Consider the following 57,424-nt stretch of genomic DNA (forward strand, 5'->3'; position numbering starts at 1 on the left):
ACCGTCAGGTCCTCGGCGTTCACGCTCAGCACCTGGTTCATGCGGCTCACGTCCAGGCTGATGCCGCCCTGCACGGCCAGCAAGTGGCCCTCCAGCGACGAGCCGACGCCGTACGGAATCACCGGCACCTTGTGTTGCGCGCACAGCTTGATGGCGTCCTGCACGTCGGTCGTGTTCTCGGCAAACACCACGCCCGCCGGCGGCGGCACGGTGGTGAAGGCCGACTCGTCGCGCCCGTGCTGCTCGCGCACCGCCATGGCTTCGGAAAACTGCGCGCCGAAGCGCGACTTCAGCGCCTCGATCAGCGCCGGTGGCGCCGGGCGCGGCTTGATCTCGGGCGTGACGTGGGCAAGCTGGGTGGGGGCGTTCATGGCAGGTGTCTCCAGGCGGGCGCGGCCGCGGCAATCGGGGATCGGCCAGTTTAAGCCGATCGGGCGCAGCGCGCTCGGAGCGGGCTTGGGTGTGAGTACTCCTGATTGCATAGCTGTTAGCGCTTGCTGGACGGGCGCTGAAGGCCAATTTGGCTCATAAGCCGTGCCCCTGCCACCCTGCGCTACAGTGATGGCCCCGTCTGCCATCCACTACCCGCACGCCATGCCCGACCGCTACGCCGTCATCGGCCACCCCATCGCCCACAGCCAGTCGCCGCTCATCCACGGCCTGTTCGCGCAGGCCACTGGGCAGGCGATGACCTACGAGGCCATCGACGGCGGCGCGGATGAGGGCGGCTTTGCCCGCGCGCTGGCCGCCTTCCGCGCGGCGGGCGGCCAGGGGATGAACGTCACGCTGCCCTTCAAGCTGCAGGCCCTGGCCGCGGCCACGCAAGCCAGCGACGACGCCCGCCTGGCCGGCGCCGCCAACGCCCTGCGCTTCGACGGCGACCGCATCGAGGCGCGCAACTTCGACGGCGTCGGCCTGGTGCGCGACATCGAGGCGAACCTGGGCCTGCCGCTGAAAGGCCGGCGCGTGCTGCTGCTCGGCGCCGGCGGCGCCACGCGCGGCGCCGTGCTGCCCATCGCCCGCGCCGGTGCGGCGCGCATCGTCATTGCCAACCGCACCGCTGCCAAGGCCGAGGAGCTGGCGCATGAACTGGCCCCGCACCTGGGCGGCGTGCCGCTGGCCGGCGGTGGCTTCGACGCGCTGGCGGGCGAAGCGCCGTTCGACGTCGTCATCAATGCCACCTCGGCCAGTCTGGGCGGCGATGCCCCCGCCGTGCCGCCCGCCGCCTTCGCCCCTGGCGCGCTGGCCTACGACATGGTCTACGGCAAGGGCCTCACGCCCTTCCTGAAGCTGGCGCAGGCCGCAGGCGCCGCCCGCGTTGCCGACGGCGTCGGCATGCTGGTCGAGCAGGCCGCCGAAGCCTTCGCCTGGTGGCGCGGCGTGCGCCCCGACACGCGCGAGGCGCTAACTCGCCTTACCGTGCCGCTGGTCTGATGTAATGGCGGGCATGATGAACCTCCTCGTCCTGCACGGCATCAACCTCAACATGTTCGGCCAGCGCGACCCGGCGCAATACGGCACGGCGACGCTGGCGGACATCGACGCGGCGCTGCACGCGCTGGCCGGCGAGCTGGGCGTGGCGGTCGAATGCTTCCAGACCAACCACGAAGGCGCCATGTGCGAGCGCATCCACCAGGCGCACCGCGATGGCGTGGCGGCGGTGGTCATCAACGCCGGCGCGTGGACGCACACCAGCGTCGCCATCCGCGACGCGCTGGCGATCCTGAAGTGCCCCATCGTCGAGGTGCACATGAGCAACATCCACGCCCGCGAGCCGTTCCGCCAGCAGTCCTACATCGCCGACATTGCCAGGGGTCAGATCAGCGGCTTCGGTGTGGATTCATACCTTCTGGGGCTGCGGGCCGCCGCCAGTGCTGCGCAGGCAGCTATCAAAAAATGAGGAATTGACCATGGGCAAGCGCCTGACGCAGATCGCCACCCGCACCGGCGACGACGGCACCACCGGCCTGGGCGACAACACGCGCGTCTCCAAGGCCAGCGCGCGCCCCATGGCCATGGGCGACGTGGACGAACTCAACTCGCACATCGGCCTGCTGCTGTGCGAGGACATGCCGGCCGACGTGCGCGAGTTGCTCATCGACATCCAGCACCAGCTGTTCAACCTGGGGGCGAGCTGTCCATCCCCGGCTTCGAGCTGCTCAAGGACGACGCGCTGGCGCAGCTCGACGCTGCGCTGGAGCGCCACAACGCCACCCTGCCGCGCCTGCAGGAGTTCATCCTGCCGGCCGGCACCCGCGCCGCCAGCCAGGCCCACATCTGCCGCACCGTCGCCCGCCGGGCCGAGCGCAGCGTGGTGGCGCTGGAGCAGCACGAGGCCGTGCGCGCCGCCCCGCGCCGCTACCTCAACCGCCTGTCCGATCTGATGTTCGTGCTGGCCCGCGTGCTGAACCGGCATCGGGCGGATGGGAGCGTGGGAGATGATGTGTATTGGAAGAGTGAGCGGTTGGTAAACGCCAAAGAATGAGTCTTGCGTGCAGGTTATACCGGGCTTACATCCAGATGAACCCGAAAACTCGAGCTCCCTCAATGGGTTACGTTCTTGTGTCGTACATCCGTGCGCTGTCGCGTTAACTGTTATTGCGCGGATATGCAAGATAAATCAAGTTAGGCCGCCTACATCGAACCCAGTAGGCATATGATTAATCGTGTTTTTATGAAAGGGGATACAAAGATGCTCAATAAACGAAGAAGCTTTTCTTTCCTGGCAATACTTACCGCCGCCTTACTCTCCGGGTGTCAATCCGCAGCCTTCCACAGGGCGGATGTTCAAGACAACTCGACAGATCGTATGACCGTCGGCAAGGTACAAAAGGAAATCCGTGTCGGAATGAGTGGTGCTGATGTTGCTCAAGCACTTGGTTCGCCCAATATCGTATCTACCGACGAAGAGCGCCGAGAGGTCTGGATATACGACAAGATCGCTACCGACCGCGCTTATTCGTCCAGCAGTGGCGGTGTCAATGCTCTGATCCTTGGTTTTGGCGGTGGTGCCGCAGGTGGTGTCGGTGTTGGCGGCGGTTCTTCGGCAGGAGCTTCTTCAACAAGTCAACGCACGCTTACCGTCATCATCAAATTTGATAAGGACGGCAAAGTTCGTGACTTCGCATATCACACTTCGAGGTTTTAACAAATGAAAAAGCTACCAATCCTTATTGGCGCGCTTTTCCTTGCCGGATGCGTGACCGTTCCGCCGAACACTTTTGTTGTTACCCCAGAGTTATTACAGCAACGGCAATTGGAAACCCGTCGTTATGACGGTATCAAAGAAGCCGATTTAATAACGGCAAGTGCAAATGTGCTTCAAGACCTTGGGTTCAATCTTGAAAATTCAGAAACTAAACTCGGAGTTCTAACTGCCAGCAAACAACGTGATGCCACTAACGGCGGCGAGGTTGCAGCAGCAATTATTGTTGCTCTTCTTGGCGGTGGTGCAATGGCAATCAGCAAAGACCAAACAATTCGCGTTGCACTTGTTGTGCGGCCTGTTAACGACAGCAGTGGCAAAGCAATGTCTGATAGTCATTTTGTGCGTGTCACCTTTCAGCGATTGGTGCGGCGCACTGACAATTCCACAATAGCTCAAACCCTTCGAGAGCCCGAGCTGTACCAAGACTTCTACGAGCGTGTATCGAAATCCGTTTTTCTTGAGGCACAAAAATATGAGATACCTATTCACTGCAATTCTTCTGTCTCTGTCACTTCTTAGCGGATGCGCGACAACCAATCAACGTGTTTTAGATTCCGGCGATGAAACCCAACTTCAGAAGCGCAGCTATCAGTCACGTATATTCGAGACAGCAGACAAAGAGAAGGTTCTACGAGCAACAATTTCCACCCTTCAGGACCTCGGTTTCGTCATTGATCGTGCAGACCTAATGCTTGGTAGCGTCAGCGGCACCAAGCTTGATGGTCACCAAATTAAAATCACAGTATCGGTTCGCCCCAAGGGCACTGACCGCATGTTGGTGAGAGCAAATGCTCAATTCAACATCACGCCGATCGAGGATCCAAAACACTATCAAGATTTCTTCGCGTCACTTGAAAAGTCGCTGTTTCTCACTGCCCATGCCGGTGAGTAATGGAAGTTTTATGGCCTAACAATCGCTTCGAGAGGACGCTCCGCCAGCAAGCTATGCTTGCTGTCTCCGCGCCCCTCAAGCGAAACGTTAGACGGCCTTTGATGCACTCATGAGTCCCGAAGAAGTCACTAGCGAGATTCAGCGACTTGCTCGCGAGAATGGCCACAAGCCGCTCGGTGAGAAGCTCTTCCTGGCCAGCACTGGTTTGAGTCGCTCTGCGCTTTGGTCGGCCGGCTTTGCCAGCTACAGCGATGCGTTGGTTGCAGCCGGCTTCGGTAAGAACAAGCTAAATCCTGCGTCAGACCCTCAGATCGTTCTGGCATCACTCATGGAGCTGATTCGCGGCATCGGACGCTTTCCGACCAAGGGGCACATCAAGGCTGCTCGTGCCAAGGACAAGTCCTTTCCGAGCTATGAGGCCTTTGTCACTGTTGCGGGCGGCACGTTCTCCAACTTGCCACGTGTCGCGTTGGCGTTCTGCCAGGCCAACGGCATTTCCGACATTTCGCATCTCATTCCTCAAAGCAAAGCGTCAGTTGGCCCGGAAGCAAAGTCGGTCAGCCGAGCCGTCACTGGCTACGTGTACCTGCTTAAGCACGGGCAGCATTACAAGATTGGCCGCTCCAACGACACGGCTCGCCGACGTCGAGAGATCTCGCTCCTGCTCCCCGAGGAGCTTGAGCATGTTCATGTCATTGAGACGGACGACCCGGAGGGCATAGAGGCATACTGGCGGAAATTGGGGTCAGATTACAATTTTTTCGTCTACGCTGTTAAGCAGGACGCAAGGCCAGCGGATGCACCGTCATCACCGCCGCCTGCAGCGATTCATCCAGTTCGGCCACGCGCAGGTCGTAGGCGGTTTGCAGGTTCAGCCACGACTGCGCGTCGCCGCCAAAGAAACGGCTCAGGCGCAGCGCGGTGTCGGCGGTGATGCCGCGCCGCTCCAGCACGATGTCGTTGATGCGCGAGGCGGGCACGTGCAATTGCCTGGCAAGCGCGTTGGCACTCATGTCCATCGGCTTGAGGTAATCCTCGCGCAGCACTTCGCCGGGGTGGATGGGGCGCATGCCGTTCTTGAACATGGGTTTCTCCTTGCGTTGCGGTGGCGGCTTCAGTGGTCATCGACGATCTCCACGTCGGCCACGCTTTGGTGGGTCCACACGAAGCACAGCCGCCACTGGTCGTTGATGCGGATGCTGTGCTGGCCTTGGCGGTCGCCGCTCAGCGGTTCCAGCCGGTTGCCGGGCGGGCTGCGCAGGAAGTCCAGAGTTTGCGCCGCGTCCAGTTGCGCCAGCTTGCGCTCGGCCACGCTGTGGATGTTGGCGAAGCGGCGGGTCTTGCCGCTGGTGAACAGGCGCTGCGTGTCCGGACACTTGAACGAGAGGGCCGCCATGGTTTGCGAGCATTGCATACCGTTTACCGATATTCGGTATAAAACTGCCTTCAGCGGTGTAGGTCGTAGGCTGGGCTGAAGAACGAAACCCAGCGCTCTTCTTCGGTGCGTGGCCGGGTTGCGCCGCGCTAATCCAGTCTACAACATTCCAAGCCAAATCGGCCCGCAGCGCCCGCCCACCATGCGCTGCAAGCTATCAAACCAGAAGCGGCATCAGCCCGCCTTCATGCTCCCCTGCTTCAAATACCGCTGGTGCCACGACAGCGCCTCGTCCAGCAGGTGCGGCGTGTGCTGCCCGTTGGCGCCGGCTTTGGCGCGCTCCAGGTAGTCGGTCAGCGCGTCGCGGAAGTCGGGGTGGGCGCAGCGGTCGATGACGAGGCGCGCGCGCTGCTGGGGCGCCAGGCCGCGCAGGTCGGCCAGGCCGCGTTCGGTGACGATGACCTGCACGTCGTGCTCGGTGTGGTCGACGTGCGACGCCATGGGCACCACGCAGCTGATGGCGCCGTCCTTGGCGACCGAGGGCGTCATGAAGATGGAGAGGTAGGCGTTGCGCGCGAAGTCGCCCGAGCCGCCGATGCCGTTCATGATGGCGCTGCCCATCAGGTGCGTGCTGTTCACGTTGCCGTAGATGTCGCACTCGATCATCGCGTTCATGGCGATCAGCCCCAGGCGCCGGATGATTTCCGGGTGGTTGCTGATTTCCTGCGGGCGCAGCACGATGCGGTCCTTGAACTCGGCGATGTGCTCGTTGAAGTATTTGGCCGCGTCGGGGCTGAGCGACAGCGCGGTGGCCGAGGCGGTGGCGAGCTTGCCGCTTTTGAGCATGTCGAGCATGCCGTCCTGCAGCACCTCGGTGTAGGCGTTCAGCTTGTCGAACGGGCCGGCGTTCAGCCCCGCCAGCACGGCGTTGGCGATGTTGCCCACGCCCGATTGCAGCGGCAGCAGCGCCTTGGGCAGGCGGCCCTTGGCCACTTCGTGCTGCAGAAAGTCGATGATGTGCCCGGCAATGGCCTGCGAGTTGGCGTCGGGCGCGGCGAACTTGCTGTTGCGGTCGGGGGCGTTGGTCTCGACCACGGCGATGACCTTGGCCGGGTCGCAGCGCAGGTAGGGTTCGCCGATGTGCTGGCCAGCTCGGTCATCATGATGGGCTGGCGGTGCGGCGGCAGGGCGGTGCCGTAGTAGATGTCGTGCATGCCCTCCAGGCCGGGGTTCTGCCAGTGGTTCACTTCCAGGATGACGTGGTCGGCCTGGTCGATCCAGGTCTTGTTGTTGCCGACCGAGGTGCTGGGCACCAGCCGGCCGTCGGGCAGGATGCCGGCTACCTCGATCACCGCCACGTTCAGGTGGCCCAGAAAGCCGAACCACACGAACTGCGCCACGTGCGAGAGGTGGATGTCGACGTACTGCATGTGGCCGCTGTTGATCTGCGCGCGCACCGTGGGGTCGCTCTGGTAGGGCAGGCGCATGTCGATGCCGTCGACCTTGGCCAGCGCGCCGTCCAGTTCGGGCGCGGTGGAGGCGCCCGTCCACAGGCCGATGCGGAATTTGTCGCCCCGCGCGTGCGCGGCCTCGATCTGGTGCGCAAGCGCCAGCGGCACGGCCTTGGGGTAGCCAGCGCCGGTGAAGCCGCTCATGCCGACGTTCCAGCCGGGCTGGATCAGGGCGGCGGCCTGCTCGGCGGTCATCAGCTTGGTGCGCAGGCCGGCGTGCTGGATGCGGCCGGCGGCCAGGGAGGTGGGGGCGGAGGGGTTGGTCAGCATGGGTGAATCCTTGAAAGCGAGCCGCCCGCGCGCAGGCGGGTCATCAGGGTTAACCCTAGTGTAGAGGACGGGTGGCCGCGCGGGTTCACGGCGGGGCTTGAGGCAGGTCAAGCGGGGTGGCGACGCGGGGGCTGGGGGTGACTTATCGCACGGGCGGCGTTGCGGGACGGGGTAAGGCGCTGGGAAGGGCTGGGAACGGGGTGGTTGCAGTGTTCACATCCAAATACTCCCATGCATCCATGCTGCTAACGCCCGAATGACGGGCGCAAAATCCATATACCCCAACTATTCTTGAGGCTGCCCTCTTGTGGGAGCGGGCTTGCCCGCGATGGGCGTGCAGGGTGGGCGATGCGCTGCCATCGCGGGCAAGCCCGCTCCTACAGGCGTTTTGGGGTCCAAACGGCCTTCTGCGCCCACGGAGCGGGCGCCGGCAGCTATCAAGACAGCAGCAAAAAGCGCCCGCAGGCGCTTTCTCGGGTTCAAGACGCGGCCGCGCCTCAGTTCTGCATGATCACCCCGCACGCCAGGCGCGGCCCGGCGTTGCCCACCGGCTGGTGGTTCACGTCGTCCGGGTCGCGGTGCACTATGACCGACTTGCCGATGATGCTGTTCACCCCGCGCAGCTTCAGCGTCTGGCTGTTGAACGACACCTTGGCCGCGCCGCTGGCGTCGGCCATCAGCTGCGGCATGTCGCCCAGGTGGTGCAGGCCGCTGCCGTGCGCGCCGTGCGGCTGGTTGGTGGGGTTGAAGTGGCCGCCCGCGCTGCTGAAGTCGGGCGTCGAGCAGTCGCCCTTCTCGTGCACGTGGAAGCCGTGCGGCGCGTTCGGCTTCAGCCCGGTGACGGTGCCGGTCACGCTGGTGATGCCGCGCAGCTCGGAGAAGTTGATCACGCCCTGCACCGGCGACTGCGGGTTGGGCTGCGGCGTGCCGCCGGCGGCCGAGGTGAGCTTGACGATGGCCACGGTGCGCGGGTTCACCTCGGCGTTCTTCATGTTGCTGCAGGCGCCCAGGCCGGCGGCCACGGCCAGCAGCGCGGCGCTGCGCAAAGCGGTTGATTTCAGCATGGGGCGTTCTCCTTGTGGACCAGGGTTGGCAAACGCCCATGCTAGGTTCAGCGCCGCAGCAGCGCGTGTAGGAGAACGGCCCCAAAGGTTGCGGTGCCAATCCCACCCAGCGCAAAGTCGCCGAACTTGAGCGTGAAGTCGCCCGTGCCCAGCACCAGCGTGATGGCGGCCACCAGCAGGTTGACGGGGTTGCTGAAATCCACCTTGTTGTCGACCCAGATCTTGGCGCCGGCGATGGTGATGAGGCCGAACACCACGATGCTCACGCCGCCCATCACCGGCAGCGGAATGGCCTGGATGAAGGCACCGAACTTGGGGCTGAAGCCCAGCACCAGCGCCATCACGGCCGCCACCAAAAACCGCGGTCGAGTAGATGCGCGTGGCGGCCATCACGCCGATGTTCTCGGCATAGGTGGTCACGCCCGTGCCGCCGGCGGTGCCCGACACCATGGTGGCGAGCCCGTCGGCGCCGAAGGCGCGGCCGATGTAGGGGTCGAGGTTGCGGCCCGTCATGGCCGCCACGGCCTTGATGTGGCCCAGGTTCTCGGCCACCAGGATCAGCGCCACCGGGGCTATCAGCAGGGCGGCGTTGGTGTCGAACACCGGCGCGGTGAACTTGGGCAGCCCCACCCAGGGCGCGTTGACGATGCCCGAGAAGTCCATCGGCTTGCCCAGCCCCAGGCCGTTGGCCAGCACCAGATAGATCAGCGTGGCGATCAGCAGCCCCACCAGAATCAGCAGCCGCTGCACCATGCCGCGCGTGAACACCGCCACCAGCGCCACGCACAGAAAGGTGACCAGCTGCATCCAGCTGTCGAAGTTGCTGGCCGCCATGTTCTTGATGGGGATGTGCGCCAGGTTCAGGCCGATCACCGCCACCACCGCGCCGGTCACCACCGGCGGCATCAGCCGCTCGATCCAGCCCGTGCCTACGGCCTGCACGATGGCGCCGATCAGCGCATACAGCAGCCCGCAGAAGATGATGCCGCCCAACGCCACCCCGATGTTGGCGTTGGGCCCCTGGCCCGCATAGCCGGTGGCCGCGATCACCACGCCGATGAAGGCGAACGACGAGCCCAGGTAGCTGGGCACCTTGCCGCCGGTGACGAAGTAGAAGATCAGCGTGCCGATTCCGCTCATGAAGATCGCCAGGTTGGGGTCGAACCCCATCAGGATCGGCGCCAGCACCGTGGCGCCGAACATGGCGATGACGTGCTGCACGCCCATGGCCGCCGTCTGCGGCCACGGCAGCCGCTCGTCGGGCCCGATCACCCCGCCATCGGCCAGCGCCGACGCCGGCCGCTCCTGCCAGCTCAACAGGCTCATACCTCGCTCCTCGTCTTGTGGAAAGTGGCGCAATGGTACGGGCGAACCGGCCCAGTCAGGGCCGGCCGTGGGTGCCGTGCACGTGGTTGTCGTGCGCACGGGCTGGGGTGGCTCGGCGGCCTGCGCCAGGCCCGTCAGGATGCCGCAGTGCGCCGTGTCGCTGGCCTGGCGGCACTGGGCACGCAGATCCTTCAGTTGCCGCTCCAGCGCGCGCAGCTCGCGGATGCGGGTGGCGATGTGGCCGATGTGCTCGTCCAGCAGATCGTTGACGGCGCCGCAGTCGGCGTCGGGCTGGTCGCGCCAGGCCAGCAGCGTGCGGATTTCGCCCAGCGACATGTCGAGCCCGCGCCCCTGGCGGATGAAGGCCAGGCGCTCGGCGTGCTCGGCGCCGTAAACGCGGTAGTTGTTGTCGCCGCGTGCCGGCGCGGGCAGCAGGCCTTCGCGCTCGTAGTAGCGGATGGTGTCGACCGGGGTGCCCGTGGCCTGGGCGAGTTCGCTGATCTTCATGGGGCCATGGTAATGACCCGGCGCGCGGCGCGCTCGGTGACCTGGGTGTGGGAGCGGGCTTGCCCGCGATGGCAGCGCATCGCCCTCAACCAACACCGAATCGCGGGCAAGCCCGCTCCCACAAAGGCGGGGACGCACGGCGGCTTGACTCTGGAGTTGCTCCAGGGTTTCCAATCGAGCCATGAGCACCACGAGGACATTCGACAGCGTCACCTGGCGCATCCCCAACATGGACTGCGCGGCCGAGGAAAGCGAGATCCGCCACGCCCTGCGCGACGTGGCCGGTGTGCAGCGGCTGGCCTTCCGCCTGGGCGCGCGCGAGCTGGCGGTGGACGCGCTGCCGGGCGCGCTGCCGGGCATCGAGGCGGCGCTGAAGGGCGCGGGCTTTGCGCCCACGGGCACGGTGGGCGCGGCGCCCGCGCCGAGCGTCGCGGCGTCGAGCTGCGGCGCCTGTTGCGGATCGGGCTGCGGCAGCGCCGCCGCCGTCGCCGCGCCGGTCGACGCGAAGCCGTCACCCTGGCAGGCTCTGACCCTGGCGCCCGGCCTGAGCCGCACCGTGGCGGCGCTGGTGCTGGCCCTGGGTGCCGAGCTGCTCAGCGCCTTCGGCCCCGAATCCGTGCAGTGGCTGGGCATGGCGCTGGCCGTGGCGGCGGTGGCGCTGGCCGGGCTGTCGACCTACATCAAGGGCTTCAACGCGCTGCGGCGCGGGCGGCTGAACATCAGCGCGCTGATGACCGTGGCTGTCACCGGCGCCTTCCTGATCGGCGAGTGGCCTGAAGCCGCGATGGTGATGGCGCTGTACGCGCTGGCCGAATGGCTGGAGGCGCGCGCCGTGGACCGCGCGCGCGGCGCCATCGGAGGCCTGCTGGAGATGGCGCCCGACACCGTGGAGCAGCGCGATGCCCACGGCCACTGGCACGCCGCCAAGGCCGCCGACGTGCCGCTGGGCGCCGTGATCCGCGTCAAGCCCGGCACGCGGCTGGCGTTGGACGGCGTGGTGACGGCCGGCCGCAGCGCCATCGACCAGGCGCCCGTCACCGGCGAGAGCCTGCCGGTGGACAAGGCCGAGGGCGACGCGGTGTACGCCGGCACGCTGAACCAGACCGGCGTGCTGGAAGTGCGCGTGACGGCCGGCGCGCGCGACACGCAGCTGGCACGCATCATCCACGCCGTGGAGCAGGCGCAGAGCGAGCGCGCGCCCACGCAGGCCTTCATCGACCGCTTTGCCGCGGTCTACACGCCGGCCGTGTTCGTGCTGGCACTGGCCGTGGCGCTGCTGGGGCCGTGGCTGGCGGGCTGGACGTGGCTGACGGCGATCTACAAGGCGCTGGTGCTGCTGGTCATTGCCTGCCCGTGCGCGCTGGTGATCGCCACGCCGGTGACCATCGTCAGCGCGCTGGCCAACGCGGCGCGGCGCGGCGTGCTGGTCAAGGGCGGCGTGTACCTGGAAGAAGCGCGCCGCCTGAAGGCCGTGGCGCTGGACAAGACCGGCACGCTGACGCTGGGCAAGCCGGTGCTGGTGGCGCATGAATTGCTATCGAATCAAGAGCTTAAAGAGACCGTCCTGTCTGCGGCAGCGGCACTTTCTGCTCACAGTGCGCACCCGGTGTCGCAGGCCATCGCGCAGGGGCTGGCGGCGCAGGGCGTGGCGGCCGGCAACGTCGAGCACTTCGTCGACCAGCCGGGGCACGGCGTCGAAGGCGTGGTGGGCGGGCAGCGGCTGCGCCTCATCAGCCAGCGCGCCGCCGAGGCGCTGGGCCTGGGCAGCGCGTTGCTCACCGAGCGGCTGGCGGCGCACCAGGCGCAGGGCCGCAGCGTGTCGCTGCTGGCCTCCGACACGGCGGTGCTGGCGCTGTTCGCCGTGGCCGACACGGTGAAGGACCACGCGCCCGAAGCGGTGCGCGAACTGCACGCGCTGGGCGTGCAGACGGTGATGCTGTCGGGCGACCACCCCGCCGCCGCGCAGGCCGTGGCTGGCGCCGCCGGCGTGGCCGAGGCGCACGGTCAGCTGCTGCCGGGCGACAAGCTGGCCCGCATCGCCGAGCTGCAGGCGCGCCTGGGTCCCACGGCCATGGTGGGCGACGGCATCAACGACGCGCCGGCGCTGGCGGCGGCCGACATCGGCATCGCCATGGGTTCGGCCGGCACCGACATCGCCATGGAAGCCGCCGACGTGGTGGTGATGAACGACGACCTGCGCCGCCTGCCCGGCCTGATCCGCCTGTCGCGCCGCACGCACGGCGTGCTGTGGCAGAACATCGTGCTGGCGCTGGGCATCAAGGCGGCCTTCCTGGGGCTGGCGCTGGCAGGGCTGGCGACGATGTGGATGGCGGTGTTCGCCGACATGGGCGCCAGCCTGATCGTGGTGGCCAATGGGCTGCGCATGCTGCGGGGCGGGCGGGCGTAGTTCAAAAAGAGAGCTGCTTGCGCTCTTCACACAATGTTTTCAGATTGTTTTGTCTTGAATTTGATACTGGATGGGCGTAAACAGCTATCAATAGAGAAGTGAATTGCGTGGCAGCGGCACGAGCCAACCGCCGCTGTCACGCCTTGGTCACGGCCGTGACACAGACTGGCGGACTCTGAATTTCACGGCTTTTCATCCATGGAAAAAGCGATGCCGTCGCCACGCTGGGCGAGCAGGCGCCGGCGCTGGCCTCGCTGCTGCGGCCGGCGCAGGTGCGCGCCGCGCTCAAGGCCAACGACCGCCTGAAGCTCTACCTGAGCGTGCTGCAGGCCGCGCACGCCCATGCCCACCACCCGCGCGAGGCCGCGCTGGACCTGTCGCGCGAGATCGCCGCCGCCGACATCACCGTGCGCGCCGAGGCCGACTGGCTGCACGACCTGCCCGCTACCGCCGCCAGCGAAGCCGATGGCGCCCTGCGCGTGCCCGATCTGCCGCGCCTGGCGCTGCGCCTGGCCGACGACCTGGGTGTGATGGCGCGCCCGCTGGTCGAAGGCGACGGTGCCGACGCTGCATTCGCCGAGCGCGTGACGCACTGGCATGCCGAGCTGAATGCACTGTCCGGCCCGGTGCTGGCCGCCGCGCAGATCGAGGCGCTGACCCATGGCCAGCGCGCGCGCGGCGACAGCCTGCACATCATGGTGATGGACCTGCACAAGGCGCTCAATCGCCTGGCGGCCGGGCTGTCCACCGACCGCATCGACGGCGCGCACTGCTGGCAGCTGGCGGGCGACGACAGCGACCGCCCGCGCATCGCCGCCTTCATGCGCGGGCTGAACCGCACCGCGCCGCTCAAGTTCGACCACCCCGGCCTCGACACGGCCGCCACGCGCGACGGCGACAAGCTGCTGATCCAGAACGACATCGGCACCAACGACGCGCACGTGCTGGTGATCCAGGTCGACACCGCCGCCGCGCCGCAGGTCATCACGCTGACCTATTCCGACCTGCACCGCCAGCGCTTCGGCTTCTTCCAGCGCCTGCTGGCCGAGGTGGGCGCGCACTGGGGCCAGGCCGAGCAGCGCACCACCCAGGGCCTGAACCAGGGCGACGCCTATCACGTGGGCACCGCGCGCTTCGAGGCGCACGATGAAGCCGAACTGGCGCAGCAGCTCGAAGGCATCGGCGAGCGCATCGTGTTCCTGATCGACTGGAACCGCGCGCGCAAGCGCTTGCTGCACTTCGTCAGCCGCGAAGGCGCGGTGGCGGTGCTGGAGGCCAGCACGCGTGCCCGCGCCGGCCACATGGCGTGGCTGAACGCCGGCGCCGAGCGCCTGATCTGGGACGCCATGGCCGCGCAAGGCCCCAGCCAGTTCCGCCTGGGTGACCGGCTGGACCAGGTGCTGGGCGAGGCCGAGGCGCGCGACTTTCTGGCCGGCGTGCTCATCAACGCCGCCCACCACCCCAACGCGCCGGCGCTGCTGCTCGACCAGACCCAGGCCCAGCTGGCGCGCCGCCTGCGCGGCCGCCGCGGCGACGACGACCTGCTGGAAGAACACGCCGCCTACTGCCACGCCCTGGCGCAAGGCCTGCGCGACGCGCTGGCGCACGGGCTGGAGCGCGACGCCCCCGCCGCCGAGCGTCTGGCCGCGCGCGCCAAGGACTGGGAGCGCCACGCCGACCAGCTGGTGGTGCACGCGCGCGAGCTGGCCGAGCACCAGCCGCAATGGCGCCCGCTGATGCAGCTGCTGCACCACAGCGACGACGTGGCCGACGCGCTGGAGGAAGCCTGCTTCGTGCTCAGCCTGCTGGCCGAGCATGTCGACGCCACCCCGCCATCGACGGCTGGACTGCCCCCGTGCGCCAGGTGCTGACCGAGCTGGCCGACGCCGTGCTGAACGCCGTGCAGGACCACGTCAAGGCCCTGGCCGTGGCGCGCACGCTGGGCGAGGCCAGCGCCGGCGACGACCAGTCCGAATACCTGTCGGCCGCCTGGCGCGTGCAGCAGGCCGAGCGCCACTGCGACGAGCTGCTGCGCCGCGCCCGCCGCGAACTGGCCACGCAATGCCGCGAACAGCCCGACGCCGTGGCGCTGACCCTGGGCAACGAACTGGCCGCCGCCATCGAGCAGGCCAGCGACGCCCTGCTGACCCTGGGCTGGGGCCTGCGCGAGCGCACCATGCAGCGCATGGGCGTGGCGGCGGCGTGAGCGGCAGACGCGCGCCCGTCGCCCATTCCCCATGCCGGCCACCGCCCCCGGACACTCCCTCTCCCGCTGGCGGGAGAGGGCAGGGTGAGGGCGAACGCCACCACCACCCCGCCCGTTCCTCTCCCCGCCGCCGCCGCCGCCCGCGTCGCTCCCTCCCCGCTGGGGAGGGCTGGGGTGGGGCCGCCCGCTGCCCAGCACTACCGCCGACCCTCACCCCGCCCTCTCCCGCCAGCGGGAGAGGGAGCTTCCGCACCGATGCGAGCGCCCGCAGGCCAGCGACGCCCTGCTCACGCTGGGCTGGGGCCTGCGCGAACGCACCATGCAGCGCATGGGCGTGGCCGCGGCGTGAGCGGCAGACGATAGACGCGCACCCGTCGCCCATTCCCATGTCAGTCACCGCCCCCGGACACTCCCTCTCCCGCTGGCGGGAGAGGGCAGGGTGAGGGCGAACGCCACCACCACCCCGCCCGTTCCTCTCCCCGCCGCCGCCGCCCGCGTCGCTCCCTCCCCGCTGGGGAGGGCTGGGGTGGGGCCGCCCGCTGCCCCACACCACCGCCGACCCTCACCCCGCCCTCTCCCGCCCGCGGGAGAGGGAGCTTCCGCGCCTGCGCGAGCGCCCGCAGGTAGGCGTCACCCTCGCCCCCTGATACCCCACCATGAACGCCCGCGACACCACCCACTTCCTCCGCAGCCCACGCCGTGGCGCTGATCGGCTGCGGCCCCAAGCCCCGCACGCCGGACGTGCCGCCGCCCGAGGCCATCGGCTTCAAGGCGCACAACCTGGCGCGCATGGCCGCCATGGCCCTGCCGGTGCCGCCAGCCTTCGTGCTGGGCACCGGCTGGTGCGCCGACCCGGCCGCGCTCAGGCCCGAGGTGTGGCAACCAGCGCTGGCCGCGCTGGAGCACGCCAGCGATGCCCGCTTCGGCGATGCGCGCCAGCCGCTGCTGCTGTCGGTGCGCTCGGGCGCGCCGGTGTCGATGCCGGGCATGATGGAAACGCTGCTCAACATCGGCCTGTGCGATGCCACGCTGCCCGGCTTTCTGCGCGCCACCGGCAACCCGCGCCTGGTGTGGGACGCCTACCGCCGCCTGGTGGCCGGCTTCGGCGAGGTGGTGCTGGGCATCGACGCCGCGGTGTTCGAGGCCGACCTGGCCCAGATCGCCGCCGGCCGCGACGAGCGCGAGCTGGACTTTGCCGAGCTGCGCGCCCTCACGCGCGCCCACCTGGCCAGCGTGCAGCGCGTGGCCGGCCAGCCCTTCCCGCAGTCGCCGCGCGATCAGCTCACGCAGGCCATCGCCGCCGTGTTCGCCAGCTGGCAGGCGCCCAAGGCGCGCGACTACCGGCGCCTGAACGGCATTGCCGACAGCATCGGCACGGCCGTCACCGTGCAGCGCATGGTGTTCGGCAACGCCGGCGGCACCTCGGGCGCGGGCGTGGGCTTCACGCGCCACCCTCGACCGGCGAGCCGGCGCCCTGGGTCGACTTTCTGTTCAACGCCCAGGGCGAGGACGTGGTGTCGGGCCGGCGCAGCGCGCAGGGCCACGACCAGCTGGCCGCCGCCGCACCGCCCGTGTGGCACGAGCTGCTGGCCGCCACGCAGCAGCTCGAGCAGGCCTTCGGCGACATGCAGGACTTCGAATTCACGGTCGAGAACGGCCGCCTGTGGTTGCTGCAGACCCGCGCCGGCAAGCGCACGGCGCAGGCCACCGCGCGCATCGCGCTCGACCTGGCCGACGAGGGCGTCATCAGCCTTGACGAGGCGCGCCGCCGCACCGAGGGCCTGGGTGAAGACCAGCTGGCCGTGCCGCGCGTGGTCACCGAAGACGGCGCGGCCCAGCCGCTGGCGCAGGCCGTGAGCGCCGCGCACGGCGTGGCCATCGGCGAGATCGTGCTCGACGAAGCCGCTGCCCGCGCCCGCCAGGCGGCCGGCGCCACCGTGCTGCTGCTGCGCCAGGACGCCGAAACGCGCGACCTGGCCGCGCTCGACATCGCCGCCGGCCTGCTGACGGCGCGCGGCGCCCGCACGTCACACGCCGCCGTGGTGGCGCGCCAGCTCGGTAAGGTGTGCCTGGTCGGCTGCGAGCAACTGGTGATCGACACCCCGCACCGCCGCGTGCGCCTGGGCGGCGAGGAGCTGGCCGAGGGCGAGGTGCTGACGCTGGACGGCGGCAGCGGCGCCATCTGGCGCGGCGCGGTGCGCACGGTGCGCGAAGTGCCGCAGGACTTGATGGCGCGGCTGGCGGCGCTGCGGGCGGGCTAAGCCCACCGCTGCGGCCCCTGCTCGTCGCGTGATGGCCGAGCCTTGTGGGAGCGGGCTTGCCCGCGATGGCGCCGCCGCGCCTGCACCCGATGCCCGATCGCGGGCAAGCCCGCTCCCACAGGGATGTGTGGATACTCCCCAATAGGGCGGCCGTCAGCGCCCGTCCATCAAGCGCTGGCGCTTGATACTCCCTTTCAATGTTCAGGATCCCTGCTTTCCCAGCGTCAAATCCGCCGATGTCGATGCAGGGCCGGCCGTCGTGCTGGCGAGATCAGGCGCGTTGTTTCCAAAGAGGCACTGGGTAGCCCATGCACGGGCGCGAAGTGCCCGCCCTGCCTGGCTGCACCTGCGCCCTGGCGCCGCACCGCTCACGGCACTACGCACCCCTCGGGCGGGCAATCGTGCGGAATCGGGATGTCTGGCGCCGGTGTGATGTGGATGGCCAGCGGCAGGTGGTCGCCGGCCTGCTTGAACCAGTCGTCCCAGTAGCCTTGGTAGGTGGGCCCGCTCTCGGGCCGGTCGGGCGGGCGGCGGCCGTCCATCGGCCCAAGCTTGAACGACATCGTGCTGCCATCGGGGCATTGGCCCAGCAATTCGACCTCGCTCACCCACAGGCGGCGCGGTTCACGCGTGATCTGCGTCGGAATCCAGCCTTCCCCGTACAGCATCGGCCCGGTGCGCACCACTTCTCGGGTGTGGCGCAGCAATTGGGCGGGGCAGCGCTGGACGATCTTGAAGAGACTGTTGCCAACGACCATGTAGGTCCCGCTGCCCCCTGCAGCCACCAGACTGATTTCTTCGGAAGCTCTGTATCGTTATCGGGACCTCTAAAGATGCTCGGCTCAATATCCATCAGTTGCGACTGCAGATAGTTTGGCAACGTGTGAACCGATTTGCGCAGCGCCAAGGTCTGACTGATCACCCTACGCCGATAGTTGTCTATGTGGCCGATCGGAATCGCTCCTCCCCCGGCACATCGTCCCTTACCTTCGTTGTATCCTGAGGGAGGTATGGGCTTAGCCAATCGGCACGGTCGTACTTGAAGACCGTGCCGACCTTCATGCCCACGATCGCGGAATCGACTTCGCAGGTGAAATTTTCGGTGTGGCAGGTGTAGAACGGCGTCTGCCTCGCATTGAGGAATCCCAGCCACGCCCAGCCGACGCCGCGGTCCCTGATGATCTTGCCGGTCTGCTTGTCCAGCCGGAACTTGTGCAGGGTCACGAAGTCGCCCACCTGCACCGGCTCGCCAGTGCCTTCGCGCACGATGGTGGGGCGGTTGAACTCAGCCATGGGCCGGCCGGGCGGGATCACTTCGGTGGCGACGATCTGGCCGGGGTCGAACGGCTCGGGCCGCTGGCCGCAGGCGCTGAGGGTGGCGAGCGCCAGCAGGCCCGCCGCCGTGGCAACCGTGTGGCGCACGGCAGTGGCAGACCGGCGCGCGCGTGTGGCGCCGCGAGAGCGTGTCATGGTGTGTTTCTCCGATGGCTGCCGTCAGTCGGTGAGGGGTTTAAGTGCTGCGCTATGTATAGCTGCCTGCGCTGACTGGATAAGCGCTGGCGGCCAATTTGACTTGTAAGCGCCGTCACATCCGACCGAACGCCCAGCCGCTGGCCGCTTCGGTGCCTTCGATCTCGTCGATGGCCTTGAGCAGCGGCGCCAGCTCGCGGTAGCGCGCGGCGGTGTGGCGGATGTAGGCGATGAAGCGCGGCGCGTCGGCCAAATACTTGGGCTTGCCGTCGCGCAAGGTCAGCCGCGCGAAGATGCCGGCCACCTTCAGGTGCCGCTGCAGGCCCATCCATTCGACGGCGCGCCAGAAGCTTCCGAAGTCGCTGTGCCAGTCCTCGAAGTTCAGCAGCCCGAGCTTGCGCGCGCGTTCCCAGTAGCGCACGGTGATGTCGAGCACGAACTCCTCGTCCCAGGTGAGGAAGGCGTCGCGCATCAGGCTGGCGATGTCGTAGGTGATGGGGCCGTACACGGCGTCCTGGAAGTCGAGCACGCCGAGCGCACCTTGCGGCGACACCATCAGGTTGCGCGGCATGAAGTCGCGGTGCACGTAGACCATGGGCGCGGCCAGGTTGCGGGCGACGATCAGGTCGAAGGTCTTGCTCAACGTGTCGCGCAGCGCGCCTTCCACGGCGATGCCGCGGTGTTTGGCCAGATACCAGTCGGGGAACAGCGCCAGCTCGCGCCGCAGCAGCGCCTCGTCGTAGGGCGGCAGCACGCCGGGTTTCGAGGCCTGTTGCCATTTCAATAACAACTCCACCGCCTGCAGGTAGCGCGGGCGGTTGGCCTCGGGGTGGGCGCGGTCGATTTCCTCCATCATGGTGCGATGACCCAAGTCGGTCAGCAGCATGAAGCCCTGCGGCTCGTCCCAGTCCAGCACCTGCGGCGCGGGCAGGCCGGCGGCCTGCATCAGGCCGGCGACGTGCACGAAAGGGGCGCTGTTCTCCTGCGCGGGCGGGGCGTCCATCACGATGCGCGTGGCGCCATCGGTGGTGTCCAGGCGGAAGTAGCGGCGAAAACTGGCGTCGGCCGACGCCACGCGCACGCTGCCCGGCTGCAGGCGCTGCGCCGGCGCGATGCGTGCCAGCCAGGCGGCGAAGGCCTGCGCCCGCGCCGGATCGGCCCAGGTGGGCGCGAGGGCGCGGCAGCGGGGAAACGGATGGTGACAGGGGGCCGGTGTCGCGTCGCTCATGGATAATCGATTCTAGAGCGAGCCGTCTCCCGCACCGGGCCAGTGCTTGCGCTTTCTGGACCCACACGCAGTGCAGGCTTCGCCGGTTTTTCCCCTTTCTCGCCACGCTTCGCATCCCGCACGGGCCGCCGTGGTGCGGCCGGTGGCTGCCGCGGTGCTGGCCCTGCTGGCGGGCGCGGTGCTGGCGCAGCCGTCCGAGCCGCTGCAGCTGCAGGCCACGCCGCTGCTGGCCGAGAAGCTGCCCGACAACGCCCACCCGCCCACCATCGTCTACGGCGACCGCATCAGTGGCCGCACCGATCTTGAAACCGTCATCGAAGGCCAGGCCGAGCTGCGCCAGCCCGGCCGCGTGGCGCGCGCCGACAAGCTGGTGTACGACCAGACCACCGACATCGCCACCGTCACCGGCGACGTGCGCATGAACGCCGAGGGCGACCGCTACACCGCCACCTCGGGGCAGATCCAGATCGACGCGATGGCCGGTTTTCTGCTGCAGCCGACGTACCGCTTCCTGGCCAGCGGCGCGCACGGCACGGCCGAGCGGCTGGACCTGCTGGACCGCGACCGCGCCCGCGTGACGCAGGGCACCTACACCACCTGCCAGCGCGGCGGGCCGGACTGGATGCCCGACTGGATCCTGCGCGCCGACAAGCTGGAGCTGGACCGCGAGGACGACGAGGGCCGGGCCGAAGGCGCGGTGCTGGAGTTCAAGGGCGTGCCCATCCTGCCGGTGCCGGCCATGAGCTTTCCGCTCAGCGAGCGGCGCAAGTCCGGCTGGCTGCCGCCCACCATCGGGCTCGACAACAAGAGCGGGCTGGACCTGTCGGTGCCGTACTACTGGAACATCGCGCCCAACCGCGACGCCACCTTCACGCCGGCCATCATGCTGCGCCGCGGCGTCGAGATGGGCGGCGAGTTCCGCTACCTCGAGAACAACTACCAGGGCCGCCTGAACGCCAACCTGCTGCCCAATGACAAGCTGCGCGACGGCCGCAACCGCTGGGGCTACTTCGCGCGCCACAACGGCACCTACGACACCGGCATCGACGGCATCGGCGCCGTGGGCCTGGGGCTGAACCTGAACCGCGTGAGCGACAACGACTACTGGCGCGACTTCTCGCGCGGCGGCCTGTCGCTGACCACGCGCCTGCTGGCCAACGACGGCGCGCTGACCTGGTCGCGCGGCGATTTCTCGGCCAGCGCGCGGGCACTGAAGTGGCAGACGCTGCAGGACGTGAACGCGCCCATCATCCCGCCCTACGACCGTCTGCCGCAGCTGGCCGCGCGCTGGGGCCGCGTGAACGACCGCGGCTTCGACTACGCAGTCGATGGCGACTTCACGCGCTTTCGGGCCGACAGCTTCTGGACGCAGCAGCCCAACGCCGACCGCAGCTTCCTGCACGCGCAGCTGGCGCGGCCCATCACGCGTTCGTGGGGTTTTCTGGTGCCCAAGGTGCAGCTGCACGCCACCAGCTACCAGTTCGACCGCCCGCTGGCCGACGGCCGCACCTCGGCCAGCCGCGTGCTGCCCACCTTCAGCCTCGACAGCGGCCTGGTGTTCGAGCGCGACGCGCAGTACTTCGGCCGCGGCTTTCGCCAGACGCTGGAGCCGCGCCTGATGTACGTCTACACGCCGTACCGCAACCAGAGCCTGCTGCCCAACTACGACTCGGGCGCCTACGACTTCAACTTCGCCACCATCTGGGCCGAGAACGCCTTTGCCGGCAACGACCGCATCGTCGACAACAACCTGGTCACAGGCGGCCTGACCACGCGCCTGCTCGACCCCGAAAGCGGCGCCGAGGTGGTGCGCTTGGGGCTGGCGCAGCGCTACCGCTTCTCGGGCCAGCAGGTGGTGCTGCCGGGCGGCACGCCCACCGAACGCGGCCTGTCCGACATCATGCTGGGCGCCGGCATCAACTGGGACCCGCGCTGGTCGTTCGACAGCGTGGTGCAGTACAACCCCGACACCCGGCGCAGCACCCGCACCACCCTCCAGGGGCGCTATTCGCCGGGGCCGTACCGCACCGTCAGCGCGGCCTACCGCCACCAGCGCGACCTGCAGAGCGAGCACCTCGACGTGGGCTGGCAATGGCCGCTGAGCGACCTGGCCGGCCGCCGCGGCGAGCTGGGCACCACCGCCGCGCGCACCGGCGGCAGCAGCTGCAACGGGCGCTGGTACAGCGTCGGCCGGCTCAACTACAGCCTGCGCGAAAGCCGGCTGGTCGACGCCATCCTGGGCGTCGAATACGATGCCGGCTGCTGGATCGGCCGCGTGGTGCTGGAAAACTCACCAGCTCCACCACCTCGTCCACCAAGCGCATCATGTTCCAGCTGGAACTCGTCGGCCTGTCGCGCCTGGGCAGCAACCCGCTGCGTACGCTGCGCAACAACATTCCGCGTTATCAATACCTGCGCGAAGAAACCACCTCACCGAGCCGGTTCACAGAGTATGAGTAACCCCCTGAGTCGCTGCGCGCCTTCCCCTGAAGGGGGACACCGCTGGTGGCCGGCACAGGTCCGGCCACGGCGGTCGCTGGCATGGCCCGCTCCGCGGCCTTCGGTGGAACCGCGTCGGCATCCCACGATGGCCTCGGTGCGTTTAGGAGAAACAAGATGTCTCGTGTTCTTTCCCGCTGGCTGCTGTTGCCTGCGGCTTGCATCGCACTGTCCCTGCCCGCGCAGGCGCAGACCAGCGGCACGCAGCGCAAGCCCGCGCCCACCAAGCCGGCCGCCAAGAAACCCGCGGCCAAGAAGGCGCCGGCTCGCAAGCCCGCCGCCAAACCGGTACCCCGGCGCACACCCGCGCCGGCACCGGCGGCCGCGCCTGCTGCCGTCCCGGCAGCACCCGTGGCGACTCCCGCGCCAGCACCCGCCAGCGCCGCGCTGCGCGAGGCCGACTTCATCGTCGCCGTGGTCAACACCGAGCCCGTCACCAACAACGAGGTGCGCGCCCGCATCGCCCGCGCCCAGCGCCAGCTGGCCGAGCGCGGCGGCCCGCAGCCGCCGGCCGACGTGCTGCGCAAGGAAATGCTGGAACGCCTGATCGCCGAGCGCGCGCAGCTGCAGTACGCGCGCGAAACCGGCCTGAAGGTGGACGACGGCGCGCTGGCCCAGGCCGAGCTGTCCATCGCGCGCCAGAACCAGCTGGCCACCGTGGAGCAGCTGTACCAGCGCATCCAGCAGGAAGGCATTGCCGTGCAGGACTTCCGCGACGACGTGCGCAACCAGGTGCTGCTGGCGCGCCTGCGCGAGCGCGAGATCGAACCCAAGCTGCGCGTGACCGACGCCGAGGTCGACACCTTCATCCGCGAGCAGACCGGCGTGCGGCCCGGCGCGGTGGACCTGAACCTGGCCATGATCCTGGTGGCCGTGCCCGAAGGCGCCAACGCCGCCGAACTGGCGCGCCTGCAGGCCCGCGCCGACGAGGTGGCGCGCCGCGCGCGCGGCGGCGAGGACTTCGCGGCGCTGGCGGTGGAGTTCTCCGACGCCAACAACCGCGGCCGCGACGGCGGAGTGCTGGGCCTGCGCCCGTCCGACAAGTACCCCGACCTGTTCCTGCAAAGCACGCAGCGCGCGCGCGTGGGCGACATCGCCGGCCCGGTGCGCTCCGGCGCCGGTTTCCACATCCTCAAGGTGCTGGAGCGCAAGGCCAACAACGAGCTGCCCGAGGTCAAGATCCCGCAGACCCACGTGCGCCACATCTTGCTGCGCACCGGCCCCACGCAGAGCGAGCAGGTGGCGCGCGAGCGCGCGGCCGACTTCAGGCGCCGCATCGCGGCGGGCCAGGCCAGCTTCGAGGAGCTGGCGCGCCAGTTCTCGCAGGACGACAGCGCCGCCGACGGCGGCGAACTGGGCTGGGCGCCGCCCGGCCAGTTCGTGCCCGAGTTCGAGCAGGCCATGAACAACCTCGACGCCGGCCAGGTGAGCGAGCCGGTGATCACCCGCTTCGGCGTGCACCTGATCCGCGTCGACGGCCGGCGCGAGCAGGTGCTTACCGCCGCCGAGCAGCGCCAGCTGGCGCGCAACATGCTGCGCGAGAAGAAGGCGCAGGAGGCATTCGAGACCTGGGCGCGCGAGGTGCGTGGCCGCGCCTACGTCGAATACCGCGACCCACCGAAATGACGCACCCCCTGAGGCGCTGCGCGCCTTCCCCCAGGGGACGCCGCCAGTGGCCGGGCCAAGCCCGCTCCACGGCCGTTCGACTGACGGGCGCCGCGCAGTCCTGATGAAACACATCCCCGCAAGCGCTTCGGCCAGCACTTCCTCAGCGACCCGGCCATCATCGACGCCATCGTGCGCGCCATCGACCCGCGCCCCGGCCAGCCGATGGTCGAGATCGGCCCCGGCCTGGCCGCGCTGACGCAGCCGCTGGTCGAGCGCCTGGGGCGCCTGACGGTGATCGAAATCGACCGCGACCTGGCCGCCCGCCTGCGCGCGCACCCGCAGCTCGAGGTCATCGAATCCGATGTGCTGAAAGTGGATTTTGCGCAGCTGCAGCAAGCGCAGGCAGCTACCAAATTGAGAGTGTGCGGCAACCTGCCCTACAACATCTCCAGCCCAATCCTGTTCCACCTGCTGCCGTTTGCCGCGCACATCGAAGACCAGCACTTCATGCTGCAGAAGGAAGTGATCGACCGCATGGTCGCCGCGCCGTCCACCGGGGACTACGGCCGTCTGTCGGTGATGCTGCAGTGGCGCTACGCGATGGAGAACGTGCTGTTCGTGCCGCCCGCCGCGTTCGAGCCGCCGCCGCGCGTCGACTCGGCCGTGGTGCGCATGGTGCCGCGCCCCGACTTCGCGCCCATCGACCCGGCGCTGCTGTCCGAGCTGGTGCAGGTCGCCTTCAGCCAGCGCCGCAAGCTGCTGCGCCACACGCTGGGCAAGTGGCTGGAGGCGCGCGGCTTCGGCGGCCCGTTCGACGTGCAGCGCCGCGCCGAGGAAGTGCCGGTGGCGGAGTACCTGGCGCTGGCCGACGCCCTGGGCTGAGCGTTCCGGCAGCGTTGCCCGTCCCTATACTGGTAGGGTCGATGCCCGCCAGCGCCTGACTGGCGGGCGTTGCAGACGCATACTCCCTTATCTTTCCCCTGGTCACGGCTTGTGGGAGCGGGCTTGCCCGCGAAGCAGCGTTCATGGCCTCGGCAGGGCACCCATCGCCGCCAAGGCCGCCCCGCCCCATGGCTGGCCGCTGGGCACGGCCATGAGGTCAGACCGTGCTCGCCTGAAGCGCGCAGCGCCTCAGTTCAACGCCATGCTCAGCTTGCGCCGGTAGCCCGACAGCAGCTCGGCCTGCGGGTCTTCCTGCTTGGCGGCCTTGCCGGTCAGCTCGATGCCGCCGGCGCTCTTGCCGTCGGCGCCGGCGCCGTGCTTGGGCGGCGGGGGCGTCAGCAGCTCCAGGATGGCGACGTAGGTCTTGCGGGCGGCCTCGTCGTTCCACTTCTTGTCGCGCATGATGATTTCCAGCAGCTCGTCCATGCTGGCCGTCCACTGGCCTTCGGCCATCAGCGCCTGCGCCTTGGCAAAGCGGGTGTCGAAGTCGCGCTTGTTCTCGGCGATCCTGGCGTCGAACTGCTCCACCGGCCAGTTGCCGCGCTCGTCGTTCTGCACGAACTCCATCGCGTCCAGCCAGCGGCGCAGTGCGTCGAAGCGCAGCGGGCGCGGCTCGCGCCCCAGCGGTTCTTCCAGCGTGGCGGCGGCTTCGGCGAAGGCGCCGGTGGCGATCAGCACGCGGGCGTAGTCGGCGCGGGCGTCGTCGTTGGCCGGGTCCTGCGCCAGCGCGTCGGCCAGCTTGGCCAGGGCGGCGTCGGTGTCGCCGGCTTCCAGCAGGGCCTCGGCCTCGTTCACCTCTTCCTCGGCGGCCAGCGCGCCCTCGCTGGGCACGTGCTTGTCGAGGAACTGGCGGATGGTGCCGGCCGGCTGCGCGCCCACGAAACCGTCCACCGGCTGGCCGCCGACGAACATCACGCACAGCGGAATGCTGCGCGTGCCCAGCATCTGCGACAGCTGGCCGGCGATCTCGGGCACCTTGTCGGCGTCCAGCTTGGCCAGGACAAAGCGGCCGGCGTATTCGGTCTCCAGCTGCTCCAGCACCGGGCCCAGTTGCTTGCAGGGGCCGCACCATTCGGCCCACACATCCAGCAGCACGGGCGTTTGCAGGAGGCCTTGATGACCTCGGCTTCGAAGTTTTGCAGGGTGATGTCGATCATGGGGCGTATCTGGGGGCAAAATTGAACATATCTAACAGCCATTGTGCCAACAAGCCCCATGACGAGTCCCCGCGTGGGCGTGGTGATGGGTTCCAGCAGCGACTGGGACACCATGCAGCACGCCGTCCAGATCCTTGAGCAGTTCGGCGTGCCGCATGAGGCGCGCGTCGTCTCGGCGCACCGCATGCCCGACGACATGTTCGCCTACGCCGAGGCCGCTGCCGGCCGCGGGCTGAAGGCCATCATCGCCGGGGCCGGCGGCGCGGCGCACCTGCCGGGCATGCTGGCGGCCAAGACGGTGGTGCCGGTGCTGGGCGTGCCGGTGGCCAGCCGCCACCTGCAGGGCGTCGATTCGCTGCACAGCATCGTGCAGATGCCCAAGGGCATTCCGGTGGCTACCTTCGCCATCGGCCAGGCCGGTGCGGCCAACGCGGCGCTGTTCGCGGTGGCGTTGCTGGCCAATGAGGACGCGGCGCTGCGCGGCAAGCTGGAAGCCTTCCGCGCCGAGCAGACCGCCGCCGCGCGCGCCATGACGCTGCCACCCGCAGGGTAGTTTGCTATTAGTCATATAGCTGCTTGCGCAGTCTGGACGGGCGCCAAGGCCCGATTTTATTCAAATTTTCTTGACGGTTCCGAGATGCCCACCACCTTGCCCCTGCTGCCCGGCAGCCTGATCGACGGCCGCCCCGCCACGCTGGGCGTGCTGGGCGGTGGCCAATTGGGCCGCATGTTCGTGCACGCGGCGCAGGCGCTGGGCTACGAGACGGTGGTGCTCGACCCCGACGCCGGCAGCCCGGCGGGGCGCGTGAGCCACCACTTCATCCAGGCCGATTACCGCGACGAGAACGCGCTGCGCGAACTGGCCGCGCGCTGCCACGCCATCACCACCGAATTCGAGAACGTGCCCGCCGAGTCGCTGGCCGCGCTGGCCGCCACGCGTCCGGTGTCGCCCGCGGCCGAGTGCGTCGCCATCGCGCAGGACCGCATCCGCGAGAAGGCGCACTTCGCCAGCTGCGCCACCGGCAGCGGCGTGGCGCCCGCGCCCTATGCGGTGATCGAGAACGAGGCCGACTTGGGCCAAGTGCCCGCCGTGCTGCTGCCCGGCATCCTGAAAACCGCGCGCCTGGGCTACGACGGCAAGGGCCAGGCGCGCGTGGCCAACCGCGACGAACTGGCCGCCGCCTGGCAGCGCATGGGCGGCGTGGCCTGCGTGCTGGAGCAGATGCTGCCGCTGGCGCACGAGTGTTCGGTCATCGTGGCGCGCGGGCGCGACGGGCAGGTCGTCAGCCTGCCGGTGCAGCGCAACCTGCACCGCGACGGCATCCTGGCCGTGACCGAGGTTTATGAAGGCAACCTGCCCGAAATCGCCGTCAAGCAAGCGCAGAGCGCTACCGTGGCGATAGCAAACGAGCTGAACTACGTGGGCGTGCTGTGCGTCGAATTCTTCGTGCTGCAAAACGGCTCGCTGGTCGTCAACGAGATGGCTCCGCGCCCGCACAACAGCGGCCACTACACGGTGGACGCGTGCGACGCCTCGCAGTTCGACCTGCAGGTGCGCACCCTGGCCGGCCTGCCACTGGCCGCGCCGCGCCAGCACAGCGCGGCCATCATGCTCAACCTGCTGGGCGACCTGTGGTTCAGCGCCGACGGCCAGCCCCGCACCCCGCCCTGGCGTGACCTGCTGGCCCTGCCCGGCGCGCACCTGCACCTGTACGGCAAGACCGAGGCGCGGCGCGGCCGCAAGATGGGGCACCTGACCTTCACCGGGCCGGACGCCGGCGCGGTACGCCAGCGCGCGCTGCAGGCGGCGGCGCTGTTGGGCATGGAAGCCTTCTGAGCCATGGATTCTGGATACTCCCCAATAATCTGTCCGCCAGCGCTTGATAGACAAGCGCTGCGACCACATACTCCCTGCATTCGCAGCCCGTCCACACCGATGAAAGCGCCCGGCCATGGTGCTTGACGGCCAGCTCCCCGCCGCCATCGCCGCCGCGGCCGACGCCCTGGCCGCCGGGCAACTGGTCGGCCTGCCGACCGAAACCGTGTACGGCCTGGCCGCCGACGCCGGCAGCGACGCGGCGGTGCGCGGCATCTTCGCCGCCAAGGGCCGCCCGGCCGACCACCCGCTGATCGTGCACGTGGCCGGCGCGGCGCAGGTGGCCGAGTTCGCCGCCAGCGTGCCGGCGTTCGCGCAGAAGCTGATCGACACCTTCTGGCCCGGCCCGCTGACCCTGATCCTGCCGCGCCGCCCCGGCGTGGCCGAGGCGGCGGCGGGCGGGCACGCCACCATCGGCCTGCGCTGCCCGGCGCACCCGGTGGCGCATGCGCTGCTGGCGGCGGCAGCCGCGCGCGGCGTGCGCGGGCTGGCCGCGCCCAGCGCCAACCGCTTCGGCCGCATCAGCCCCACCACGGCACAGCACGTGGCGCAGGAGTTCGGCGACGGCCTGCTGGTGCTGGACGGCGGCGCGTGCAGCGTGGGCATCGAATCGACCATCGTCGACTGCACGCGCGGCGCGCCGGTGCTGCTGCGGCCGGGCCAGATCGCCCGGGCCGACATCGAGCGCGTGGCGGGCCAGCATTTGCTATCCAAAGAAGAGCTGTCCGCACCCGACCCGCAAGCGCCCGGCACACTTTTGGCCCATTACGCCCCGCGCGCCAGGCTGCGGCTCATGAACGACAAGGAGCTGCGCGCCGCGCTGGAACTGCTGGGCGCCGACGCGAAGAACATCGCCGTCTGGGCGCGCGCGCCGCTGCGCTCGGCCAGCCGCGCGCTGGTGCTGCGCCGCATGCCCGACGACGCGGCCGCCGCCGCGCAGCAGCTGTTCGCCGTGCTGCGCGGCTTCGACGACGCTGGCGTTGCGCTGATCTGGGTCGAAACCCCGCCCGATGACGCCGCCTGGGACGGCGTGCGCGACCGCCTGCAGCGCGCCGCCGCCTCGGCCTGAGCACGGCGGGCCAGATCACGCCCGCCTCGTTAAACTAGACCACCCTGATTTGGAGAAGTCTTTCATGAAAGCATCCTGGTTTCGCCGCGCCACCCAGGCCGTGGCCTGCGCCGGCGCCCTGACCCTGCTGGCCGCCTGCGGCTCCGGCTCGGTGGTGTCGGACCTCGAGCCGAAGCGCTTCATCACCGTGGGCGACAGCTTCATGGACGTGGGGCAGGCCGGCGGCACCCGCTACACCGTCAACGACGGCACGAACAACTGGGTGCAGGAGCTGGCCAGCCACTACAGCCAGCCGGTGACGGCCGCCAGCGCCGGCGGCTTTGCCTATGCGCAGGGCCACGCCCGCGTGGCCGCGGCCGACCCGGCCGGCGCCCCCAGCGTGACGGCGCAGATCGACACCCTGCTGGCCAGCACCACGCTGAACGCCACCGACGACGTGGTCATCGTCAACGGCGGCATGCACGACATCGTGGCGGCCTACAACGCCACCGGCATCTCCGAGGCCACCACCAAGACCGTGCGTGATGCCGGCAAGGCGCTGGCCGAGCAGGTGCGCCGCCTGGTCAACGCCGGCGGCAAGCACGTGGCCGTGGCCGGCGTGCCGCTGCTGGGCAATTCGCCCTGGGGCCGCGGCACCGGGCATGAGGACGCCGTCAACACCCTGTCGATCGACTTCAACACCGCGCTGCTCACCAACATCGTCGACCTGGGCACCAACGTGCTGTACCTCGACTCGGCCTTCTTCTTCGACCTGATGTACGACAAGCCGCAGAACTACCAGTTCGACAACGGCAAGGAGCCCGTCTGCACCACGCCCGACGCCAGCACCTGCACGCCGGCCACCGTGGTGTCGCCCGACTACAACCGCTGGCTGTTCGCCGACGGCGTGCACTTCACGCCCCGGGCGCTGCAGCACTTCGGCTCCGACCGTTACGGCGAGAACGCCTACCAGCGCTTCAAGAACCGCTGGTAAGCGCCTCGACAAAACGGCCCTCGGGCCGTTTTTTGGTTCGGAGCAGGACGGGGGCGTGGGCGGTTGCCGGCCTTCGCAGGCGCGGCGGCAGCCGAAGGCCGCCGGCGGTGGGCGGATGGGGTCCGTTCGCGGCTGCCGCCGCTCCCACATCGACTTCCATTTCCAGATCAACACGACAACAGGTTCGTCGTTCCGGCGAAAGCCGGAATCCAGACAGCGTGTGAAAGCAGACAGGGATCCCGGCTTTCGCCGGGATGACGATGGTTGAAGTTTCGATGTGGGAATGGAAGAACTCCCATCCCCCGGGCCCGGAACCGGCGTTGGGGCCACAAAAACCGGCCCACGGGCCGGTTCTTCATGCCCTGACGGGCGGCTGCTGCATCAGTACCAGTCCACCTCGTCCAGCACGTCCATCACCTGCTCGGCAAACAGCTGGTGGCCGTAGGGCGTGGGGTGGAAGCCGTCGGAGAACATGAAGCGCTGCCACCAGCTGGCGCCGGTGGGCGCGCCGGGCGGCGGCGTGGTGGCCGACAGCGCGGCCGCCGTGCATTCGCCCAGCGGGCGGTGCGGCACCACGGTGATCCACTCGGCGCCGCACACCGGCAGCGTGGCGTTGCTCAGGCCGTACCGCGCCGGGTTGGTCACCTGGTCGGCAAAGCGGCTGGCCAGGTCGATCACCTGCACGCGCGGCTCGCCGCCGAAGTTGGCCGCCAGCCGCTGGTTGAAGGTGCTGATCCAGCCCTTGAACAGCGCCTCGGACTGCGCGCGCACCTGGGCGCCGGCGGCGCCTTCGATCTGCGCCAGCACCGCCTGGAAGCGCGGCGTGTAGGTGATGGTGGGGATGTTGGCCACCACCACCTGCTTCGCGCCCTTGTCGAGTGCCTGCGCCTTGATGACGCCGACGAAATGGTCGGCCAATGCCTGCATGTAGTAGGTCCCGCCTTGAGCCCGTCGCTGTTCCGGCGTGTCTCCACCCAGCGCCCACTGCTGACCGAGTGTGAACGTATCGAGCAGCGGGCTGACGAGTCCGCCAAAGGGAAGTGGCATCCAACGGATCGCCACCGGCGAGGTACGCCCCACCAGATCCGCCGCATCGTTGCCGCCGCCGTCCACCAGCACCAGGTCCTTGGCGCTCCAGCCCGCGGCGCCCGCGTCCTGCAGCTGCTTGACGATGGACAACGGCGCCGCCGCCCCGCCCGCGCTGGCCGGGTTGTTGATGCGGGCGCCGCCGATGGCGTAGTTGGTGCAGCCGGGCTGGGTGTTGGGCGTGAAGGTCTGGCCGTTGAACTTGTACACCGGGCACAGCGGCTTCACGTCGTAGGCCTTGGCGATGCGCTCCACCCACAGCACGTGGGGCTCGTCGGCCGAGCCCTGCACGCTGGCGATGCGCGGGCCGCCCGGCACGCCGGCGAAGGTGCCGCTGTCGCTGAGCGAATCGCCCACCACCTTCACGGCGTTGATGCCCAGCGGGTTGTCGTCGTCGTCATCGCCGCCGCCGCAGGCGGACAGGGCCACGGCCACCGCCAGGGCGGTCAGCTTCCAGTTCAGCAGGGGTTTGAAGCGCACGGGTGTCTCCTCTTGGTCATCAATCGGTCATCGTAAACACCGCACGCGCCGAGCGCGCCTAGGGCAAACCCAAGCGGCGCTATGCTCGCGGCTCGAAGGAGAGACCACCATGAACGCCCCCGCCCCCGCACGCACCGCATCGCCGTCATCCCGGGCGACGGCATCGGCCAGGAAGTGATGCCCGAGGCGCTGCGCGTGCTCGATGCCGCGCAGCAGAAGTTCGGCTTCGCGCTCGACCTCACGCCCATCGACTGGGCCAGCTGCGACTATTACGCCAGGACGGGCGACATGATGCCGCCCGACTGGAAGGCGCAGCTCGAGCCGCAGCACGCCATCCTGTTCGGCGCCGTCGGCTGGCCGGCCACAGTGCCCGACCACATCTCGCTGTGGGGCAGCCTGCTCAAGTTCCGGCGCGAATTCGACCAGTACATCAACCTGCGCCCGGTGCGCCTGTTCGAGGGCGTGCCCTGCCCCTGGCCGGCCGAAAGCCGGGCGAGATCGACTTCCTCGTCGTGCGCGAGAACACCGAGGGCGAATACACCAACCTGGGCGGCGTGATGTACGCCGGAACCGAGCGCGAGATCGTGGTGCAGGAGACGGTGATGAGCGCCTTCGGTGCCGACCGCGTGCTGAAGTTCGCCTTCGAGCAGGCTGCCGCGCGCCCGCGCCAGAAGCTGGATGTGGCGACCAAGAGCAACGGCATTGCGATCAGCATGCCCTGGTGGGACGGCCGCGCCGACCGCATGGCCAAGAACTACCCGCAGATCGCCGTCGAGAAGCACCACATCGACATCCTCACCGCGCGCTTCGTGCTGCAGCCGCAGCGCTTCGACGTGGTGGTGGCCAGCAACCTGTTCGGCGACATCCTGAGCGACCTGGGCCCGGCCTGCACCGGCACCATCGGGCTCGCGCCTTCAGCCAACCTGAACCCGGAGCGCCAATTCCCCAGCCTGTTCGAGCCGGTGCACGGCAGCGCGCCCGACATCTTTGGCCGCAACATCGCCAACCCAGTGGCCATGATCTGGTCGGCCGCGCTGATGCTGCAGTTCCTGGGCGAACAGGCCGCGCACGACGCCATCCTGAAAGCCATCGAGCAGGTCCTGGCGCAGGGCCCGCGCACGCCGGACCTGGGCGGGAAGGCCTCGACGACCGAGATGGGTGAGGCGATTGCGGCGTTGATCGCTGCTTGAAACAGGGGGTATATGCCTTCAGGGTTTGACTGGAGGGCGCTGGCGGATGGCGTGGTGGGGAGTATGTTCTGACTGCCCGGCCGCCCTGTGGGAGCGGCATTGGCCGCGATGAAGCGCATCACCCCGCGACACCCCCATCGCGGGCAAGCCCGCTCCCACAACATCCGTCAGAACATCGGTCGCCGAGGGCGGCACCGGCGCTCAGGGGCAGTGCTGGCGCATGGTCGCCAGGTTGCGCCACGCGTCATCGAAATACGCGCGCTGCTTTGGTTGCAGGATGGATGGCCGAACCTGCTCGGCGTCGCTTTCCGATCCGAGATGGGCGAGGTGATCTCGGCATTGATCTCGGCTTGAATCTGGGGGTATATGCCTTCAGCGCTTGTTTGACGGGCGCTACCAGCTGTGCTGATCGGGAGTATGTGCTGAGCACCCGGCCACCCTGTGGGAGCGGCCTTGGCCGCGATGAAGCGCATCATCCCGCAACACGCCCCACCGCGGGCAAGCCCGCTCCCAGTAGGCGCTCGCGGCGCCCTCACTGGTCCCGCACCGCCCACTCCACCAGCCGGTCCAGCGCCGGCCGCGCGGCGCTGGCGTTGGGGTGGTTGATGATGCCCACCACCGCGTAATTGCGGCCCGACAGGCCGTAGGCGTAGCCGGCGATGGCCACCACGTCGCGCAGGGTGCCGGTCTTCAGGCGTGCGTTGCCGATGGCGGCCGAGTTGGGGCTGCGCGCGGCCATGCGGCGCGTGGTGCCGTCCACACCGGCGATCGACAGCGAGTGCTCGAACGCCGCGCCATTGGGGTGGCCGGCGGCGTGCTGCAGCAGCGCGGCCAGCGAGGCCGCGGTGGCGCGCTCGTTGCGCGACAGGCCCGAGCCGTTCTCGACCACCGGCGTGGTGCGCAGGCCGAAGCGCTCGCGCCACCAGCGCTTCAGGCGGTTCTGCGATTCGGCAAAGCTGCCGCGCCCGTCGGCCGCCGACAGCGTAAGGAACAACTGCTGCGCCATCACGTTGTTCGAGAACTTGTTGATGTCGGCAATGATGTCCGACAGCGGCAGCGAGAAGCCGGTGACCAGCGGCTGGCCGGTGGCGGGCCGGTCGAGCCACTGCACCTGCCCGGTCAGCGCGCCGCCGCTGGCGCGCCACATGGCCTCGATCACGCGCGGGGCGTAGCTGCGCGGCTCGACGTAGGCGATGCCCCAGTTCTGCTCGCCGCAGCTCATCGGGTAGCGGCCGGAGAAGCTGACGCGGTTGGGGTCGGTGAAATCGGCCGCCAGGCGCGTGCGCCAGGCACCGCAGGCGCCGGCGGCGGCGGGCACCTCGGCGGGGATGTCGACGCCGGCGATGGGCGGCTCGCTGACCACCAGCGCGCGCTGGCTGGCCGGGTCGGGGATGAACTTGAAGATCAGCGCCTTGAAGTTGACCAGCAGCCCGTCGGGCCCGGCGTTGTAGGGCCGCAGCGGGTCGTCGTCGAAGGCGGCGGCGTCGTGCGCGGGCAGGCGGAACACGCTGTTGTCCAGCAGGATGTTGCCGCGGATGACGCGGATGCCCTTGTCCTGGATGGCGCGCATCAGCTCCTGCAGGCGCTCCAGCACCAGCTTGGGATCGCCGCTGCCCTGGATCAGCAGGTCGCCGTGCAGCACCCCGTTGGCGATGCGCCCCTGCGTGTACACGCGCGTGCGCCACAGGTGGTTGGGGCCCAGCAGATCGACCCCCGCGTAAGTGGTCACCAACTTCATCACCGAGGCCGGGTTCATCGGCACATCGGCCTGCCAGGCCAGGCGCGGTGGCGGCAGGGCCATGCTCGCGGGCGCGGGCGCGGGGGCGGGGTTGCGCTCGCCGCCGGGGTTCACGGGTTCGGGCACGCGCGTTACCGTGCCGGGCGGCGGTGGCAGGGACGCCACCACCATGGACACCGCCGTGACCGGCACGCCCGCGCGGGACAGGGCCTGGACGATCTCGGGCGGCAGCGGGGCCTGGGCAAAGGCGGGCACCGCCAGCAGGGCGGCAAGCAGAAGACTGGGTCGGCGCAAGGTCACGGGCTGAAGTCTAGGGAGGCGCGTGGCCCGCGCATGACGCGGGCCGCGGGTGGCGCGGCAGACGGGTGACGCCCTGGCGGGCCAGCGGTGCGCCGGCGCGCTGGGCGCCAGCACCCCGCCCGAGGCCGGGGGCGCCGCTGCTTCGGGCGCGTTCTCGTGGCGTGCTGCCTGCATCACCCTGGGCGTATTGCACACTGCCGTCATGGTTATGGCAGGTGCGGGCGTGTGGTGGGGAGGGCGCTGGCAACTCACTTCATGCGTTGGATGCAACCACGTCACGGCCTGGCGGCCGTCCTGGCTTCACTGGCCTTGACCGTGTCGGGGCTGGCCCAGGCCCAGGCCCAGGCGTCGCCGGCGCCGCTGATCTGCACCGGGCAGCTCTACCAGATGACTGCGGGTAGCACCGCTGGCCCGATACGCAGGTCTGGCTGATGGGCAGCGATTACCGGCACGGCACGTTGCCGCTGTTCACGGTGCCGGGCGTATCGGTCAACGGCCTGGCGTTCAACCCGCAGGACCGGCTCCTGTACGCCGTCAACGACTACACCAACGCCGCCGGCCTGCGCCTTTATCGCCTGAATGCGGCGGGTGTTGTGAGGAGCGCGAAGATCACCAACAGCACGGGTGGAGACGTGGCGTTGATCAGCGACCGCAGAAACAGCGGCACCTTCGATGCCCACGGCAACCTGTTCATGGCCGATGGCTGGATTCCCCCACCAGGGCCTGTTCCTCGTCACCGGCGCGGCGACCATGCAGCCGCAAACCCGGCGCATCACGATCGAGACGGACACCAACCCGCCAGGTGGGTATACGGGCGTTGCGCTCGACGGCACCACGGGTGGCATCAACGTCGGCGACCTGGCCTACAGTCCCGCGGAAAGCAGCGCCACGACCGCCGTGCTCTACGGCACGCGCAACGTGCAAGCGTCGGACGACACGCCACGGGGTGTCTACCTGTACCGCATCGTGGTGGACCTGACGGCGCCCACCCCGACGGCCAGGGCCTCGCGGATTGCCACCACATTGCCCAGGCTGATCACCTACGGCTCGGCCTACCTGGGTGCCGACGGGGGTCTGATCGTCTCCGCCAACAACAACGCGTTCTATCGCGTCAACGTGACCAACGGCAGCCACACCGTGCTGACGGCGGCCAACGGCGATGCAAACACGAACACCGACGGCACCACCTGCATCGCCGTGCCGCTGGTCGACGTGGTGAAGCAGGCGGGTGCACCCGTGGCGGTGCTCAACGGCCACACCTTCGACGTGCCCTACACCCTGACGGTGGGCAACACCGGGGCCGTGCCCACGCCCAACGTGCAGATCAGCGACAACCTGCGCAACGCCTTTGCGGCCGGCACGCCCACGCTGGGCATCAGCGCCGGACCGAGCGTGACGGCGGGCAGCTGCACCTCAGCGGCGACTTTGGCGGCACCAGCAGTTTCGCCCTGCTGAGCGGTACCGACAACTTGCCTCCCGGCGCCAGCTGCACTGTGCAGTTCACCGTGCGCGTGGCCTACGCCAGTGCCGCCGCCGTGCCCACCACGGCGCAGTCGAACACCGCCCTGGCCAGTTCGGCCAGTAGCGCCAACGCGGGCCACAGCTGGCCCGGCGGCTTGCCGGCGCCACCCGCCAACCTGCTGGCGCAGGACGCATCCACCGACGCGGCGGCACTGCCAGCTTCTCCCAACAGCGATGCGCCGGCCCCCACGCCCGTCACGCTGGCGGCCATCGGCCCCATCACGTTCGAGAAGACCATCACCAGCGGCGCCAACCCCTTGCCGGGCGGCACGGTGGCCTATGGCATCACCGTGCGCAACGGCGGTGCGGCGCCGGTGCTGTATCCGGCCGGCAGCCTGAGCGACACGCTGCCCGCCGGCACCAGCTACGTCGATGGCGACTTCGTCTGCACGGGCGGGCAGTGCCTGAACGCCGCGCCGTTTGCGGTGCCCGCCGGCGACAGCGTGACGCTGGCGCTGCGCGTGGCGGTGGATGCCGGCGTGGCCCCGGAACGGTCATCACAAACACCATCACCCCGCCCGCGGGCAACAGCTGTGCGCCGGCGCCGGCGGGTGCTCGGTGCCCACCACGGTGAGGGCACCGCCGGCGGACATGGGCGTGGTGATGTCGGGCCTGCCCAGCGTGGTCAGCCCCGGCAGCACCGTGAGCGGCGAGATCCGGTGCGCCGCGGTCGCCGGCACGGCGCTGGCGCCCACCTGCAGCGCCACCGCGCAGGACAGCGATGGCGCGGCGATTCCGGTCACGGTGGGCGCCTGTACGCCCACGCTGCCGGTGGCCGCGCTGGCGGCGGGCAGCAGCATCACCTGCCCCATCAGCTTCACCGCGCCGGGCGTGGCGGGCGGTACGGACACGGGGCCCACGGGGGTCACAGTGACCGCCACCACCGGTGCCAGCAACGACAACAACCCGGCCAACAACAGCGACACCGGCGCGGCGTCGATCATCGACGCGGTGGACGACACGGCAGTCAACCAGCCCGCCGGCGCCACGGCCGCGACCCACGACGTGTCCGGCAACGACCAGGTGCCCGCGGGCAGCGTCTTCGCCTTGGGCGCCGGCAGCACCTGCGCCAACCCGGCGCTCGGCCCGACGGGCCTGGCCACGTTCGATGTGCCCGCCAGCGGCAGTTGCACCGTGGCTTACCAGGTGTGCGCCCCGGCGCCCAACCAGGCCGTGTGCGATATCGCCGTGCTCACGGTGAGCGCCGGCACCGGACCCCAGGCCCGCGACGACAGCGCGGCCCTGGCCGCGAGCGGCCCGACCACCCTCAGTGTGCTGGCCAACGATCCAGGCCAGGCGCAGGCGGCCCCGGCAGCATCCTGCTGGCCAACCCGCCCGCTGGCGCCACGCTGACGCCCGACGGCCAGCAGATGACCGTGCCGGGCCAGGGCGTCTGGACGGTGAACGGCGACGAGGTGGTGTTCAGCCCGGCGCCCGGCTTTGGCGGCGTGCCGACCCCTGTCGGCTATTCGTTCGCCAACGCGGCGGGTGACCGGTCGAACGTGGCCACCATCACGCTCACCGCGCCGGTCGGCGCGGTGACGGCGGTGCCCACGCTGTCGCATTGGGCGCTGATGGCGCTGGCCGCCATGCTGGGCGCCCTGGGCCTGCGGCAGCGGCGTCGCGGCGCGCGCTGACCGGGTGCGGCGCCGCCGCGGCGGGCCGCTGGCGGGCAGCCGATAATCGCCCGCATGCTCTCCTCGCCCCGTGCGGTCGGCATCGCGGCGGCCGTGGTCACGGTGGCGATCTGGACCGGCTTCATCGTCATCGGTCGTGCCTCGGCGGGCATGACGCTGCTGCCGTTCGACCTGGCGCTGCTGCGCATCGCCGGTGCCAGCGTGGTGCTGCTGCCCTGGGGCTGGTGGCTGGCGCGGCGGCAGGGCGGCTCGTCGTCGCTGGGGGCTTTTCGCCGCTGCCGCTGCGGCCCACGGTCACCGCCGGCGTCTTCGGCGGGCTGGTCTACGCCATCCTGTGCTATGCGGGTTTCTTCTTTGCGCCGGCGGCGCACGCCTCGGTGCTGATGCCGGGCAGCCTGCCGCTGTGGACGGCGCTGTTGGCGGCCGTGCTGCTGCGCGACCGCATTACCCCGGCGCGGGCGCTGGGGCTGGCCTGCATCGTGGGCGGCGACGTGCTGGTGGGCGGCGAGGGGCTGCTGTCGGCCTTCCGCGGCGGCGAGGTGTGGAAGGGCGACCTGATCTTCATGAGCGCGGCGTTCTGCTGGTCGGTGTACAGCGTGCTGGCGCGCAAATTCGGACTGGACGCGGTGCGCGCCACCATCGCCATCACGGTGTTCGCCTGCTTCACCTATGTGCCGCTGTTCGCGTTGCTGACCGGCACCGGCGTGCTGCCCACGCGGCTGGGCACGGCGCCGTGGGGCGAAATCGCCTTCCAGGCGCTGTTCCAGGGCGTGGGTTCGGTGGTCATCTCGGGCATCACCTTCGTGCAGATGGTGCGCGCCTTCGGGCCGGTCAAGTCGACCATGATCACGGCGCTGGTGCCGGGGCTGTCGGCGCTGGGCGCGGTCGCCCTGCTGGGCGAGCCGCTGGGCTGGAACCTGCTGGCGGGGCTGGCGCTGGTCACGGCCGGCATTCTGTTCGGGGTGCGTGCGGTGCGGCAGCAAACTCCTGATTCCATAGCTGTTCGCGCTTGTCCAGCAGGCGCTGGAGGCCAAAAGAACTCATGAATACCGCGGCACTCAACCTGCTGGCCTTCGATACCAGCACCGAGCACCTGTCGGTCGCCGTGCAACGCAGCCGCGACGGCCAGCGCTTCGCGCGCAGCGGCCCCGGCGGCGCGCAGTCGTCAACCACGCTGATCCCCACCGTGCAGGCGCTGCTGGCGCAGGCCGGGCTGGCCCTGGGCGATCTGCAGGCCATCGTGTTCGGTCGCGGGCCGGGTTCGTTCACCGGGCTGCGCACGGCCTGCTCGGTGGCGCAGGGGCTGGCCTGGGGCGCGGGCGTGCCGGTGCTGCCGGTCGATACCCTGCTGGCCGTGGCCGAGGCGGCGCGCCAGTCGCTGAGCACCGCGCCCGACAGCCTGCGCGTGCTGGCCCTGCTGGATGCGCGCATGGGCGAGGTCTATGCGGCCGAGTACGCCTGGTCGCCCGCCGACGGCTGGCAGGTGCTGGCCGAGGCCGCCGTGCTGTCACCCGACGCCGTGGCCGTGCCGCCCGCCGGCACCTTGCTGGCCGGCAACGCCGCCGCCGTGTATGCGGAGCGCCTGCCCGCCGCCGTGCTGGCCCTGCCGCGCGCCGACGTGCTGCCCACGGCCGACGCTCTGCTCAGCCTGGCGCCCGCGCTGCTGGCCGCCGGTCGGGCCGTGCCGGCCGAACAGGCGCTGCCGCTCTACATCCGCGATAAAGTGGCGCAGACTACCGCCGAACGTGCCGCCGCTGGCCTGACACGCTGAGCGCGGCCACCGCCCGCCTGCACCATGAGCGCCGTCCTCTCCGCCACCACCCCATCCGCTTGGCCGCCCGTCGCGCCCGCGCTGGAAGCACGCTTCGAGCCCATGGCGGCCGAGCGGCTGGATGCCGTGCTGGCCATCGAGCAGAACGTCTACAGCCACCCCTGGTCGCGCCGCAACTTTGCCGACACCCTGGCGGCCGGACACCAGGCGCAATGCCTGGTCGGGCCGCTGCCGGATGGGAGCGAGGACCTGATCGGCTACTTCGTCGCCATGCAGGGTCATGAGGAAGTGCACCTGCTCAACATCACCGTCGCGGCCGGGCACCAGCGCCAGGGCTGGGCGCTGGTCATGCTCGACGCGTTGGCGCTGTGGTCGCGCGCGCGCGGGGCGCACTGGCTGTGGCTGGAAGTGCGCGCCAGCAACACGCGCGCGCAGCAGATCTACCTGAAGCGCGGTTTTGCCCGCGTGGGCCTGCGCAAGGCCTACTACCCCGCCGGCCACGGCCTGCGCGAAGACGCCGTGGTGATGAACCTGCGGCTGGGAGACGGCGCATGACTCTGCAACTGGATGAGCGCCAGCGCGCCATGCTGGCCGAGATGGGCATCAAGCTGTGGTTGCCCAAGGCGGCACCGGCAACTCCTGAAACCGTAGCTGCCAGCGCTGACCAGGCGGGCGCTGGAGCCCGATTTGATTCTGAACCGGTGCAGCCGGCCGCCGCCGCGCCCTCGATTGCCCGCGCTGCCGCCGCGCCTTCCTCACCGCGCCCCCGCCCCGTCGCGCCGTCGGAAGGCGCCACCCCGCACCCGAGTCCAGGTCCGCAATGGCTCTCGGCCCGCGCCCCGAAGGCGTGGCCGACATGGACTGGCTGCAGCTGGAGGCCACGGTGGCCGCCTGCCGCGCCTGCGGCCTGTGCGCCGGCCGCACGCAGACCGTGTTCGGCGTCGGCGCCCGCAGCGCCGACTGGATGGTCATCGGCGAAGCCCCGGCGAGAACGAAGACCGCCAGGGCCAGCCCTTCGTCGGCCAGGCCGGCAAGCTGCTGGATGCCATGCTGGCCGCCATCGGCCTGTCGCGGCAGGTGGAGAGCGCTTCTGAATCGATAGCTGCTCGCGCAGACCAGGCAGGCGCTGAAGGCCAAAAAGGCTTGAAACGCGGTGTCTACATCGCCAACGTGCTGAAGTGCCGCCCGCCCGGCAACCGCAACCCGCAACCCGACGAAATCGCCCAGTGCGAGCCCTACCTGCGCCGCCAGGTCGCGCTGGTGCAGCCGAAGATCATCCTCGCCATGGGCCGCTTCGCCGTGCAGTCCTTGCTGCAGACCACCGAGCCCATCGGCCGCCTGCGCGGCCGCGTACACACCTACGAAGGCGTGCCCGTCATCGTCACCTACCACCCCGCCTACCTGCTGCGCGCCCTGCCCGACAAGGCCAAGGCCTGGCAGGACCTGTGCCTGGCGCTGGAGGTGATGGGCGGGCAGGACGGCGCTGAGCGCGGGCCCATCGGCAACCGCGCTCAGCCCTCGCCGGGCGCGCCGCCTCAGCCGCCGCGCCGGCGGCGCGGATAGGCCAGCCAGCCGAGCAGGCCGGACAGCAGCATCAGGCCCCAGGCTTCCAGCGTCGGAACCGGCTGGACCGCCGCCGGGGCGAAGCTGGCCGTGACCGCCTGGTGGGCCGCGATGCCGCTCAGCGTGCACACCGGGTTGGTGCCCGAGCAGGCGCCCGACCAGCCGGTGAACACATAGCCCGGGTTGGCCGTGGCCGTGCAGGTGCTGCTGCCGCCGGCCGCCACCACGGCGGGCACGCACACCGCGCTGCCGCCGGCCGGGTTGTTGACGCTGGCCGTGACGTTGTAGGCCGGCGCGAAGTTGGCCGTCACCGCCCGGTCGGCCGTCACCCCGCTCAGCGTGCAGACCGGGTTGCTGCCCGCGCAATCGCCCGACCAGCCGGTGAACACATAGCCTGCGTTGGCCGTGGCCGTGCAGGTGCTGCTGGCACCCGACAGCACGGAGGGCGGCACGCAAGCCACGCTGCCCGCGGCCGGATCATTGACGCTGGCGGCGATGTGGTAAGTGGGCACCGTCACCGTGGCACTGGCGCTGCCCGACAGGCTGCCCGAGGTCCAGGTGGCGGTGTTGGTGGTGGTGTTGTTGATCACGGCCGCCGCGTTGATGCCCAGCGCGACTGTGTTGATGCTCGCGCCGGGCGCCAGGCTGTGGTTCAGGCCGCTGAAGATCGTGCCCAGCTGGTCGTCCACCAGGTCGTGGGTGCTCAGTGTCGTGGTGCCGGTGTTGGTGGCGGTGTAGCAGTAATACACCGTGGTGCCGGTGTTGACCGAGAGGCTGCTGGTGGCCGCGCACACGCCGGGGTGGTGCCCACGGTCTTGGTCAGCACGATCGCCTCGGTGGTGCGGACCTGGGCCGTCCAGCCGGGATAAGTAACGGAGAAGTCGGAGCAGAACGCGAAGGTGATCGCATTGCCCGTGGAGCGCACCAGGCCCGGGCCGGCGTTGCCGGGCAGCCCGCCGCCCCACCACGCGCCCGCGGTGCCCCGCACACCGGCGGCGAGGCATTGCCGGAGCCGATCTGCGGCGCGGCCGTGCTGGCGCCGTCGTAGATGAACAGTCCATCCCAACCACCCTCGACCTGGAACGCCGCGAACGCCACATCGATGGTGGTGCCCGGCGCCGACATGAAAGTGACGACGCTGGTGGACAGGTTGGTGTAGTTGGCGTAGTTGCCCCCGGCCCGCCGCTGTCGTAGTAGTTGAACCAGGCAGTGCCGGGCCCCGAATTGAGCGTGTAGGTGGCGTGCCCCGTGTTGTACGGGTGGTTGACGGCCGTTTGCGCCGACGCCGAACCCCAGCCCAGCAGCACGCCGAGCGAAAGCAGAAGAATCCGAACAAGCCCCATCACAACCCCCTCTTGCGGTGAAAACCATGCGACGCAAAAGGTAATTTTATTCGTCATGTAACAAAATTTACACGGCGTCGGGTCAAACTGACGGTGTTTGTGGCAGCTAGCCGACATCGTGAAGGGCGCGCGGTCCTTCAAGCGTCGATATTCGCCGCCCGCAGCGCGTTGGTCTCGATGAAGGCGCGGCGCGGCTCGACTTCGTCGCCCATCAGGGTGGTGAACACTCGGTCGGCTTCGATGGCGTCCTCGATCTGCACGCGCAGCAGGCGGCGCACGGTGGGGTCCATGGTGGTTTCCCACAGCTGCTCGGGGTTCATCTCGCCCAGGCCCTTGTAGCGCTGGCGCGCGGTGGTGCGCTCGGCCTCGGCCAGCAGCCATTGCATGGCCTGGCGGAAATCGCTCACGCGCTCCTCGCGCTGGCGCTCGCCCTCGCCGCGACTGACTTTGGCGCCTTCGGTCAGCAGGCCCTTGAACGTCTGCGCGGCTTCGGCCAGCGCGGCGTAGTCGGCGCCGTGCACGAAGTCCTGGGTGAGGACGCTGCTCTTGATGTTGCCGTGGTGCCGGCGGCTGATGCGCAGCACGGGCTTGTCGGTGCGAGCGTCGAATTCGCTGGCGACTTCGGGCGCGCTGCCGCCGGATTGCTGCTCGTGCAGGTATTGCTGTAGCGCCAGCGCGCTGGCTGCGGCGGCCTCGGTGCTGTCCAGGTTCAGCGCCACGCCGGCGGCGATGGCGCGCAGGGCCTCGGCGTCCATGAAGGCCGACAGGCGCTCGATCACGGCCTCGGCCAACTGGTGCTTGCGCGCCAGTTCGGCCAGGGTGTCGCCGCTGATCTGCTGCGCGGCATCGCCGCCGGTGTGCACCACGGCGTCCTTCAGCGCCACGCGCAGCAGGAAGGCCTCCAGCGCGGCGTTGTCCTTCAGGTACAGCTCTTCCTTGCCGGCCTTGACCTTGTACAGCGGCGGCTGGGCGATGTAGATGTGGCCACGCTCGACCAGCTCGGGCATCTGGCGGTAGAAGAAAGTGAGCAGCAGGGTGCGGATGTGCGCGCCGTCCACGTCGGCGTCGGTCATGATGATGATGCGGTGGTAGCGCAGCTTGTCGATGTTGAAATCGTCGGCGCCGCTCTTGCCCGAGTCGGCGGCGGTCTTGCCGATGCCGGTGCCCAAAGCGGTGATGAGGGTGACGATTTCGTTGCTGGTCAGCAGCTTCTCGTAGCGCGCGCGCTCGACGTTCAGGATCTTGCCGCGCAGCGGCAGGATGGCCTGAACTTGCGGTCACGCCCCTGCTTGGCGCTGCCGCCGGCCGAGTCGCCCTCGACGATGTAGATCTCGCTCATCGCCGGGTCTTTTTCCTGGCAGTCGGCCAGCTTGCCGGGCAGGCCGAAGCCGTCGAGCACGCCCTTGCGGCGCGTCATTTCGCGCGCCTTGCGGGCGGCCTCGCGCGCGCGGGCGGCCTCGACGATCTTGCCGCAGATGATCTTGGCGTCGTTCGGACGCTCTTCCAGGTACTCGGCCAGGGACTTGGCGACGATGTCCTCGACCGGCGCGCGCACTTCGCTGCTGACGAGCTTGTCCTTGGTCTGGCTGCTGAACTTGGGTTCGGGCACCTTCACGCTCAGCACGCAGACCAGGCCCTCGCGCATGTCGTCGCCGGTGACGTCCACCTTGGCTTTCTTGGCCAGTTCGTTCTGCTCGATGTACTTGCTGATGACGCGCGTCATCGCCGCGCGCAGGCCGGTGAGGTGCGTGCCGCCGTCGCGCTGCGGGATGTTGTTGGTGAAGCAGAGCACCTGCTCGTTGTAGCCATCGTTCCACTGCATGGCCACTTCCACACCGATCTCGGTGCCGGGGATGCCGCCGTAGGTCTCGGACGGGCGCGTGCCGGTGGCGTGGAAGGCGTTGGGGTGCAGCACCTTCTTGGCGCCGTTGATGAAGTCGACGAAGCCCTTCACGCCGCCGGCGCCGGAGAAGTCGTCTTCCTTGCCGCTGCGCTCGTCGATCAGGCGGATGCGCACGCCGTTGTTCAGGAAGCTGAGTTCGCGCAGGCGCTTGCCAGGACTTCATAGTGGAAGTCGCTGTTTTCCTTGAAGATCTCGGTGTCGGGCAGAAAGCGCACCTCGGTGCCGCGCTTGTCGGTGTCGCCCGTGATCTTCATGGGTGACACAAGGACAAGGCCCTCCGGGCCTTGTAGTTCCGTCGTTATTCTGTCTTGCACGAAGCCGCGGCTGAACTCCAGCTCGTGCTTCTTGCCGTCGCGCCGCACCGTCAGGCGCAGCTTGCTCGACAGCGCGTTCACGCAGCTCACGCCCACGCCGTGCAGGCCGCCCGAGACCTTGTAGCTGTTCTGGTTGAACTTGCCCCCGGCGTGCAGCTCGGTCAGCGCGATCTCGGCGGCCGAGCGCTTGGGCTCGTGCTTGTCGTCCATCTTCACGCCGGTGGGGATGCCGCGGCCGTTGTCGGTGACGCTGATGGAGTTGTCGGAGTGGATGGTGACGACGATGTCGTCGCAGTAGCCGGCCAGCGCCTCGTCGATCGAGTTGTCGACCACCTCGAACACCAGGTGGTGCAGGCCGGTGCCGTCGCTGGTGTCGCCGATGTACATGCCCGGGCGTTTGCGCACCGCCTCCAGGCCTTCCAGGATCTGGATGGCGCCTTCGCCGTAGCCGCTGCCGGCGGCAGCAGGGGTCTGGGAATCGGGCTTGGATGCGTCGGTCATGAAATCTTCCGCGTAGCTGCTTATGAATGAAATTGGCTTTCATCGCTTACGGGATAAGCGCGAGCAGCTATAAAAACAGAGTAAACGGGGCGTTGGCGCATCAGATGCGCATGGGCATCACCACGTACTTGAAGTGGGCGTTGTCGGGCAGGGTGATGAGGGCCGAGCTGTTGGCGTCCTGCAGGTCGATCTTCACCATCTCCTGCTGGCTCATGTTGGCCAGCGCGTCGATCAGGTAGGTGACGTTGAAGCCGATCTCGATCGAATCGCCACCATAGTCGATGTCGAGTTCGTCCACCGCCTCTTCCTGCTCGGCGTTGTTGGAGGCCACGCGCAGCGTGCCGGGCTCGAAGTTCAGGCGCACGCCCTTGAACTTCTCGCTGGTCAGGATGGCGGTGCGTTGCAGGCTGGCCAGCAGCGGCGCGCGGCCCAGGGTGACGCTGTTGCTGTGGTTCTTGGGGATCACGCGGTTGTAGTCGGGGAACTTGCCCTCGACCAGCTTGGTGACGAACTCCATGGCGCCGAACGAAAAGCGCGCCTGGTTGGCGGCGAACTGCATCTCGATCATCGGCGCTTCCTGCCCCTCGGGCACGCTGGCGTCGGACAACAGGCGCTGCAGCTCGATCACGGTCTTGCGCGGCAGGATCACCTCCTGCTTGGGCACTTCCACGTCCAGCGTGGCGCTGGCAAAGGCCAGGCGGTGGCCGTCGGTGGCCACCAGGCTGAGCTGCGTGCCCTCGGCCACGAACAGGATGCCGTTGAGGTAGTAGCGAATGTCGTGCACCGCCATGGCGAAGGCCACCTGGTCGAGCAGGTTCTTCAGCGTCTTCTGCGGCACCTTGAAGGCGGGGCCGAAGTTGGGCGCCTCCTGCACCAGCGGGAAGTCCTCGGCCGGCAGGGTCTGCAGCGTGAAGCGCGACTTGCCGCCTTTCAGGATCAGCTTGTTCTGCTGCGACTCCAGGCTCACCGTCTGGTCGGCCGGCATGGTGCGCAGGATGTCGATCAGCTTGCGCGCGCCCACGGTGGTGGCGAAGTTGCCGCTGTCGCCGCCCAGCGTGGCCGCGGTGCGGATCTGGATCTCGAGGTCGCTGGTGGTGAGCTGCACGGTTTCGCCGTTCTTGCGCAGCAGCACGTTGGCCAGCACCGGCAGCGTGTGGCGGCGCTCGACGATGCCGGCGACCGATTGCAGCGCGCCGAGCAACTGGTTTTGGGTGGTCTTCAGAACGATCATGTCTTCCTCAATATCCTCGTCATGATGGGCGCCCAGGCCGGGCCGTGTGGCGCCCACGCCGCCCCTGAAGGGTCAGCGTCGGCCAACCCCGCATTGTCGCCGTTTTTGGGGCCTTTCTGCCTCAGCGCCACGCCTGCCGGCCTCATCCTTTCAGCGTCTGCTCCAGCACGTGCAGCTGCTGGTTCAGCTCGGTCAGCTGCTGGCGCTCGCCGGCGATCTTGCGCACCGCGTGCAGCACGGTGGTGTGGTCGCGCCCGCCGAACAGCTCGCCGATCTCGGGCAGGCTTTTCTGCGTCAGTTCCTTGGCCAGGTACATGGCAATCTGGCGCGGCCGGGCGATGCTGGCGGGGCGCTTCTTGCTGTACATGTCCGAGACCTTGATCTTGTAGTAGTCGGCCACGGTCTTCTGGATGTTCTCGACGCTGATCTGGCGGTTCTGGATCGACAGCAGGTCGCGCAGCGCCTCGCGCGCCAGCGGGATGGAGATTTCCTTCTGGTTGAAGCGCGAATAGGCCAGGATCTTGCGCAGCGCGCCTTCCAGTTCGCGCACGTTCGAGCGCACGTTCTTGGCGACGAAGAACGCCACTTCCTCGGGCATCTCGGTGCCCTCGGCGGCGGCCTTGCTGATCAGGATGGCCACGCGCATCTCCAGCTCGGGCGGCTCCAGCGCCACGGTCAGGCCGGCATCGAAGCGCGACACCAGCCGCTCGTGGATGTCGGCCAGGCCCTTGGGGTAGGTGTCGCTGGTCATCACGATGTGGCTCTTCTTGGCCAGCAAGGCCTCGAAGGCGTTGAAGAACTCCTCCTGCGTGCGGTCCTTGTTGGCGAAGAACTGCACGTCGTCGATCAGCAGCAGGTCGAGCGAGTGGTAGCGGTCCTTGAACTGGTCGAAGGTCTTGCGCTGGTAGGCCTTGACCACATCCGACACGAACTGCTCGGCATGGATGTAGAGAACCTTGGCATCCGGGCGAGCCTGCAGCAGCCGGTTGCCCACCGCGTGCATCAGGTGGGTCTTGCCCAGGCCCACGCCGCCGTAGATGAACAGCGGGTTGTACAGCTGCCCCGGCGCGCCCGCCACGTGCAGCGCCGCCGCCCGCGCCATGCGGTTGGCCGAGCCTTCGACCAGGGTGTCGAAGGTCAGGGCACTGTTCAGCCGATGGCGGAAACCGCTGCCGCCGGCGCTTTCCTCTTCGCTGGGTATCGGTGCCGGGGTGGCCTCATGAACCGCTGGCGGCGGGCTGCCTGCGGACGAGGCGATCTCTTGAGGGGTATATTTGACGAGCGCTGCGCGAGGAGCAAGCGCTAACTCCACGCTCACCGGCTGCCCATGGAGCGATTCCAGGATGCCGGCGATGCGCGTGGCGTATTGGGCGCGCACCCAGTCGAGTTTGAAGCGGTTGGCGACGAACAGCGTGAGCTTCGACTGGTCGGTGGCCAACTGGGCGTTCAGCGGCTTGATCCAGGTGTTGAACTGCTGCTCGGGCAATTCCTGGGCCAGAACTTCAAGGCAGGCCGGCCATAACGCCGCGCCGGCGGAAACTGGGGTGTGCATGGGGAAACGAGGGGCCCTGGTCTGTGGATAAGCGGTGCCGACCGGGCGCCGGAGGCGATGCCCGAACGCAGATTATCCACAAGCGCGCGGCGGCCGCAAGAGGCGATCAGGGGCACGGCCAAGGCCGGGGCGGGCGATGATGCCATGCCTGCCTTGGCCTTGTCGCCAAGATTTGCGATAATGCCGGGTTTCCCTTGATCTTGCGGCGCCGTTTCAGCCATGGGCTGGTGGCGCCGGGCTGCGCCAGCCGGCGCGCCACTGCCGGTGGATGTGCCGCCGCAGCCTGGGAAGCTCCCGATTCATTCCAAGGACGATCCGTCATGAAACGCACTTACCAGCCCTCCAAGACGCGCCGCGCGCGTACCCACGGCTTCCTGGTCCGCATGAAGACCCGCGGTGGCCGCGCCGTCATCAAGGCGCGCCGCGCCAAGGGCCGCAAGCGTCTGGCTGTCTGAGTTCGAACCGGCCTGCTGTGCCGGCGCCGGCCTGCCTGATGTCGAAGGCAGCACGCCCGAGCCTCATGCGCCGCTTGCGGACCCGCGATCAGTTCCAGGCCTTGCTGGCGCACCGACCGGTGTCGCGCACGGCGCATTTCGCCCTGCACCGCCTGCCTTTGCAGGCGCCGGGTGCGGGCGATGGCGCGGGCCGACCCTGTTCCAGCCCGCCGATGGCGCGTGGCTGGGCGCCATGGTGCCCAAGCGCTGGGCGCGCCGCGCCGTGACGCGCAACGCCATCCGCCGCCAGATCCACGCCGTGGGTGAAAGCCTTCAGCCGCCGCTTGCCGCCGATGCGCACCTGGTGCGCCTGCGCGCAGGTTTTGCGCGGTCGCAGTTTCCCAGTGCCAGTTCGACGGCGCTGAAGGCGGCTGTGCGCGCCGAACTGCTGCTGCTGTTCGCCAGCCGGGAGCGCCGATGATCCGCGCGCTGCTCATCGGCCTGGTCAAGGGCTATCGGCTGCTGCTGTCGCCCTGGCTCGGCTCGTCCTGCCGCTTTGCGCCCACCTGTTCGCTGTACGCGCTGGGCGCGCTGGAGCAGCATGGCGCGCTGGCCGGCAGCTACCTCACGCTGCGGCGCATCGCGCGCTGCCATCCATGGTGCGAAGGGGCTGCGACCCGGTCCCCGCGCATCCTCCCCGCCTCTTCACCGGCCTGATCGCGTCCAAGCGACCGGGCGCGCACCCGCCAAACCACCCGCAATGAACGACATCCGCCGCACCATCCTCTGGGTGATCTTCGCCTTCTCGCTGGTCATGCTGTGGGACCAGTGGCAGGTGCACAACGGCAACCGGCCGACCTTCTTCCCCGGTGCGTCGCAGCCCGCTGTCACGGCCAGTGCACCGGCTTCGGCGGTGCCGCCGGCCGCCAGCGCCGTGCCTGCAGCCACGCCCGGCGCCACGGCCATGCCGCCCGGCACCGCAGCCCCGGCACCGGCGGCCGAGGCCATGGCGCGCGAGCGCATCGAGGTCACGACCGACGTGCTCAAGCTGGTGTTCGACACCGAGGGCGGCTCGGTCATCCGCAGCGAATTCCTCAAGCACCCCTCGGCCGAGCACCCCGACCAGCCCTTCGTGCTGTTCGACAGCAGCGCCAACCGCGTGTACCAGGCGCAGTCGGGTCTGATCGGCGGGCCGTTCCCCACGCACAAGACACCTATGAAGTTCGTCGGCGAGCGCGCGCTGGCCGATGGCGCCAACGAGCTGGTGCTGCGCTTCGAGTCGGCCGAGCAGGGTGGCGTGCGGCTGAACAAGATCTACACGCTCCAGCGCGGCTCGTACCTGGTCGATGTGCGGCACGAGGTGGTCAACGCCAGCGGCCAGGCCGTGAACCCGCAGCTTTACGTGCAGCTGGTGCGCGACGGCAACCAGGCCGAGAACGCCACGCCGTTCTATTCCACCTTCACCGGCCCGGCCTTCTACACCGACGCCAAGAAGTTCCAGAAGGTGGCCTTCACCGACATCGAGAAGGGCAAGGCCGAGTTCGTCACCTCCTCGCCCGACGGCTGGGTGGCCATGGTGCAGCACTACTTCGCCAGCGCCTGGCTGTGGCCGCAGAACGTGCAGCACGACAACTTCGCCCGCAAGGTCGACAACAACCTGTATGCGGCGGGCATGATCGCCCCCGTGGGCGCGGTCGAGCCCGGCGCCACCCGCACGGCCGACACGCGCCTGTTCGTCGGCCCGCAGGACGAGAAGCTGCTCGAGAGCATCGCCCCCGGCCTGGAGCTGGTGAAGGACTACGGCTTCTTCACCATCCTGTCCAAGCCGCTGTACTGGCTGCTCGACAAGCTGCACGGTGTCATCGGCAACTGGGGCTGGGCCATCGTGGCGCTGGTGTTCCTGCTGAAGATTCTGTTCTACCCGCTCAACGCCAAGGCCTACGCCAGCATGGCCAAGATGAAGGCCATCAACCCCAAGGTGATGGACCTGCGCGAGCGCTACAAGGACAACCCGCAGCAGATGCAGATGGAGATGATGCGCGTCTACCGCGAGGAGAAGGTCAACCCCATGGGCGGCTGCCTGCCCATCCTGATCCAGATCCCGGTGTTCATCGCGCTGTACTGGGTGCTGCTGTCCAGCGTCGAGATGCGCGGCGCGCCGTGGATCCTGTGGATCAAGGACCTGTCCATCAAGGACCCGTACTTCATCCTGCCCGTCGTGATGACGCTGACCACGCTGCTGCAGACGGCGCTGAACCCGCTGCCGCCCGACCCGATGCAGGCCAAGCTGATGTGGATGATGCCGCTGATGTTCAGCGTGATGTTCTTCTTCTTCCCGGCCGGCCTGGTGCTGTACTGGATCACCAACAACGTCCTGACCATCGCGCAGCAGTGGGTCATCAACACCCGCATGGGCGTGCCGCCGAAGCTCAACCTGCCGAAGTTCCGATAGGTGCTTCAGGCACGCGATCAGGAAAGCCCGCCAATGGCGGGCTTTCCTTTGATAGTGCCTTGCGCAGGCAGCGCGCCATTTTCAGGTGAAAACGATCTGAAACCGGCTTAAAACCGGCGCTGGCAGCTATGTTTTAAATAGCTTCTTCCGATGGCCCTTCACGCCGTGGGGAGCGCGGCCAGGCCGGCGAGCCGACTTTCTGTAGCATCGGTGCTTTACAACCCTGTTGATAAAGGACCACCCGATGGCACGTTCTTCCTTTGTTCGCAGCGCGCTGGCGCTGGCGGTGCTGGCGGCGGCCGGGGTGTCGCACGCGGCCACGCTGCGCATCGCCGGGGCCAACGACATCCTCACCTTCGACCCGCACGCGCAGAACCACCAGACCACGCTGGCCTACCAGCAGATGGTCTACGAATCGCTGGTGCGCTACAACGAGAAGTACGAGGTCGAACCCTCGCTGGCCGCCAAGTGGACGATGGTCTCGCCCACGCAGATCCGCTTCGAGCTGCGCAAGGGCGTCAAATTCCACGACGGCGCGCCCTTCACGGCCGACGACGTGGTGTTCTCGCTCAACCGCGCGATGACGCCGCCCTCCAACATGACGGCCTACGTGCAGAGCGTGAAGGAAGTCAAGAAGGTCGACGACCACACGGTCGACGTGATCCTGAAAGGCCCGAGCCCCGTGGTGCTGCGCGAGCTGACCGACGCGCGCATCATGAACAAGGCCTGGGCCGAGAAGAACAACGCCGCCAAGGCGCAGGACTACAAGGCCAAGGAGGAGAACTTCGCCGCCCGCAACGCCAACGGCACCGGCCCCTTCATCCTCGAAGCCTGGCAGCCCGACACCCGCACCACGCTGAAGAAGAACGCCGACTGGTGGGACAAGCCGCGCGGCAACGTCGACAACATCGTCTTCACCCCCATCAAGGCGGCGGCCACGCGGTCGGCCGCGCTCATCTCCGGCCAGGTCGACATGGTGGTCGACCCACCGGTGCAGGACCTGGAGCGCATCAAGCGCGACGCCAACATCAAGGTCATCGAAGGGCCGGAAAACCGCACCATCTTCCTCGGCTTCGACCAGCACCGCGACGAGCTGATGGGCTCCAACGTCAAGGGCAAGAACCCGCTGAAGGACAAGCGCGTGCGCCAGGCGCTGTACCAGGCGGTCGACATCGCGGCGATCGAGAAGAACGTGATGCGCGGCCTGGGCAAGCCCACGGGCACCATGATCGCGCCCATGGTCAACGGCTGGACGAAAGAGCTGGGCGCGCGCGCCGCCAAGTTCGACGTCAACGCCGCCAAGAAACTGCTGGCCGATGCCGGCTACCCCAACGGCTTCGAGCTGACGCTGGACTGCCCGAACGACCGCTACGTCAACGACGAGGCCATCTGCCAGGCCGTCACGGCGATGTGGACGCGCATCGGCGTCAAGACCCGGCTGCAGACCAACCCGATGTCGATCCACTCGGCCAAGATCCAGAAGTTCGACGTCAGCGCCTACATGCTGGGCTGGGGCGTGGCCACTTTCGACGCGCTGTACTCGCTGGATTCGCTCATCAGCACGGTCGACCCCAAGGGCGGCGCCGCCGGCAACTTCAACTGCGGCCGCATGAGCAACCCGATCGTCGACAACCTGATCCAGCAGATCAAGACCGAGATGGACCCGGCCAAGCGCAACCCGATGATCCACGAGGCGCTGCAGATCGTGAAGGACGACTACAACTACCTGCCCCTGCACGACCAGATCCGCCCCTGGGCCATGCGCAAGAACGTGACCACGGTGCACCGGCCCGACGACCGACCGATGGTGATCTGGACGACTGTCAAGTGACATCCCCTGAGCGGCTGACCCCGCTTCCCCTTCTCTCGCTTCGCTGCGCTTCGCGGGAAGGGGACAACGCCAGCGGCCGGCGCAGGTCCGTCCGCGGCGTTCGCTGGCGTGGCCTGCTCCGCGGCCATTCGAGTGTTGATTTGCTTGGTAGTTGATAGCTGCCAGCGCTTTACAGGCGGGCGCTAGAGCCATTTATTTGTGTGAAACCCCGGTCGCATGGGCGCCGGGGTTTTCTTATGTGGGCAGCTCGTTGAACCGCACCAGCCCGCCCTGCATCACCAGCGCGATGCGCTCGCCCTGGCCGGTCAGGCAGGTCAGGTCGTCCAGCGGATTGCCGTCGACCAGCAGCAGGTCGGCCAGCGCACCCGGCACGATCTCGCCCAGCCGGCCGCTCTGGCCCAGTAGCTCGGCGCCGATGAGCGTGGCGCTTTGCAGCACGTCCAGGTTGGACTGCACCTGCGCGCGGATCAGGAACTCCTCGCTCTGCAAATCGTGCGAGCCACCCAGCAGGTCGGTGCCGAAGGCCAGCTTCACACCGGCGATCTTGAAAATTTCCAGTGATCGCAATCCCGCCGCGCGCACCTGCTCGACCTTGGCCACGCTCTCGGCACCCAGGCCCAGCCGCACGCCGTCGCGCGCCAGCGCCTCGTAGGTGATGAGCGTGGGCACGGCGACCGCGCCGCGCTCGGCCATCAGCGCGGCGGTGGGCGCGTCGATCAGGTTGCCGTGCTCGATGCTGCGCACGCCGCATTCCACCGCGCGGCGGATCGCTTCGGGCGTGTACGCGTGCGCCAGCACGATGGTGTGCCGCGCCGCAGCCTCGTCGACGATGGCGCGCGTCTCGTCCAGCGAATAGCCGAGCGCATTCACCGGATCGGTGGGCGAGGCCACGCCGCCGCTCGACATGATCTTGATCTGGTCGGCGCCCATCTGCAGCAGCTCGCGCACCGTGCGGCGCACTTCGTCCACGCCATCGACCACGCGCGTGCTGGCCAGGCGCAGGCAACCACAGCCGATGGGCTGCAGCCGATCCGAGCGCGGGCGGAAGTCGCCGTGTCCGCCCGTCGGGCTGAGCGCCGGGCCGCTGACGAACAGGCGCGGGCCGACCACGGTGCCGTCCATGCCGTCCTCGATGGCCTGCTTAAGTGCCCAGTCGGCGCCGCCCGCGTCGCGCACGGTGGTGAAGCCGCGCCGCAGCATGCCGCGCAGGATCGGCAGCGCGCGCAGCGCCAGCGTGGTGTTGGGCGTCTGTGCCAGCAGGGCGAGGTTGGTGGCCGAGAAGGTGACGTGCACATGGCAGTCGATCAGCCCCGGCATCAGCGTGCGGCCACCGCCGTCGATGACGTGCGCGCTCTGCGTGGTGATCGGCCGGTCGGACAGCTCGCGGATCGTGTCGCCTTCCACCAGCACCTGGTGGTCTTCCAGCAAGCGCCCGGCGCGCACGTCGAGCACATGGACGTTCTTGAACAGGGTCAGGCTCATGGCGGCGGCGCGGCGTGGGGTCGCGGACAATCATGCCATGCTGAGCCCCACCGCCGACCCCATCGTCGCCATCGCCACAGCGCCCGGCCGCGGCGCCGTGGGCATCGTGCGCGTGTCGGGGCGCGACGTGGCGCCGCTGGCGCGTGCGCTCACCGGGCGCGCGCTGGCCCCGCGCGTGGCCACCTTCGGCCCGTTCAGGAGGCCGACGGCAGCCCCATCGACCACGGCCTGGCCATCCACTTTCCGGCGCCGCATTCGTACACCGGCGAAGACGTGCTGGAGCTGCAGGCGCACGGTGGCCCGGTGGTGCTGCAGTTGCTGCTGCAGCGCTGCCTGCAGGCGGCGGCGGAGACTGACCCCACGACCGGCGCCGAACGCCTGCCGCACCTGCGCCTGGCGCGGCCGGGTGAGTTCACCGAACGCGCCTTCCTCAACGGCAAGCTCGACCTGGCGCAGGCCGAGGCAGTGATGGACTTGATCGACGCCAGCACCGAAAGCGCCGCGCGCTCGGCCAGCCGCTCGCTGGCGGGCGCGTTCTCGCAGCAGATCCATGCGCTGGTCGATGGCCTGATCCAACTGCGCATGCTGATCGAGGCGACGCTGGATTTTCCTGAAGAGGAAATCGACGTGCTGAGCACGCACGACGTGCGCGGGCAGCTATCGAATCTGAAGCAAATGCTGGCGGGCGTGCAGGCCCGCGCGCGCCAGGGCGCGCTGCTGCGCGAGGGCATCCAGGTCGTCATCGCCGGGCAGCCCAACGCCGGCAAGAGCAGCCTGCTGAACGCGCTGGCGGGGGCTGAGCTGGCCATCGTCACCCCCATTGCCGGCACCACGCGCGACGTGGTGCAGCAGACCATCCAGATCGAGGGCGTGCCGCTGCGCGTGCTCGACACCGCCGGCCTGCGCGAGAGCGAGGACGAGGTCGAGCGCATCGGCATCGCCCGCGCCTGGGCGCACATCGCCGACGCCGACGCGGTGCTGCTGCTGCACGATCTGACGCGCATGCAGACACCAGAGTACGCGACGGAAGACGCCGCCATCGCTGCCACCATGGCCGAGAAGCTGCCCGCCTCGGTACCGGTGATCCACCTCTGGAACAAGCGCGACGCTGCGCCCTGCGCGGCCGTGCCCGACGGCGGCATCGCGCTGTCGGCGCGCACCGGCGAAGGGCTGGATGCGCTGCGCGCGCGCCTGCTGCAGGTGGTGGGCTGGCAGGCCGGCGCGGGCGATGGCCTGTTCATCGCGCGCGAGCGCCACCTGCAGGCGCTGGCCCGCGCCGCCGGCCATCTGCAGGCGGCTGGTGCGCACCTGGAAGGCCCGGCGCCGATGCTCGACCTGCTGGCCGAGGAACTGCGCCTGGCGCAGAACGCGCTGGCCGAGATCACCGGCGAATTCACTGCCGACGATCTGCTGGGCGTGATCTTCGCCCGCTTCTGCATCGGCAAGTGAGCGCTTGCGCGCCGGCCGCACCCCGTGTGGCGTGGCCGGTGCGCCGTCCATGCCGCGGCGCTGGCGCCGCGCCGCCAGCGCCGGTTACCGCGTTCGGGGTATGGCGCACGGGCGGGGCGGCGCCTACACTGGCCGCACAACAAACGGTGCGTTTTCAGGGGTGGTGATGGACATGTATGAACTGGGCTCGGCCGCGGCCTTGCGCGGCCTGATCGACGCCACGCGCCAGGGCGGCGCCTACGACGCGCTGGCCTGCGGGCTCGATGGCGATCAGTGGGCCTGCCTGGCGCCTTACCTGCAGCCCTACCCGGTGCGCACCGGGCAGGTGCCGATCCGCCAGGGCGACAAGGACCGCACGCTGTTCTTCATCGAATCCGGTACGCTGACCGTGCACCTGGAAGACGTGAGCGGCCGCATGAAACTGGCCGTGCTGGCGCCCGGCACGGTGGTGGGCGAAGGTGCCTTCTTCAGCGGCCAGCCGCGCAGCGCCACGGTGGTGGCCACGCGCGACAGCCAGCTGTGGGCGCTGAAGTACGCGCGCTTTCAGGAGCTGTCGGCACGCCAGTCGGCGATTGCGCTGGAGCTGGCCATGGCCTGCGCCGCCGTGGTGGTGCGCCGGCTGGCCAGCACGACGCTGCGGGTGGCGGTGACCTGAGCGGCTGCGGGTTCGACGCTGCCGGGGCAGGGGGACTTCCCGAATTTTTGATCTATTAATAATGGCTTTAGCGCCCGAGCAGCAGGCGCCAGCAGCTATTGAATTGATATTTCAAAATGTCGTCAAATCGATATCGCCTGATGGGGTGCCCGGCGCTGCGCCACCAGACCGCGGCACGCACCGCGCTCAATGCCCGTCGAACTCGACCAGCGTGAACAGCTTCAGCCCGCCCTCGCGCAGGCGCGCCGAGCCGCCCAGCTCGGGCAGGTCGACGATGGCAGCGCCTTCGGTCACGGTGGCGCCCAGCTTTTCCAGCAGCTTCTTGCCGGCCATCATGGTGCCGCCGGTGGCGATCAGGTCGTCGATCAGCAGCACGCGCTGGCCGGCCTGCACGGCGTCGGTGTGCAGTTCCACCGTGGCGCTGCCGTATTCCAGCTCGTAGGTTTCGGCCACGGTGTCGAAGGGCAGCTTGCCCTTCTTGCGGATCGGCACGAAGCCCACGTTCAGCTCATACGCCACCACGCTGCCTAGGATGAAGCCGCGCGCGTCCAGCCCGGCCACCACGTCGGGGCGCAGCTCGGGCGCCATGTAGCGGTGCACGAAGGCGTCGATCAGCACGCGGAACACGCGCGGGTTCTGCAAGAGCGGCGTGATGTCGCGGAACTGCACGCCGGGCGCCGGCCAGTCGGGCACGGTGCGGATGTGGTCACGCAGGTAGTCGGAGACGGAGAAGACAGCGGTCATGGCGCGCCCATTGTGCCTTCAGTTGCGGCGTGCCCGGGCCGCTTCACGCCGCCAGCACGTTGGCCGCGCGCGCCAGCGGCTCGGCCGTGCCCGACAGCACCAGCGTCTCGCCGCCCTGCAGCACGGTGTCGGGGTCGATCGGCAGCGGCGCGCCGGTGTGGCTGCGCATGCTGATGGGGCGCAGCGCCTCCAGCGGCGCCAGCACGTCGGCCAGGCGGCGGCCTTCCACGGCGTCGGGCAGGGTGAAGGCCTGCAGGCGTTCCTCGGCCAATTCGTCGACGCTGGCGTCGTCGGCGCCGTGGAACCAGCCGCGCAGCAGCCGGTAGCGCTGGTCGCGCTGGTCGCGCATGATGCGCACCACGCGCCGCATGGGCACGCCCACCAGGGCCAGCGCATGG

At 69.0% G+C, this 57,424-nt stretch carries 42 protein-coding genes and 14 pseudogenes (2 of these 56 only partly in view); 34 read left to right on the forward strand and 22 right to left on the reverse strand.

The features are described from left to right. A pseudogene (locus tag H0I39_RS10020) lies at positions 1-371 on the reverse strand (FAD-binding oxidoreductase) (it extends 1,056 nt beyond the left edge of the window). A 223-nt stretch (positions 372-594) separates the two neighbouring features. Between H0I39_RS10020 and aroE the strand changes: the two are divergent. The 6 genes and pseudogenes from aroE to H0I39_RS10050 all read left to right on the forward strand — a co-directional run bounded on the left by aroE (position 595) and on the right by H0I39_RS10050 (position 4,100). Further along, the gene (gene aroE / locus H0I39_RS10025; protein WP_180551767.1) at positions 595-1,434 is read left to right on the forward strand and encodes a shikimate dehydrogenase; all 840 of its coding nucleotides are present in this window, start codon (positions 595-597) and stop codon (positions 1,432-1,434) included. A 13-nt stretch (positions 1,435-1,447) separates the two neighbouring features. Next, the gene (gene aroQ, locus H0I39_RS10030) at positions 1,448-1,900 is read left to right on the forward strand and encodes a type II 3-dehydroquinate dehydratase (protein WP_180550387.1); all 453 of its coding nucleotides are present in this window, start codon (positions 1,448-1,450) and stop codon (positions 1,898-1,900) included. Positions 1,901-1,910: 10 nt separating this feature from the next. Continuing rightward, positions 1,911-2,485 (forward strand): annotated as a pseudogene (locus H0I39_RS10035) (cob(I)yrinic acid a,c-diamide adenosyltransferase). 171 nt (positions 2,486-2,656) lie between these two features. Continuing rightward, entirely contained in the window at positions 2,657-3,148 is a 492-nt protein-coding gene (locus tag H0I39_RS10040; RefSeq protein WP_257645738.1) for a hypothetical protein, read from the forward strand. 3 nt (positions 3,149-3,151) lie between these two features. After that, the gene (locus tag H0I39_RS10045) at positions 3,152-3,727 is read left to right on the forward strand and encodes a hypothetical protein (RefSeq protein ID WP_180550388.1); all 576 of its coding nucleotides are present in this window, start codon (positions 3,152-3,154) and stop codon (positions 3,725-3,727) included. Next, on the forward strand, positions 3,681-4,100 hold the full coding sequence (locus tag H0I39_RS10050; RefSeq protein ID WP_180550389.1) for a hypothetical protein: 420 nt from the start codon (positions 3,681-3,683) through the stop codon (positions 4,098-4,100). The genes H0I39_RS10045 and H0I39_RS10050 overlap by 47 nt, the downstream gene beginning before the upstream one ends. Positions 4,101-4,873: 773 nt before the next feature. Here H0I39_RS10050 and H0I39_RS10055 read toward each other — a convergent pair. From H0I39_RS10055 to cadR, 6 genes and pseudogenes are all read right to left on the reverse strand, one after another. Further along, positions 4,874-5,185: a HigA family addiction module antitoxin gene (locus H0I39_RS10055; RefSeq protein WP_180550390.1), complete on the reverse strand. Its 312-nt coding sequence runs from the start codon at positions 5,183-5,185 to the stop codon at positions 4,874-4,876. Positions 5,186-5,214: 29 nt separating this feature from the next. After that, on the reverse strand, positions 5,215-5,496 hold the full coding sequence (locus tag H0I39_RS10060; RefSeq protein WP_180551769.1) for a type II toxin-antitoxin system RelE/ParE family toxin: 282 nt from the start codon (positions 5,494-5,496) through the stop codon (positions 5,215-5,217). A gap of 213 nt (positions 5,497-5,709) precedes the next feature. Continuing rightward, positions 5,710-7,226 (reverse strand): annotated as a pseudogene (gene scpC / locus H0I39_RS10065) (succinyl-CoA:acetate CoA-transferase ScpC). 527 nt (positions 7,227-7,753) lie between these two features. Next, complete coding sequence (locus tag H0I39_RS10070; protein ID WP_180550391.1) at positions 7,754-8,320, reverse strand: superoxide dismutase family protein; 567 nt, start codon at positions 8,318-8,320, stop codon at positions 7,754-7,756. Between the two features lie 47 nt (positions 8,321-8,367). After that, positions 8,368-9,646, reverse strand: a pseudogene (locus H0I39_RS10075) (solute carrier family 23 protein). A 138-nt stretch (positions 9,647-9,784) separates the two neighbouring features. Then, a pseudogene (cadR, locus tag H0I39_RS23255) lies at positions 9,785-10,384 on the reverse strand (Cd(II)/Pb(II)-responsive transcriptional regulator); the annotation flags it as partial. Between cadR and H0I39_RS10085 the strand changes: the two are divergent. The 5 genes and pseudogenes from H0I39_RS10085 to H0I39_RS22075 all read left to right on the forward strand — a co-directional run bounded on the left by H0I39_RS10085 (position 10,335) and on the right by H0I39_RS22075 (position 17,027). Then, positions 10,335-12,560 carry a heavy metal translocating P-type ATPase gene (locus H0I39_RS10085; protein ID WP_180550392.1) on the forward strand — a complete coding sequence of 742 codons (2,226 nt, stop codon included), beginning with the start codon at positions 10,335-10,337 and terminating at the stop codon, positions 12,558-12,560. The pseudogene cadR and the gene H0I39_RS10085 overlap by 50 nt on opposite strands. Positions 12,561-12,832: 272 nt before the next feature. After that, positions 12,833-14,431 carry a phosphate transport regulator gene (locus tag H0I39_RS10090; RefSeq protein ID WP_257645739.1) on the forward strand — a complete coding sequence of 533 codons (1,599 nt, stop codon included), beginning with the start codon at positions 12,833-12,835 and terminating at the stop codon, positions 14,429-14,431. Beyond that, complete coding sequence (locus H0I39_RS22065) at positions 14,416-14,766, forward strand: hypothetical protein (protein WP_257645740.1); 351 nt, start codon at positions 14,416-14,418, stop codon at positions 14,764-14,766. Before H0I39_RS10090 ends, H0I39_RS22065 begins: the two co-directional genes overlap by 16 nt. 798 nt (positions 14,767-15,564) lie before the next feature. Beyond that, positions 15,565-16,164 (forward strand): annotated as a pseudogene (locus H0I39_RS22070) (PEP/pyruvate-binding domain-containing protein); the annotation flags it as partial. A 413-nt stretch (positions 16,165-16,577) separates the two neighbouring features. Next, entirely contained in the window at positions 16,578-17,027 is a 450-nt protein-coding gene (locus H0I39_RS22075; RefSeq protein ID WP_308645918.1) for a PEP-utilizing enzyme, read from the forward strand. 368 nt (positions 17,028-17,395) lie between these two features. Here the strand turns inward: H0I39_RS22075 and H0I39_RS10100 are convergent, their stop codons facing one another. From H0I39_RS10100 to H0I39_RS10110, 3 genes are all read right to left on the reverse strand, one after another. Next, complete coding sequence (locus H0I39_RS10100) at positions 17,396-17,785, reverse strand: hypothetical protein (protein WP_180550393.1); 390 nt, start codon at positions 17,783-17,785, stop codon at positions 17,396-17,398. 181 nt (positions 17,786-17,966) lie between these two features. After that, on the reverse strand, positions 17,967-18,497 hold the full coding sequence (locus H0I39_RS10105; RefSeq protein WP_180550394.1) for a hypothetical protein: 531 nt from the start codon (positions 18,495-18,497) through the stop codon (positions 17,967-17,969). A gap of 115 nt (positions 18,498-18,612) precedes the next feature. Next, positions 18,613-19,725, reverse strand: coding sequence for an aminoglycoside phosphotransferase family protein (locus H0I39_RS10110; protein WP_180550395.1), 1,113 nt, complete (start codon positions 19,723-19,725; stop codon positions 18,613-18,615). Positions 19,726-20,464: 739 nt separating this feature from the next. On the opposite strand from H0I39_RS10110, the pseudogene H0I39_RS24070 reads away from it, so the two are divergent. The 3 genes and pseudogenes from H0I39_RS24070 to rsmA all read left to right on the forward strand — a co-directional run. Then, positions 20,465-21,748, forward strand: a pseudogene (locus H0I39_RS24070) (LPS-assembly protein LptD); the annotation flags it as partial. Between the two features lie 827 nt (positions 21,749-22,575). After that, complete coding sequence (locus H0I39_RS22085) at positions 22,576-23,850, forward strand: peptidylprolyl isomerase (RefSeq protein ID WP_373368278.1); 1,275 nt, start codon at positions 22,576-22,578, stop codon at positions 23,848-23,850. A 168-nt stretch (positions 23,851-24,018) separates the two neighbouring features. Then, complete coding sequence (rsmA, locus tag H0I39_RS10125; protein WP_373368338.1) at positions 24,019-24,714, forward strand: 16S rRNA (adenine(1518)-N(6)/adenine(1519)-N(6))-dimethyltransferase RsmA; 696 nt, start codon at positions 24,019-24,021, stop codon at positions 24,712-24,714. 249 nt (positions 24,715-24,963) lie between these two features. Here the strand turns inward: rsmA and H0I39_RS10130 are convergent. Further along, positions 24,964-25,931: pseudogene (locus H0I39_RS10130) on the reverse strand (tetratricopeptide repeat protein). A 58-nt stretch (positions 25,932-25,989) separates the two neighbouring features. Between H0I39_RS10130 and purE the strand changes: the two are divergent. The 4 genes from purE to H0I39_RS10150 all read left to right on the forward strand — a co-directional run bounded on the left by purE (position 25,990) and on the right by H0I39_RS10150 (position 29,849). Beyond that, on the forward strand, positions 25,990-26,484 hold the full coding sequence (gene purE, locus H0I39_RS10135; protein WP_180550396.1) for a 5-(carboxyamino)imidazole ribonucleotide mutase: 495 nt from the start codon (positions 25,990-25,992) through the stop codon (positions 26,482-26,484). Between the two features lie 84 nt (positions 26,485-26,568). Then, positions 26,569-27,768: a 5-(carboxyamino)imidazole ribonucleotide synthase gene (locus H0I39_RS10140; protein WP_180550397.1), complete on the forward strand. Its 1,200-nt coding sequence runs from the start codon at positions 26,569-26,571 to the stop codon at positions 27,766-27,768. A gap of 115 nt (positions 27,769-27,883) precedes the next feature. Then, positions 27,884-28,876, forward strand: coding sequence for an L-threonylcarbamoyladenylate synthase (locus H0I39_RS10145; protein ID WP_180550398.1), 993 nt, complete (start codon positions 27,884-27,886; stop codon positions 28,874-28,876). 64 nt (positions 28,877-28,940) lie between these two features. Next, a complete protein-coding gene (locus tag H0I39_RS10150) occupies positions 28,941-29,849 on the forward strand; it encodes an SGNH/GDSL hydrolase family protein (protein WP_180550399.1) in 909 nt (302 codons plus the stop codon). Between the two features lie 381 nt (positions 29,850-30,230). Here the strand turns inward: H0I39_RS10150 and H0I39_RS10155 are convergent, their stop codons facing one another. Continuing rightward, positions 30,231-31,415 carry an SGNH/GDSL hydrolase family protein gene (locus H0I39_RS10155; protein WP_308645827.1) on the reverse strand — a complete coding sequence of 395 codons (1,185 nt, stop codon included), beginning with the start codon at positions 31,413-31,415 and terminating at the stop codon, positions 30,231-30,233. 81 nt (positions 31,416-31,496) lie between these two features. Here H0I39_RS10155 and H0I39_RS10160 point away from each other — a divergent pair. Next, positions 31,497-32,605, forward strand: a pseudogene (locus H0I39_RS10160) (tartrate dehydrogenase). Between the two features lie 108 nt (positions 32,606-32,713). Further along, complete coding sequence (locus H0I39_RS10165) at positions 32,714-32,959, forward strand: hypothetical protein (protein WP_180550400.1); 246 nt, start codon at positions 32,714-32,716, stop codon at positions 32,957-32,959. 178 nt (positions 32,960-33,137) lie between these two features. Here H0I39_RS10165 and dacB read toward each other — a convergent pair whose 3' ends face one another. Further along, positions 33,138-34,847, reverse strand: coding sequence for a D-alanyl-D-alanine carboxypeptidase/D-alanyl-D-alanine endopeptidase (gene dacB, locus H0I39_RS10170; protein WP_257645742.1), 1,710 nt, complete (start codon positions 34,845-34,847; stop codon positions 33,138-33,140). Positions 34,848-35,342: 495 nt separating this feature from the next. Between dacB and H0I39_RS10175 the strand changes: the two genes are divergently transcribed. Next, positions 35,343-36,098, forward strand: a complete 756-nt coding sequence (locus H0I39_RS10175; protein ID WP_180550401.1) for a hypothetical protein — start codon at positions 35,343-35,345, stop codon at positions 36,096-36,098. Between the two features lie 61 nt (positions 36,099-36,159). Here the strand turns inward: H0I39_RS10175 and H0I39_RS22090 are convergent, their stop codons facing one another. Further along, positions 36,160-36,435, reverse strand: coding sequence for a hypothetical protein (locus H0I39_RS22090; protein ID WP_257645743.1), 276 nt, complete (start codon positions 36,433-36,435; stop codon positions 36,160-36,162). A gap of 238 nt (positions 36,436-36,673) precedes the next feature. Then, the gene (locus H0I39_RS22095; RefSeq protein WP_257645744.1) at positions 36,674-37,015 is read right to left on the reverse strand and encodes an RAD23 family protein; all 342 of its coding nucleotides are present in this window, start codon (positions 37,013-37,015) and stop codon (positions 36,674-36,676) included. A 19-nt stretch (positions 37,016-37,034) separates the two neighbouring features. Here H0I39_RS22095 and H0I39_RS22100 point away from each other — a divergent pair, with 19 nt between their 5' ends. The 6 genes and pseudogenes from H0I39_RS22100 to H0I39_RS24620 all read left to right on the forward strand — a co-directional run. Further along, on the forward strand, positions 37,035-37,517 hold the full coding sequence (locus tag H0I39_RS22100; protein ID WP_257645745.1) for a hypothetical protein: 483 nt from the start codon (positions 37,035-37,037) through the stop codon (positions 37,515-37,517). A 17-nt stretch (positions 37,518-37,534) separates the two neighbouring features. Further along, entirely contained in the window at positions 37,535-37,801 is a 267-nt protein-coding gene (locus H0I39_RS22105) for an IPTL-CTERM sorting domain-containing protein (protein WP_257645746.1), read from the forward strand. Positions 37,802-37,855: 54 nt separating this feature from the next. Beyond that, positions 37,856-38,847 (forward strand): annotated as a pseudogene (locus H0I39_RS10185) (DMT family transporter). Then, positions 38,844-39,572, forward strand: a complete 729-nt coding sequence (tsaB, locus tag H0I39_RS10190; protein WP_180550403.1) for a tRNA (adenosine(37)-N6)-threonylcarbamoyltransferase complex dimerization subunit type 1 TsaB — start codon at positions 38,844-38,846, stop codon at positions 39,570-39,572. Before H0I39_RS10185 ends, tsaB begins: the two are co-directional and overlap by 4 nt. Before the next feature lie 24 nt (positions 39,573-39,596). Further along, positions 39,597-40,127 (forward strand): ribosomal protein S18-alanine N-acetyltransferase, encoded by a 531-nt coding sequence (rimI, locus tag H0I39_RS10195; protein ID WP_180550404.1) that lies wholly within the window; start codon positions 39,597-39,599, stop codon positions 40,125-40,127. After that, positions 40,124-41,036 (forward strand): annotated as a pseudogene (locus H0I39_RS24620) (uracil-DNA glycosylase); the annotation flags it as partial. The gene rimI and the pseudogene H0I39_RS24620, both read left to right, overlap by 4 nt. A gap of 71 nt (positions 41,037-41,107) precedes the next feature. Here H0I39_RS24620 and H0I39_RS10205 read toward each other — a convergent pair. From H0I39_RS10205 to dnaA, 4 genes and pseudogenes are all read right to left on the reverse strand, one after another. After that, positions 41,108-41,929, reverse strand: coding sequence for an IPTL-CTERM sorting domain-containing protein (locus tag H0I39_RS10205; protein WP_180550405.1), 822 nt, complete (start codon positions 41,927-41,929; stop codon positions 41,108-41,110). A 686-nt stretch (positions 41,930-42,615) separates the two neighbouring features. After that, positions 42,616-45,196: pseudogene (gene gyrB / locus H0I39_RS23260) on the reverse strand (DNA topoisomerase (ATP-hydrolyzing) subunit B). A gap of 100 nt (positions 45,197-45,296) precedes the next feature. Beyond that, entirely contained in the window at positions 45,297-46,427 is a 1,131-nt protein-coding gene (gene dnaN / locus H0I39_RS10215) for a DNA polymerase III subunit beta (RefSeq protein ID WP_180550406.1), read from the reverse strand. 142 nt (positions 46,428-46,569) lie between these two features. Continuing rightward, entirely contained in the window at positions 46,570-47,979 is a 1,410-nt protein-coding gene (gene dnaA / locus H0I39_RS10220; protein WP_180550407.1) for a chromosomal replication initiator protein DnaA, read from the reverse strand. A 320-nt stretch (positions 47,980-48,299) separates the two neighbouring features. Here dnaA and rpmH point away from each other — a divergent pair, with 320 nt between their 5' ends. From rpmH to H0I39_RS10245, 5 genes are all read left to right on the forward strand, one after another. Then, positions 48,300-48,434 (forward strand): 50S ribosomal protein L34, encoded by a 135-nt coding sequence (rpmH, locus tag H0I39_RS10225; RefSeq protein ID WP_124223019.1) that lies wholly within the window; start codon positions 48,300-48,302, stop codon positions 48,432-48,434. 232 nt (positions 48,435-48,666) lie between these two features. Continuing rightward, positions 48,667-48,894, forward strand: coding sequence for a ribonuclease P protein component (locus H0I39_RS24085; protein ID WP_373368279.1), 228 nt, complete (start codon positions 48,667-48,669; stop codon positions 48,892-48,894). Then, positions 48,891-49,130 (forward strand): membrane protein insertion efficiency factor YidD, encoded by a 240-nt coding sequence (gene yidD, locus H0I39_RS10235; protein ID WP_180550408.1) that lies wholly within the window; start codon positions 48,891-48,893, stop codon positions 49,128-49,130. The genes H0I39_RS24085 and yidD overlap by 4 nt, the downstream gene beginning before the upstream one ends. 43 nt (positions 49,131-49,173) lie before the next feature. Further along, positions 49,174-50,865: a membrane protein insertase YidC gene (gene yidC, locus H0I39_RS10240; RefSeq protein WP_180550409.1), complete on the forward strand. Its 1,692-nt coding sequence runs from the start codon at positions 49,174-49,176 to the stop codon at positions 50,863-50,865. Between the two features lie 244 nt (positions 50,866-51,109). Continuing rightward, complete coding sequence (locus H0I39_RS10245) at positions 51,110-52,696, forward strand: ABC transporter substrate-binding protein (protein WP_180550410.1); 1,587 nt, start codon at positions 51,110-51,112, stop codon at positions 52,694-52,696. Between the two features lie 234 nt (positions 52,697-52,930). Here H0I39_RS10245 and H0I39_RS10250 read toward each other — a convergent pair whose 3' ends face one another. Continuing rightward, positions 52,931-54,178 (reverse strand): metal-dependent hydrolase family protein, encoded by a 1,248-nt coding sequence (locus tag H0I39_RS10250; protein ID WP_180550411.1) that lies wholly within the window; start codon positions 54,176-54,178, stop codon positions 52,931-52,933. A gap of 37 nt (positions 54,179-54,215) precedes the next feature. Between H0I39_RS10250 and mnmE the strand changes: the two are divergent. Next, positions 54,216-55,627 (forward strand): annotated as a pseudogene (mnmE, locus tag H0I39_RS10255) (tRNA uridine-5-carboxymethylaminomethyl(34) synthesis GTPase MnmE). Between the two features lie 166 nt (positions 55,628-55,793). Then, the gene (locus tag H0I39_RS10260; RefSeq protein ID WP_180550412.1) at positions 55,794-56,282 is read left to right on the forward strand and encodes a cyclic nucleotide-binding domain-containing protein; all 489 of its coding nucleotides are present in this window, start codon (positions 55,794-55,796) and stop codon (positions 56,280-56,282) included. Positions 56,283-56,468: 186 nt separating this feature from the next. On the opposite strand, the gene H0I39_RS10265 is transcribed toward H0I39_RS10260, so the two are convergent. Together H0I39_RS10265 and H0I39_RS10270 are read right to left on the reverse strand one after the other, a co-directional pair. Then, positions 56,469-57,026, reverse strand: coding sequence for an adenine phosphoribosyltransferase (locus H0I39_RS10265; RefSeq protein ID WP_180550413.1), 558 nt, complete (start codon positions 57,024-57,026; stop codon positions 56,469-56,471). Between the two features lie 43 nt (positions 57,027-57,069). Next, a pseudogene (locus H0I39_RS10270) lies at positions 57,070-57,424 on the reverse strand (cation:proton antiporter) (it continues 1,627 nt past the right edge of the window).

The sequence above is a fragment of the Ottowia beijingensis genome, from assembly GCF_013423955.1.
Lineage (GTDB): Bacteria > Pseudomonadota > Gammaproteobacteria > Burkholderiales > Burkholderiaceae_C > Ottowia > Ottowia beijingensis.

Bases quoted from the DNA above. Each gene is read 5' to 3' on its own strand.
- aroE (WP_180551767.1), top strand. From the start codon at position 595: ATGCCCGACCGCTACGCCGTCATCGGCCACCCCATCGCCCACAGCCAG.
- aroQ (WP_180550387.1), top strand. From the start codon at position 1,448: ATGATGAACCTCCTCGTCCTGCACGGCATCAACCTCAACATGTTCGGC.
- H0I39_RS10040 (WP_257645738.1), top strand. From the start codon at position 2,657: ATGATTAATCGTGTTTTTATGAAAGGGGATACAAAGATGCTCAATAAA.
- H0I39_RS10045 (WP_180550388.1), top strand. From the start codon at position 3,152: ATGAAAAAGCTACCAATCCTTATTGGCGCGCTTTTCCTTGCCGGATGC.
- H0I39_RS10050 (WP_180550389.1), top strand. From the start codon at position 3,681: ATGAGATACCTATTCACTGCAATTCTTCTGTCTCTGTCACTTCTTAGC.
- H0I39_RS10055 (WP_180550390.1), bottom strand. From the start codon at position 5,185: ATGTTCAAGAACGGCATGCGCCCCATCCACCCCGGCGAAGTGCTGCGC.
- H0I39_RS10060 (WP_180551769.1), bottom strand. From the start codon at position 5,496: ATGGCGGCCCTCTCGTTCAAGTGTCCGGACACGCAGCGCCTGTTCACC.
- H0I39_RS10070 (WP_180550391.1), bottom strand. From the start codon at position 8,320: ATGCTGAAATCAACCGCTTTGCGCAGCGCCGCGCTGCTGGCCGTGGCC.
- H0I39_RS10085 (WP_180550392.1), top strand. From the start codon at position 10,335: ATGAGCACCACGAGGACATTCGACAGCGTCACCTGGCGCATCCCCAAC.
- H0I39_RS10100 (WP_180550393.1), bottom strand. From the start codon at position 17,785: ATGGTCGTTGGCAACAGTCTCTTCAAGATCGTCCAGCGCTGCCCCGCC.
- H0I39_RS10105 (WP_180550394.1), bottom strand. From the start codon at position 18,497: ATGACACGCTCTCGCGGCGCCACACGCGCGCGCCGGTCTGCCACTGCC.
- H0I39_RS10110 (WP_180550395.1), bottom strand. From the start codon at position 19,725: ATGAGCGACGCGACACCGGCCCCCTGTCACCATCCGTTTCCCCGCTGC.
- purE (WP_180550396.1), top strand. From the start codon at position 25,990: ATGACGAGTCCCCGCGTGGGCGTGGTGATGGGTTCCAGCAGCGACTGG.
- H0I39_RS10140 (WP_180550397.1), top strand. From the start codon at position 26,569: ATGCCCACCACCTTGCCCCTGCTGCCCGGCAGCCTGATCGACGGCCGC.
- H0I39_RS10145 (WP_180550398.1), top strand. From the start codon at position 27,884: ATGGTGCTTGACGGCCAGCTCCCCGCCGCCATCGCCGCCGCGGCCGAC.
- H0I39_RS10150 (WP_180550399.1), top strand. From the start codon at position 28,941: ATGAAAGCATCCTGGTTTCGCCGCGCCACCCAGGCCGTGGCCTGCGCC.
- H0I39_RS10165 (WP_180550400.1), top strand. From the start codon at position 32,714: ATGAAGCGCATCACCCCGCGACACCCCCATCGCGGGCAAGCCCGCTCC.
- dacB (WP_257645742.1), bottom strand. From the start codon at position 34,847: ATGACGGCAGTGTGCAATACGCCCAGGGTGATGCAGGCAGCACGCCAC.
- H0I39_RS10175 (WP_180550401.1), top strand. From the start codon at position 35,343: ATGGCTGGATTCCCCCACCAGGGCCTGTTCCTCGTCACCGGCGCGGCG.
- H0I39_RS22105 (WP_257645746.1), top strand. From the start codon at position 37,535: ATGACCGTGCCGGGCCAGGGCGTCTGGACGGTGAACGGCGACGAGGTG.
- tsaB (WP_180550403.1), top strand. From the start codon at position 38,844: ATGAATACCGCGGCACTCAACCTGCTGGCCTTCGATACCAGCACCGAG.
- rimI (WP_180550404.1), top strand. From the start codon at position 39,597: ATGAGCGCCGTCCTCTCCGCCACCACCCCATCCGCTTGGCCGCCCGTC.
- dnaN (WP_180550406.1), bottom strand. From the start codon at position 46,427: ATGATCGTTCTGAAGACCACCCAAAACCAGTTGCTCGGCGCGCTGCAA.
- dnaA (WP_180550407.1), bottom strand. From the start codon at position 47,979: ATGCACACCCCAGTTTCCGCCGGCGCGGCGTTATGGCCGGCCTGCCTT.
- rpmH (WP_124223019.1), top strand. From the start codon at position 48,300: ATGAAACGCACTTACCAGCCCTCCAAGACGCGCCGCGCGCGTACCCAC.
- H0I39_RS24085 (WP_373368279.1), top strand. From the start codon at position 48,667: ATGGTGCCCAAGCGCTGGGCGCGCCGCGCCGTGACGCGCAACGCCATC.
- yidD (WP_180550408.1), top strand. From the start codon at position 48,891: ATGATCCGCGCGCTGCTCATCGGCCTGGTCAAGGGCTATCGGCTGCTG.
- yidC (WP_180550409.1), top strand. From the start codon at position 49,174: ATGAACGACATCCGCCGCACCATCCTCTGGGTGATCTTCGCCTTCTCG.
- H0I39_RS10245 (WP_180550410.1), top strand. From the start codon at position 51,110: ATGGCACGTTCTTCCTTTGTTCGCAGCGCGCTGGCGCTGGCGGTGCTG.
- H0I39_RS10250 (WP_180550411.1), bottom strand. From the start codon at position 54,178: ATGAGCCTGACCCTGTTCAAGAACGTCCATGTGCTCGACGTGCGCGCC.
- H0I39_RS10260 (WP_180550412.1), top strand. From the start codon at position 55,794: ATGGACATGTATGAACTGGGCTCGGCCGCGGCCTTGCGCGGCCTGATC.
- H0I39_RS10265 (WP_180550413.1), bottom strand. From the start codon at position 57,026: ATGACCGCTGTCTTCTCCGTCTCCGACTACCTGCGTGACCACATCCGC.